The 57671-nt window shown below is 34.6% G+C and carries 47 protein-coding genes and 5 pseudogenes (2 of these 52 running past the window's edge); 15 read left to right on the top strand and 37 right to left on the bottom strand.

All coding sequences use genetic code 11. The features are described from left to right. The 13 genes and pseudogenes from LPC09_RS26425 to LPC09_RS26365 all read right to left on the bottom strand — a co-directional run. Positions 1 to 1693, bottom strand: partial view of a heavy metal translocating P-type ATPase gene (locus LPC09_RS26425; RefSeq protein WP_231309815.1) — the 5' portion only. 740 nt of this gene lie to the left of the window's left edge; only the first 1693 of its 2433 coding nucleotides appear in the window; it begins with the start codon at positions 1691 to 1693; the stop codon falls past the left edge of the window. Between the two features lie 171 nt (positions 1694 to 1864). Then, the gene (gene copZ / locus LPC09_RS26420; RefSeq protein WP_098797095.1) at positions 1865 to 2080 is read right to left on the bottom strand and encodes a copper chaperone CopZ; all 216 of its coding nucleotides are present in this window, start codon (positions 2078 to 2080) and stop codon (positions 1865 to 1867) included. 122 nt (positions 2081 to 2202) lie between these two features. Next, a complete protein-coding gene (locus LPC09_RS26415) occupies positions 2203 to 2604 on the bottom strand; it encodes a MerR family transcriptional regulator (protein ID WP_098797094.1) in 402 nt (133 codons plus the stop codon). A 143-nt stretch (positions 2605 to 2747) separates the two neighbouring features. Continuing rightward, positions 2748 to 2993: a DUF2933 domain-containing protein gene (locus tag LPC09_RS26410; protein ID WP_098797093.1), complete on the bottom strand. Its 246-nt coding sequence runs from the start codon at positions 2991 to 2993 to the stop codon at positions 2748 to 2750. A gap of 271 nt (positions 2994 to 3264) precedes the next feature. Beyond that, positions 3265 to 3531, bottom strand: coding sequence for a glutaredoxin family protein (locus tag LPC09_RS26405; protein ID WP_098797092.1), 267 nt, complete (start codon positions 3529 to 3531; stop codon positions 3265 to 3267). Positions 3532 to 3670: 139 nt separating this feature from the next. Then, entirely contained in the window at positions 3671 to 3835 is a 165-nt protein-coding gene (locus LPC09_RS26400) for a hypothetical protein (protein ID WP_176551057.1), read from the bottom strand. A gap of 331 nt (positions 3836 to 4166) precedes the next feature. Then, positions 4167 to 5807 (bottom strand): mercury(II) reductase, encoded by a 1641-nt coding sequence (merA, locus tag LPC09_RS26395; protein ID WP_098797091.1) that lies wholly within the window; start codon positions 5805 to 5807, stop codon positions 4167 to 4169. Between the two features lie 31 nt (positions 5808 to 5838). After that, positions 5839 to 5991, bottom strand: a pseudogene (locus LPC09_RS26390) (heavy-metal-associated domain-containing protein); the annotation flags it as partial. Positions 5992 to 6166: 175 nt separating this feature from the next. Then, positions 6167 to 6467, bottom strand: a pseudogene (locus LPC09_RS27460) (putative mercuric transport protein). 3 nt (positions 6468 to 6470) lie between these two features. Beyond that, entirely contained in the window at positions 6471 to 6692 is a 222-nt protein-coding gene (gene merF, locus LPC09_RS26380; protein ID WP_098797089.1) for a mercury resistance system transport protein MerF, read from the bottom strand. A gap of 13 nt (positions 6693 to 6705) precedes the next feature. Continuing rightward, positions 6706 to 7107, bottom strand: a complete 402-nt coding sequence (merR, locus tag LPC09_RS26375) for a mercury resistance transcriptional regulator MerR (protein WP_098797088.1) — start codon at positions 7105 to 7107, stop codon at positions 6706 to 6708. Positions 7108 to 7299: 192 nt separating this feature from the next. Continuing rightward, on the bottom strand, positions 7300 to 7509 hold the full coding sequence (locus LPC09_RS26370; RefSeq protein ID WP_255301606.1) for a helix-turn-helix domain-containing protein: 210 nt from the start codon (positions 7507 to 7509) through the stop codon (positions 7300 to 7302). Further along, positions 7501 to 7908: pseudogene (locus tag LPC09_RS26365) on the bottom strand (recombinase family protein); the annotation flags it as partial. The gene LPC09_RS26370 and the pseudogene LPC09_RS26365, both read right to left, overlap by 9 nt. On the opposite strand from LPC09_RS26365, the pseudogene LPC09_RS26360 reads away from it, so the two are divergent. From LPC09_RS26360 to LPC09_RS26350, 3 genes and pseudogenes are all read left to right on the top strand, one after another. After that, positions 7898 to 8943, top strand: a pseudogene (locus tag LPC09_RS26360) (transposase); the annotation flags it as partial. The pseudogenes LPC09_RS26365 and LPC09_RS26360 overlap by 11 nt on opposite strands. Before the next feature lie 479 nt (positions 8944 to 9422). Next, positions 9423 to 10124 (top strand): Na+/H+ antiporter NhaC family protein, encoded by a 702-nt coding sequence (locus LPC09_RS26355; RefSeq protein ID WP_098797087.1) that lies wholly within the window; start codon positions 9423 to 9425, stop codon positions 10122 to 10124. Continuing rightward, entirely contained in the window at positions 10079 to 10345 is a 267-nt protein-coding gene (locus LPC09_RS26350) for a Na+/H+ antiporter NhaC family protein (RefSeq protein ID WP_176551056.1), read from the top strand. The genes LPC09_RS26355 and LPC09_RS26350 overlap by 46 nt, the downstream gene beginning before the upstream one ends. A 324-nt stretch (positions 10346 to 10669) precedes the next feature. On the opposite strand, the gene LPC09_RS26345 is transcribed toward LPC09_RS26350, so the two are convergent. The 5 genes from LPC09_RS26345 to LPC09_RS26325 form a co-directional block, all read right to left on the bottom strand. Next, on the bottom strand, positions 10670 to 11740 hold the full coding sequence (locus LPC09_RS26345) for a PIN/TRAM domain-containing protein (protein WP_098797085.1): 1071 nt from the start codon (positions 11738 to 11740) through the stop codon (positions 10670 to 10672). A gap of 248 nt (positions 11741 to 11988) precedes the next feature. Beyond that, positions 11989 to 12786 (bottom strand): RnfABCDGE type electron transport complex subunit D, encoded by a 798-nt coding sequence (locus tag LPC09_RS26340; protein ID WP_098797084.1) that lies wholly within the window; start codon positions 12784 to 12786, stop codon positions 11989 to 11991. After that, complete coding sequence (locus LPC09_RS26335) at positions 12783 to 13376, bottom strand: peroxiredoxin family protein (RefSeq protein ID WP_098797083.1); 594 nt, start codon at positions 13374 to 13376, stop codon at positions 12783 to 12785. The genes LPC09_RS26340 and LPC09_RS26335 overlap by 4 nt, the downstream gene beginning before the upstream one ends. A gap of 1428 nt (positions 13377 to 14804) precedes the next feature. After that, the gene (locus LPC09_RS26330) at positions 14805 to 15698 is read right to left on the bottom strand and encodes an Abi family protein (RefSeq protein ID WP_098797082.1); all 894 of its coding nucleotides are present in this window, start codon (positions 15696 to 15698) and stop codon (positions 14805 to 14807) included. Positions 15699 to 15881: 183 nt separating this feature from the next. Continuing rightward, the gene (locus LPC09_RS26325; RefSeq protein WP_098797081.1) at positions 15882 to 19370 is read right to left on the bottom strand and encodes a PKD domain-containing protein; all 3489 of its coding nucleotides are present in this window, start codon (positions 19368 to 19370) and stop codon (positions 15882 to 15884) included. 282 nt (positions 19371 to 19652) lie between these two features. Here LPC09_RS26325 and LPC09_RS26320 point away from each other — a divergent pair. Further along, positions 19653 to 20773 (top strand): IS3 family transposase gene (locus LPC09_RS26320; RefSeq protein ID WP_231307522.1). Its coding sequence is split into 2 segments (ribosomal slippage): positions 19653 to 19935 and positions 19935 to 20773, totalling 1122 coding nucleotides; the frame shifts between segments, so codons are not numbered across the junction. 11 nt (positions 20774 to 20784) lie between these two features. On the opposite strand, the gene LPC09_RS26315 is transcribed toward LPC09_RS26320, so the two are convergent. After that, the gene (locus LPC09_RS26315) at positions 20785 to 22749 is read right to left on the bottom strand and encodes an Ig-like domain-containing protein (protein WP_231309856.1); all 1965 of its coding nucleotides are present in this window, start codon (positions 22747 to 22749) and stop codon (positions 20785 to 20787) included. Between the two features lie 21 nt (positions 22750 to 22770). Next, positions 22771 to 23952 (bottom strand): hypothetical protein, encoded by a 1182-nt coding sequence (locus LPC09_RS26310; RefSeq protein ID WP_098797079.1) that lies wholly within the window; start codon positions 23950 to 23952, stop codon positions 22771 to 22773. 168 nt (positions 23953 to 24120) lie between these two features. On the opposite strand from LPC09_RS26310, the gene LPC09_RS26305 reads away from it, so the two are divergent. After that, entirely contained in the window at positions 24121 to 24327 is a 207-nt protein-coding gene (locus LPC09_RS26305) for a helix-turn-helix domain-containing protein (RefSeq protein ID WP_098797078.1), read from the top strand. A 292-nt stretch (positions 24328 to 24619) separates the two neighbouring features. Here the strand turns inward: LPC09_RS26305 and LPC09_RS26300 are convergent, their stop codons facing one another. From LPC09_RS26300 to LPC09_RS26220, 17 genes are all read right to left on the bottom strand, one after another. Beyond that, positions 24620 to 25129, bottom strand: coding sequence for a hypothetical protein (locus tag LPC09_RS26300; RefSeq protein ID WP_098797077.1), 510 nt, complete (start codon positions 25127 to 25129; stop codon positions 24620 to 24622). A 12-nt stretch (positions 25130 to 25141) separates the two neighbouring features. Continuing rightward, a complete protein-coding gene (locus tag LPC09_RS26295) occupies positions 25142 to 25537 on the bottom strand; it encodes a hypothetical protein (RefSeq protein WP_098797076.1) in 396 nt (131 codons plus the stop codon). A gap of 78 nt (positions 25538 to 25615) precedes the next feature. Then, positions 25616 to 25807 carry a hypothetical protein gene (locus LPC09_RS26290; protein WP_098797075.1) on the bottom strand — a complete coding sequence of 64 codons (192 nt, stop codon included), beginning with the start codon at positions 25805 to 25807 and terminating at the stop codon, positions 25616 to 25618. A 96-nt stretch (positions 25808 to 25903) separates the two neighbouring features. Further along, positions 25904 to 26101 (bottom strand): hypothetical protein, encoded by a 198-nt coding sequence (locus tag LPC09_RS26285; protein ID WP_098797074.1) that lies wholly within the window; start codon positions 26099 to 26101, stop codon positions 25904 to 25906. Positions 26102 to 26152: 51 nt separating this feature from the next. After that, positions 26153 to 27052: a hypothetical protein gene (locus LPC09_RS26280; RefSeq protein ID WP_098797073.1), complete on the bottom strand. Its 900-nt coding sequence runs from the start codon at positions 27050 to 27052 to the stop codon at positions 26153 to 26155. A gap of 13 nt (positions 27053 to 27065) precedes the next feature. Continuing rightward, on the bottom strand, positions 27066 to 27956 hold the full coding sequence (locus LPC09_RS26275; protein WP_231309855.1) for a hypothetical protein: 891 nt from the start codon (positions 27954 to 27956) through the stop codon (positions 27066 to 27068). 129 nt (positions 27957 to 28085) lie between these two features. Further along, positions 28086 to 28346, bottom strand: a complete 261-nt coding sequence (locus tag LPC09_RS26270; RefSeq protein WP_231307533.1) for a hypothetical protein — start codon at positions 28344 to 28346, stop codon at positions 28086 to 28088. Continuing rightward, positions 28343 to 29143 (bottom strand): ExeA family protein, encoded by an 801-nt coding sequence (locus LPC09_RS26265; RefSeq protein WP_231307535.1) that lies wholly within the window; start codon positions 29141 to 29143, stop codon positions 28343 to 28345. The genes LPC09_RS26270 and LPC09_RS26265 overlap by 4 nt, the downstream gene beginning before the upstream one ends. Beyond that, complete coding sequence (locus tag LPC09_RS26260; protein ID WP_231307536.1) at positions 29136 to 30389, bottom strand: DDE-type integrase/transposase/recombinase; 1254 nt, start codon at positions 30387 to 30389, stop codon at positions 29136 to 29138. The genes LPC09_RS26265 and LPC09_RS26260 overlap by 8 nt, the downstream gene beginning before the upstream one ends. 134 nt (positions 30390 to 30523) lie before the next feature. Then, entirely contained in the window at positions 30524 to 31054 is a 531-nt protein-coding gene (locus LPC09_RS26255; protein WP_231307537.1) for a DUF6431 domain-containing protein, read from the bottom strand. 202 nt (positions 31055 to 31256) lie between these two features. Then, positions 31257 to 32783, bottom strand: a complete 1527-nt coding sequence (locus LPC09_RS26250) for an ATPase, T2SS/T4P/T4SS family (RefSeq protein WP_231309854.1) — start codon at positions 32781 to 32783, stop codon at positions 31257 to 31259. Then, positions 32780 to 33922, bottom strand: coding sequence for a CpaE/TadZ family protein (locus LPC09_RS26245; RefSeq protein WP_231309853.1), 1143 nt, complete (start codon positions 33920 to 33922; stop codon positions 32780 to 32782). Before LPC09_RS26245 ends, LPC09_RS26250 begins: the two co-directional genes overlap by 4 nt. A gap of 10 nt (positions 33923 to 33932) precedes the next feature. Continuing rightward, positions 33933 to 34595 (bottom strand): SAF domain-containing protein, encoded by a 663-nt coding sequence (locus LPC09_RS26240; protein ID WP_231309852.1) that lies wholly within the window; start codon positions 34593 to 34595, stop codon positions 33933 to 33935. 169 nt (positions 34596 to 34764) lie between these two features. Further along, positions 34765 to 35670 carry a hypothetical protein gene (locus tag LPC09_RS26235; protein ID WP_098797068.1) on the bottom strand — a complete coding sequence of 302 codons (906 nt, stop codon included), beginning with the start codon at positions 35668 to 35670 and terminating at the stop codon, positions 34765 to 34767. A gap of 5 nt (positions 35671 to 35675) precedes the next feature. Beyond that, the gene (locus tag LPC09_RS26230; RefSeq protein ID WP_098797067.1) at positions 35676 to 36545 is read right to left on the bottom strand and encodes a hypothetical protein; all 870 of its coding nucleotides are present in this window, start codon (positions 36543 to 36545) and stop codon (positions 35676 to 35678) included. 158 nt (positions 36546 to 36703) lie between these two features. Continuing rightward, positions 36704 to 39553: a type IV secretory system conjugative DNA transfer family protein gene (locus tag LPC09_RS26225; protein ID WP_098797066.1), complete on the bottom strand. Its 2850-nt coding sequence runs from the start codon at positions 39551 to 39553 to the stop codon at positions 36704 to 36706. Beyond that, positions 39550 to 40863, bottom strand: coding sequence for a replication-relaxation family protein (locus LPC09_RS26220; protein ID WP_231309859.1), 1314 nt, complete (start codon positions 40861 to 40863; stop codon positions 39550 to 39552). Before LPC09_RS26220 ends, LPC09_RS26225 begins: the two co-directional genes overlap by 4 nt. A 1210-nt stretch (positions 40864 to 42073) precedes the next feature. On the opposite strand from LPC09_RS26220, the gene LPC09_RS26215 reads away from it, so the two are divergent. The 10 genes and pseudogenes from LPC09_RS26215 to LPC09_RS26170 all read left to right on the top strand — a co-directional run. Then, entirely contained in the window at positions 42074 to 42511 is a 438-nt protein-coding gene (locus LPC09_RS26215; RefSeq protein WP_098797064.1) for a hypothetical protein, read from the top strand. Beyond that, a complete protein-coding gene (locus tag LPC09_RS26210; RefSeq protein WP_098797063.1) occupies positions 42504 to 43958 on the top strand; it encodes a hypothetical protein in 1455 nt (484 codons plus the stop codon). The genes LPC09_RS26215 and LPC09_RS26210 overlap by 8 nt, the downstream gene beginning before the upstream one ends. Positions 43959 to 44681: 723 nt before the next feature. After that, a complete protein-coding gene (locus LPC09_RS26205) occupies positions 44682 to 45668 on the top strand; it encodes a hypothetical protein (RefSeq protein WP_098797062.1) in 987 nt (328 codons plus the stop codon). A gap of 839 nt (positions 45669 to 46507) precedes the next feature. Then, positions 46508 to 47797 carry an IS21 family transposase gene (istA, locus tag LPC09_RS26200; RefSeq protein WP_231309175.1) on the top strand — a complete coding sequence of 430 codons (1290 nt, stop codon included), beginning with the start codon at positions 46508 to 46510 and terminating at the stop codon, positions 47795 to 47797. Further along, positions 47790 to 48545, top strand: a complete 756-nt coding sequence (gene istB / locus LPC09_RS26195; protein ID WP_098798503.1) for an IS21-like element helper ATPase IstB — start codon at positions 47790 to 47792, stop codon at positions 48543 to 48545. The genes istA and istB overlap by 8 nt, the downstream gene beginning before the upstream one ends. A 472-nt stretch (positions 48546 to 49017) precedes the next feature. Then, positions 49018 to 49467, top strand: coding sequence for an RNA-dependent RNA polymerase family protein (locus LPC09_RS26190; RefSeq protein WP_098799022.1), 450 nt, complete (start codon positions 49018 to 49020; stop codon positions 49465 to 49467). Positions 49468 to 51978: 2511 nt separating this feature from the next. Beyond that, entirely contained in the window at positions 51979 to 53286 is a 1308-nt protein-coding gene (locus tag LPC09_RS26185; protein WP_098799023.1) for a replication initiation protein, read from the top strand. A gap of 2211 nt (positions 53287 to 55497) precedes the next feature. Beyond that, positions 55498 to 56761, top strand: a pseudogene (ltrA, locus tag LPC09_RS26180) (group II intron reverse transcriptase/maturase). A gap of 590 nt (positions 56762 to 57351) precedes the next feature. Continuing rightward, the gene (locus LPC09_RS26175) at positions 57352 to 57558 is read left to right on the top strand and encodes a hypothetical protein (RefSeq protein WP_141549730.1); all 207 of its coding nucleotides are present in this window, start codon (positions 57352 to 57354) and stop codon (positions 57556 to 57558) included. Between the two features lie 80 nt (positions 57559 to 57638). Further along, positions 57639 to 57671, top strand: the beginning of a protein-coding gene (locus LPC09_RS26170; RefSeq protein WP_098799026.1) for a FeoA family protein. Its footprint extends 210 nt past the window's final position; the window shows 33 of its 243 coding nt (coding positions 1–33); it begins with the start codon at positions 57639 to 57641; its stop codon lies off the right edge, out of view.

The following is a 57671-nucleotide window of genomic DNA, read 5'->3' as shown; positions in this document are numbered from 1 at the left end:
TAAAGTCAGTCGGATCACTTAATGTAAAACCTTTTTCTTTAGCACCGTTTACAATCGCTTCACCGAGTGGATGTTCAGAACCTCTTTCTGCTGAACCTGCTAATCGAAGCAATTCATCTTCTTGGAAGTTCTGTGTTGTAATGATATCAGTGACTTCTGGTTCACCTTTTGTAATCGTACCTGTTTTATCTAAAACAACCGTCGTTATCCGGTGCGCACTCTCTAAGTGCTCAGCCCCTTTTATGAGAACTCCACTTTCAGCACCTCTTCCTGTCCCAACCATAACATCTGTTGGTGTTGCCAAACCTAGTGCACAAGGACATGCAATAACTAGAACAGCTACCGCGCTGAAAAGAGCTGGGGTAAATCCTGCTAAAAAATAAGTGATTAGAAATGTCACAATGGCAATACCAATGACAATTGGCACGAAAACACCTGAGATTTTATCAGCCAATTTCTGAATCGGTGCTTTTGAACCTTGAGCCTCTTCCACAAGTTTAATAATCTGAGCCAATGCTGTATCTTTCCCTACTTTAGTTGCCTTAAATTTAAATGATCCATGTTTATTAACAGTAGCTCCAATAACGGAGTCACCAACATTTTTGCTTACTGGCAGACTCTCACCGGTAAGCATCGATTCATCTACTGTACTGTTACCTTCGATAATCTCTCCATCCACCGGTATTTTTTCTCCTGCTCTCACGAAGATGACATCGTCCATTACTACTTCCTCAATTGGAATATCTTTTTCCTCACCATCACGGATGACCCGAGCTGTTTTTGCTTGTAATCCCATTAATTTTTTAATTGCCTCGGAAGTCTGTCCTTTGGCACGAACCTCTAAAAGCTTTCCAAGAATAATTAGCGTGATAATAATGGCTGCAGCTTCATAATAAAGTCCAGTATTTGCACCAGTTATCGTAACAACTAAACTGTAAAAGTAAGCAGCAGATGTTCCTAAAGCCACTAGTGTAGCCATATTGGCACTTCCACCTCTAAGTGCATTGTAAGCATCTCGATAGAAGTGGCCCCCTACATAAAATTGTACTGGTGTTGCTAATAACAATTGAATCCAAGGATTAATATGAAATTGAAATCCTACATTAAACTCATACTGGGCTTGCAAGTCAGAAATCATTTGTGGAAGGAACCATATGGATAAAAAGGCTCCTAGTAAGAACTTATTTCTTTGTGTTTTATATTCTTTCTCACGTGCTTCTTTTTCTGTATCTTCATTGGCATCTCCTGCGACTTTTGCACTATAGCCTGCTTTTTTTACAGCGCCAATTAGCTGATCTACATTTGTTTTACCTGGAATATATTCAATGTTTGCTTTTTCATTTGCTAGGTTAACATTCGCATTAATTACTCCATCTACCTTTTTAAGCCCTTTTTCTATACGAGTCGCACATGCCGCACACGTCATACCAGTTAATGCTAACGTCGTTTTTTCTTCACGAAACCCATAACCGGTCTTTTTCACACTTGCCATTAGTTGCTCAACAGATGTTTGGGCGGGATTATAAGAAACGCTAACTTTTTCGGATGCAAGATTAACGTTTGCCTTACTCACTCCATCTAGTTTTAATAGATTTTTCTCGATTCGAGTTGCGCATGAAGCACACGTCATACCAGTAATGCCTAATGAAACCTGTTTATCCATTGATTCACGAACTTTAGCTTCGCTACTCATTATTCTATCCCTCCTTTTAGCTATATTCTTCTAAAAATAATGGGAAAACCAATATGTAATTCTGAATTGTTTAACTGGCCAAGTGAAGCATTCATAAACAATTCTTTTTAAATTACTAACCTTACACATTGATTAACCCCTATAACTTGGAATCAGATGGGTCAAAAACTTTTATGCCACAACATCGTATCCTAATTCCTCAATTTCCGAATAAATATCTTGTGCATTAACTACCTCATCGTTATACGATACAGCAACTAACTCCTGTTTAAGGTCTACTTTAACCGATTGAACACCGTTTAGTTGTCCTAAGGAACCTTCGATTGAATTCACGCAGTGATTACAAGACATTCCTTTTACTGAAATTGATTTTGTTACATTAGCCATATTAATTCCTCCATTTTATTTAAAAATTTTAAAATAGCCTTATCATACGTTAGTTAATTTATATTATTATCAAATTGGTTAGTTTTACTTCGTAAGTCAGGACCTCTAAAAAACTCTTATCTTTAGTTATTGGTTAAATCTTGAATAATGGGGCATTTATTTGAGGGTGCACCAGACCCTGGGCATTCGTCTGATAGCTTTTGCAATGTACCCTTTATTCGTTGTAAGTCATTGATTTTACCAGTAATTCCACTTATTTTTTCAGATGTAAATTCTTTTACAGTCTGTGCATCATGTCCACCTTCTGAAATTTTTAACAGCTGCAATATTTCATCAAGTGTAAACCCAAGCTCTTGTGCTCTTTTTATAAACTTGATTCGGTCAACGTACTCTCTAGAATATATCCTATACCCCGCTGATGTTCTTGGTGGCTCAGGTATAAGACCCCTTTTCTCGTAATAACGGACTGTCTCAAGGTTTATATTAGCCTGCTTTGCTACTTTACTAATTGATAGAACTTCCATAAGATTCCCTCCTTTCATAATCTATTTTAAAGTCTGTATCTAGGAACAGAGTCAATACATTTTAAAAAATTAATTTAACGAATGCCAAAAATGGCTACAAAAAAAGCGAAAGAATTTCCTCCCTCGCTTACAAAAGTGTCTATTTAAGCTTGTTTAAATTTAACTATGTTTGAATCCTCACTTGTTTGATTCTTTAAATTTTCTACTTCCTGTGTCAGTTTGTGATTTTGCTCTATTAAATCTGCCATCTTAATTTGTAATGATTGTAAATCAGATTGTTGTGTTTGATTTCCCTTGGTTTCTTTTTCTTTATTTCCCGAAAACATACCTTTCATACAGAATAACATCATAAGAGGACATGCCAGTAATAATAAAGTTTCCCAACCCACATTCCACACCTCCTTGTTTCATGTTAGTTTTCATTATAAACAAGGAATTTGAGGAAATTGTGAAGAAGTTAAAAAACTCAAAAATATTTATGAATTACTTATATGGTATATGCTCTTAAACCTAAATATCAAAATATAGTGTAAATTAAGGGGATTTTAGACATTTTCAGAAATCCTCTCCTTTTACAAACTCTTACCTTGAAAGTTTAAACCCTGATAAAGCAAAGTATGTACCAACTCAAAAAACATGTGCTGAATATTTCTATTATATTTAATATAATAAACTCACCCTATGATAACAGTAATGTTTCAATAGTCTCTCGGTTTTGCGAAAATCCAATAAAAAACTCATCATTAATCTTAATTGTCGGAACAATATTTTTTTCCCTGTCAATTTGTTTAGTTCCTTAATGTTTTCTTCATTTTCCACAATATCATGTTCAGCATAATTGAGATTATGTTGAGAAAGAAACTCTTTTGCTGCTTTACAATCTGGGCAAGTCGGAGTTGTATAGATTTCGATAGCAAAATCATTCATGTCTTTTCCCCCTAGTTTTTCACTTTAATTCTTCGTTTCTCATAGATGACATTTTTTTCATCTTTTATTCCATTTGATTCATCATTTTCTCGATATTCATCATTTTTTCTTTTTGTTCCTGCGTTAACTGACCTCTCTTTTATAATTCTTCAAACAAACTCTTCATATCATTCATTACCATTTTGTGATTGTCCATCATCTGTTTCATTTGCTTGTTCATCATTTCCATTTTTTTACAGCAATTCATTTGCTTTGTTTCTTTAGGCTCCTCTGCAGAAGTTGATGTTACTACTGATAAAGACATAGCTCCAACTAACAAAAATATGGTTACAAATATTTGATCACAATACGTTTCATAATAAATTTATCTCCAGTTCATTTATTTAAATACAATAGTAGTTTAACTATGTTTATAAATTGTATCTATATAAAAATCGCTAGAGAATAACGAAACGGATGAAAAGGGATAAATAAACGTAAGAAAAAAGAGTGGTGCCGTCAGGAAAATGCGGATTTACAACGTTAAGATTAAAAAAGTCGATTCCCTAACATTAGGAACCGACTTTTTTAATGGCTATTCAGCTAACGAAGGATAGTTAAGTGTATTTATTGTAAAGCTCCTACCAAAAGGTGCTTTACCCTGCACAACAAGATAATTTCGATACATCTTTATCAAATGTAAGAGCAGCTAATTTTAATCCTTCTGCCATTGTTAAATATGGTGCAAGGCTGTCTTTTAAATTCTCTACGGTTAAACCAAACTTAACAGCTAATGTCGCTGCATATATCACCTCTCCTGCATTTTCAGATACGATATGAACCCCAAGCACTTTTAATGTTTTCGCGTCAGCAACAAGCTTGAAAACACCTGTTGTTCCACGGTTTACTATCGCTCTTGGAACAGCATCTAAAGGCAATACAGATGTTTTTACTTCATAGCCTTTTTCTTTTGCTTGTTCTTCTGTTAATCCCACCGTTGCAATCGAAGGATTTGTAAATGTTACTCCAGGAACAACGGATAAATCTAATTTTTCATTTAACCCACCAATCGCATTATCGGCAACAATTCCACCTTCATTTGCTGCTACATAAACAAATTGAGGTCCTAATGTTACATCGCCTGCTGCATAAATCTTTTCATTACTTGTCCTAGCATAGTCGTTTATCAGTATTTCTTTTCGTTTTCCGACTTCAACCCCTGCTGCAATTAAATTTAAAGAATCCGTATTTGGTTTTCTTCCTGTTGCAACAAGTAATTGCTCTGATTCCACTACTTTTTTCTTTCCATCTACTGTTACATGAACCTTTTTTATCTCTCCACCTTGTTCTACACGCTCAAAAGTTGCCCCTTTGACAAGGTTAATACCTTGTGCAATTAACGCTTTTTCTATTGCTTCTGAAATTTCTGGATCATATTCTTTTAAAAGTCGCTCACTTCTTTGCATAAGCGTGACTTCTGAACCTAAATTATGAAACAATTGCCCAAGCTCCATTCCTATATATCCTGAACCAATAACCGTTAATCGTTTAGGCACCTTTTTTAATTCAAGTAGTGTAGTACTTGTTAGATAATCCACTTCTTCAAGTCCTGAAATCGGGGGTAAAGAAGGAGAAGCACCCGTTGCAATTAAGAAAAGCTTTGCAGAAAGTTTCTTCCCGTTAACTTCAACGGTATTTCCATTAACAAATTTTGCTTCACCTTCAATTAAATCAAAGTCATATTCACTAATTAAATCCACATATTTTTGATTCCGAAGCTCACTAACTAACTCATCTTTCTGCTTGATTAAAGGTGCTAATTCCACTTCTCCAGCAGATGTTTCCAAACCTATAAATGGATTTACTTTTGCTAAATGATTGATTTCCCCAGCACGAAGAAGTGTCTTTGACGGCACACAACCAATATTGACACATGTTCCCCCAACCCTCCCGCGCTCGACCATAGCTACTTTTGCCCCGTATTCAACTGATTTAATCGCAGCCGAAAAAGCAGCTCCACCAGAACCAATGATAAGTAAGTCATAGTCTCCCTCATCACCTAAAACCATTTTTTCTTTAGATTGTACTTCTTCTATTTCTTCAGGTTGATATTTTGCTTCATTAATTGCCTTTTTTGCGCTTTCCACCCCAATATCATCAGGTAATTCAAATACTGCTTCACCACGACGAAAACTAGCTTCAATGTTCTTAGCACCTATATTTTCAAGTGCTACAGCTACATGTTCTTCACAACCCGTACATGTCATTCCTTGGATACTGATCTTATATTTATTCATTCCCTCTTCCTCCTGTTTATATTAGTTTTACCTACTTTCTTATCTCGTAGCCTAAATCATTAATTCCTTTTTCAATTTCATCTAAACTTATCTTTGTTGAATCAAATGTAAGTTGAGTTTCTCCTGAACCTTCAACCTCTACATTTTGAACACCCTCTAAATTGGAAACGGCGGACCTCACCGTAAACGCACAAGATACTCAAGTAAATCCATCTATTTTAAACGAAACAGATTCTAAGTTTTCCGATTGAACTTCATTTGTTGTAGTGCTATTCTCTATAGTTGCCTTACCACATCCGGACAAAAGGAAAACCACTCCAAATAATATAGATAGATATATTAAATATTTCATCATCCCCTTATATCCCCTGACTGAATAATGTATAGATAAGCATTGCTCCAGAAATGAATGTGCTAATCCATAACAACTTTTTCGTTTTCTTTGAACTATTTTTTTGTTCCCATAAAGTAAATGAGCGATAGAAAGCATAATAACCCTATTAACGATAAACAACATTCGATATGGAGCAAACGTAACGGCAAGTGTTCCAGCTAAACCACTTAGATACCAAGTGGTATCAAAATCGCTAAGCCAATTCAACAAAGACTTGCTAAAAAAGCTGATAACATTGAAGCAATTGCAACAACTCTTTCTTTCATTTTTTACATCTCCCTATTTTTATTTAAGTGTTCATATTTAGAATAAGCATAAAGGGTTAAACCAAGAAAAACGACTACAACAGGAATCAAAACATAATCTAAATAGCCTGTTATCGCCCCTAAACCAATAGCACCTAATAAAATAACTAATATAGGTGTAGCACAACATAACAAAACAACAAATGTACCTATCAATCCTGCAATAAAGGTCTTTTTATGTTTCATCTCAAATTTCCTTTCACTCTTCCTCAATCAAGGTTTCAATTATCGGACACGCATGTAACCTTTTTTCATCTGGACATCGTTGTTTTAAATCTTTCAACATACGATCAATTCGTTTTAAGTCCTCTATTTGCTTTTGAACTTCCATTTCTTTTTTTGATACAAATTCAAACATATCTTCGCAGCGAATTTCATCTTTATCTACAACACCTAATAATTTATAAATTTCACTTAAAGAAAAACCAAGCTCTTGCATTCGTTTAATAAAGCCTACACGCTTCACATCATCATCTGAATATATGCGATAACCAGCAGTCGTTTTTGATGGTTCTTGTAACAATCTCTTTTTTTCGTAATATCTAATCGTCTCTTTATTTATCCCACATTTGTCTGCAAATTCACTAATGCGATAGCTCAATTTATTTCACCTCATAAAAAGTATAAACCGTGTACCATAGTACACGGTCAAGTGTGTTATTCTAATTTTTTGTTCATGTATTCTGCAGTTAGTAAAAAAGCGTTCCTGCCTTTTACAGAAACGCATCCCGTTATTTGAATAGAAAAAATTACTATACATCGAATTATGATAAAATTATGTATGCCTTTAAAATTACTGGCTACCCTTAATTGAAATAAGAAATGATTTTTTCTCATCCGATAGCTTTCTATATAATGAAGCTCTAGATATATTTGTGATTTCACAAATTTGATTTACGGTCACATTTCCTTCTTTATATAGCTTAACTGCATAATTCATTCCTGCGTGCTTTTTATGATACTTCTTTAACCGACCTTTAAATTTCCCTTCTTTCTTAGCCAAATCAATTCCTTCACGTTGTCGCATACGAATAAGATCTCGTTCTAATTGGTTAACACCAGCCATTACCGAATTAAAAATTGGCTGTATGGATTTTCTTCGGATAAATCGAGCCATGTGTCCTTTAAGGATTTTAAATTTGCCTTTTTACTCCGTATGTGATCGATTAATTCATATAAATCTTATGTACTACGTGTAATTCAAAGTTAAGTCAGTAACAAAAATAACGTCACCTTCCTGTAAATCTTCTAACATTTTTTGAAGTTGTTCACGATCCTTTGTTGCTCCAGAAACTTTTTCTTCAAAAATATCCATTCCGATTTCATTCAGTTGCTGAAATTTCCTTGAAGGATTCTGGCTAGTCGAACTGACACGTATGTAACCGATTTCGCAACTAGCCAATGTTTCTTAATGGCGCATGTATGAAGACGCAATGAATAAAGCTCAGGCCGTATTAGTAAATTTTCATCACAAATTACAATTGTCTTCCTATTGGGGCGATGGTACAACCTCTTCGTCAGATGGTATGAGAAAGCAGCTAAGTGTTTCGTCACTACATGCAGATGCAAACCCTCATTATGGAAAAGGAAAAGGCACCACCATCTATCTGTTTACGAGTGATCAATTTTCTTCTTATTACACAAAGATCATTCATACTAATTCAATGGATGCTATTCATGTTTTGGACAGTTTATTGCATTATGATACTGACCTAAACATAGAGGAACATTTTACAGACACTGCTGGTTACACAGACCAAATTTTCGGATTAACCCATTTATTTAGGATTTAAATTTGCACCAAGGATAAGAGATCTATCGGACTCAAAATTATTTACAATAGATAAAGCAGGTGAGTATCCAAAACTAGAAGCTATTTTATGTGGGCAAATAAACACAAAAGTCATTAAAGAAAATTATGAGGATGTTTTACGGTTAGCTCATTCAATAAGAGAAGGGACAGTCTCAGCCTCCTTGATTATGGGGAAATTAGGATCTTATTCAAGATAAAATAGCTTAGATACAGCCCTACGTGAGATGGGACGTATAGAAAAAACAATCTTTATTCTTAATTACATTTCGGATGAATCTTTAAGAAGAAAAATACAAAAAGGATTGAATAAAGGAGAAGCCATGAATGGACTGGCAAGAGCTATTTTCTTCGGAAAAGCAAGGAGAGCTTAGAGAACGAACCATACAGCATCAATTGCAAAGGGCCAGTGCCTTGAACATAATCATCAATGCCATCAGTATCTGGAATACTCTACATCTAACTAAAGCAGTTGAATATCAAAAGCGGACAGGTAGTTTTAATGAAGACTTATTTCATCATATTTCACCTTTAGGCTGGGAACATATCAATTTATTAGGAGAATACCATTTTAATTCAGAGAAAGTGGTCTCATTAGATACTATAAGACCACTGAAACTTACTTAGCGTTGTTAAAATTGGGGGGCCGTCTCGGAAACGGGCTTAACGTTGTAAATCCGCATTTTCATGACGGTACCCCAAAGAGAGGTGATTTTATATTGAATATGGACTTTGGCTATCTATTGTACCATTCATTCTTGAAATTATTTTAGCTACTTGGACTAGACAAGTGATTCCTTCCCTGTTGATCGGGTTATGGGTAGGGAGTTTGATTTTAACAAGGTCTTTTCTTGGGTCCATTTCTCAAACAGTTGATTATATTGTCGGGGTGCTTTCCGATCCTGGAAACTTAGACGTTTTACTTTTTTTATACGTCTTCAGTGGTTTAGTTGCTCTCATTTAGCTATCGGGTGGTGTACAAGCCTTTGTCAAGGTAATGGATAACTACATTACCTTGGCAAAAAAAGACTCTAATCGCTTCATGGCTACTGCTTCCTATCACATTTATTGATTGTGGATTTCGCGTTGTTGCAACTGGTTCTATCATGAAGCCGCTAGCTGATCGTTTTTCAGTTTCACGTCAAAGATTAGCCTACATGTTAAATAATTCTGCTAGTCCAGTCATTGTATTTACTCCGGTTGCGACTACTTATATTGGCTACATTATTGGAGTAATAAGAATAGGAATGGGTGCGGCTGGAATAGAAGGTTCAGCTATGCAACTCTTTTTGTCCAGTTTACCCTTTCAATTTTTTAGTTTTACATCGGTTACAATTGCCTTGTTATCTGTGTTTATAGGCTGGAATTTTGGAAGCATGCAGGAATTAATTCAATCTACCCAAGGTTCAAAAAAGGGAACTACCTTCAAACAACCTGCACATGCTATGGAAATGTCTGAAGAACTTGGAAATACAGATAAGGCGGGTACAGCCAAAGACCAAATGGGTGTGACCACAAAAGGAAAGATGGAAGAAATGGATATGGATATGGGCTTAGGCAAGCCTGCTTTGAAACCAAGACTGTTTAATCTTTTAGTCCCTATCCTGATGCTAATTCCTTTAAGCTTTTTCCTCATGTGGTGGAAGGATCTCGGTTTAACCGACCTTATTCGAACAACTTTAGGCGGAACACTAACACCAGTATGGGTTCCTGTTCTTATTTTTATCGTTTCAGGAGCTGTTACTTATTTTATAGGGTCGTCTTGGGGAGCACGGGCGTTAATGTTGCCCCAATTGCAATCCCTTTAGCTGTAACAACTGGAGGGAGTGTTCCTCTTGCTGTAGCTGCTGTTTTTTCAGGAGAGACTTTTGGAGATGTCACTTCTCCCGTATCCGGTATGACTGCAATGTCTGCGGGCGCCGCACAGGCAGACCATATGAAATACGTTAAGGCAATGACTCCCTACAATATATTAGCGGCAGTATTAGCTGCAGGATTGTTTTTAATAATTCCTTATTTTATTTCTTAAGAATAGGGGGGAAAGATTAAAATGGATGAATTACTGTATATTATTGCTTTAGTGGTTGCGATAGGTGAAGCATTTACTTTTTTAATTATGGAAAATCAAAGCAAATAGGGTTTGCTCGCATTATGCGAAAACAAGATATAAGGAAAAAGAAGGAATAAACCGTAGGTGCTATTATGATGGAATCTATAAGAAAACTTTCTCTTAGTAGAGATTTTCAAACCCGATACTTCAAAATGGCGAAGGATTATTAATTCCTCGCCATTTTATAGGGTGCATTCAATTCATTACAAGTATGAATAACTCAAAAGTTTAAAAGTGAAACCCTTAAATTATTGGTTTAGCAAAAATCATTCTTCCTGCTGAGGTTTGTAAAATCCTAGTTACCAAGACATCAATATATTCACCTAAATAATCCCTTCCTTGTTCTACCACAATCATTGTACCATCGTCTAAATAGGCAATTGCTTGTTTATCATCTTTTCCGTCTTTGATTACTTGGACATTGATTTTCTCTCCTGGTAAGACAACTGGTTTTAAAGCTTCAGCTAGGTCATTGATGCTTAAAACCTTAACATCATGTAAATTACATATTTTGTTCAAATTTGTGTCATTTGTAACGACACTACCGTTTAGTAACTTTGCAATCTCCACAAACTTATCTACTTCCTGTATCCCATTGAAGTCACCTTCATAAATTTCAACTTTTATATCCGGCTCTTTTTGGATCTTATTCAAAGTGTCAAGACTTCTTCTTCCACGATTTCTTTTTATAACATCAGAAGAATCTGCTATATGTTGTACTTCTTCTAAAACAAATTGTGGGATTAATAATGTCCCCTCTAAAAAACCCGTTTTGCATATTTCTTCAATTCGACCATCTAAGATTACACTTGTATCTAGAATTTTTAATTTACTTTCAAGTTCCTTTACACTTTCCAGATTTACTTTCGTATTTTTAGCTTCACCTTGATTCGAAATAGATAAAAATAAATTTACAAGGTCATTTCTTTTCTTAGACCCTACTTGATATCCTAAATATCCAAACAAAATAGTAAGAGATATTGGAAAAACTGTATTAACTAACTCTATACTCATTGCCTTCAAGGGACTCGTAATTAAGAATGCTACAACTAATCCTAAAATAAGACCGAAGCTTCCAAATAAAACATTCGTTATGGGTACCTTTAATAGTTTTTCCTCCATCCAATGTATCATGTTAAGACCCGAATTAATCAACCAAAATATCGTAAAGAATAATATAATAAATCCTATTAAATAACTCATCCATAAGGGCATTATCCCACCTGTCATAGCGGTTATGAGATCCGGAATAAGAAATATCCCAATTGTTCCACCCACAACAATAATAAATAATTTAAAAATCCTTTTTAACATTATTTCACCTTCTTTATGACTTCAATGAAATGTTCCTGTTATTTAAAGAATGGCACATACCCTTCTTCAGCCTTCATATCTCATTTCTTAAAGTTTATTTTACCTTTATGGAACGATCGTATCCTTTACAGACTAGATTGTGTTTTATTAATCAGGAAAATTAGAACTAGTTATTTCTTGCTAATAAAAACCCCATTTAAAACTTACTTAAAAGTTCAAAATGGGGATGAGAGTTATTCGGATATTTACTATGTTGCCAAATGTTCTCTTGTTTTCACTTTTATTCTTTCTTGCCAAATTTTAAATAATATTCTTGCCAAGCAAATGATAAATAGACTTACGAATAATGCCCCATGAATTTGCATTTGGATCATCGCTTGCCCAAGAATTGCAATAAGAACTCCAAAAAGCATCTGTCCTTTAACACTTTTTGGCGATGTTTTTGGATCAGTGATCATAAAGAATGTAAAGATTAATAGTCCACCCCACATAAACTCATTAAAAATAGAAGTAAATGTTTTGTCCCAAATAATCATTCGAACAATTCCTGCTAAGAAAAACATACCTAGAAAAGAAACAATTGTTGAAAACCTCTTAACTTTATACACCATATAAGTACCAGCGGTTGCAATTATAAATAATAGTGCCCAAAAAAATCCCCATTGTAGCGGCGCGGTTGCGACAGTAATTGGGAAAGCAAATGAAATAACTACAATACCGATGTTGGAAGGGTTAAATATGTGACTGCCCTTATATTTCAGAAAATGCTTTGAGGTTATAGCAACGAATATTGTTAATACAAATGGAACAATTGAATCAGCACGCAATAATAACCCTGTACTTAACCCAGTAATTATTGCACTATATGGGGCAACTATTTTTTTTGTTTTTGCATAAGTAAATAAAATCTCTAACACAACACTTGTTAAAATGGCTGCGATGATCTGTATTGTTGTTACTCTAAATTCTAAATAATTTAATCCAATCCACGAAAATATAGATAAAATAATAATTTGGGATATTCTTGGATCACGACCAAATTTCATAGATTTTCCAACTCATTTAATATCGACTTAAGAGGAACATACATATCATCCACCGATATTTCTTTCCACTTTACACTCCCATCTTTATCAATAACAAAAACAGAATGAGTATCTACTGGGCCCATGTCCATTCCTCCTGGTACATTATAAACACCATACTTATCTCCTAATTGGTGGTTTGGGTCATACATGATTGGGATTTTTATATCTTTTTCATCTGCAACCTCTTGCGAATATTTCAATGGGTCAGTAACAGCAGCAACTACAACTGCATTTAGTTTTTCAAATTTATCAAGGTTATTGTTAAGTTCTTCAAGTTGATCAATACAGGCCTGACAATTGTTTCCTTCATAAAAATAAAGAACAACATTTTTATCTTTAAAATCCTTTAGGGCAATGTCACCTTGAGTTGATTGAAGTTTAAATTCTGGTGCCTTTGTGCCTGGCTGTAATCCGCTTGTGTTTTTTTCCTTTTCATTTAACATTTGTATTAAAAATAACAGAATGAATATAAGGACTATAAAACCAATAACGAAGAAAATCCCCTTATTTTTACCTTTTACTCGGCTTTTATTAATATTATTTATCATTGTATTCTTTTACTCCCTTTCATAGATTACAAAGTAAACTTTATATTTAAAGTTATCGATTTAGTGAAATAAACTAAAAGGTGTATGACAATTAATGCATGTATAGCTGCGATATTCAAAGATATACTGCTAAAACATGCATTTAAATGACACATATACTAGGTTGTCTTCCCCTACTTTTAAAACTAGGACAATAGTAAGTATAATGTAGAATTTTGAAGGAATTGTGAAGTATAACAAATAAATTTAAATATTTATAATTTGGATCCTTTGTTTGTCTGGGAATGTATATTTTTTATAACTTTGACTGTTTTATATTTAGCTTTTATCGGACTCAATTCTGAAATAAGAAAGTGATGAAATTGACTTAAAAAGAACCTATCTTTTTATAACAGACACTATTTTATCAGAGAATAGAAAAGGAGGTATTAGCAGGAGATACCTTCTAGTATGTATAGCGGAAGTATTTTACCTTATGGATTTAGTTTTCTAATAAATCAAGAAGAGGTATGGATATGCAGAATTATTTAGGGGTGTTTACAAGTTAGTACATAAAGTAAATATCCATTTTCTTTATCTTTATATTCATGTACGATATGTTTTCAGAACGTAAAATGTACCTACCATAGATTTAACTTTGGCTATCCATTGATGAAAAGTTCGATACGATATGAATACATTTATGACTATTGAGATAATCGATGCTACAATAATTGGTTAAAGTGTTCCAGTAAAGAAAGCGCTGTGAAGTATTTGCAGAAATTTTAAATTATGATGAACTGCTGGAAGTTAAAGTAACAAAACTAATGGAAGAAACAACACTTTCTAAATTTATTCATCTTGTAGAAATAGCTCAAATAGAAGGAACAACATCTTATGTGTTTGTAGATTAATCATAAATTACTATACACACACTATAATAATCTTGGATCTATAAATGTACTGTCTATATCCCTTACTATTTAGTGATGAACGGAAGGAATCGGTTAATTGATCAATAACGTCTTCCTTGGTTTAAAATTATCCTAACAAAATTCCTTGGAATTAACGGATTACTCATTTGTTACCTTGTTTCCTTTTTCTTAATGATAGCTATTGAAAGAAAAGGTTCTTAACATAAAAAAACCGCTGTTGTCGTTCAAAACGACAGCGGTTTCTTATGTGGTTATTGGTGTGGTTTACTACCAAATTTTCAAGGAGATACAGTATTTGTACTTCCCTGTTTGCACCTTAAAACGGAACCCGTTAACGCTGGTTGAGACTTTTTTATAATAATTTCTTTGATAAAGGGATTTTTCATTCTTTCCAGAAGATCCATTGATTTATCAGGTTATTATAAAGTCTATTCAGCATTGTTTATGAAAATGTTAATTTGCTATTAATATCTTATATTGGGACATAATAAAATATGGTAAGTTTGTACATTTTTCATTCTTGATGTATTAAGTTCTCTTTCCAATTAGTAGGAAAACCAATATGAAGGAAGTCTATGTTTTCATCGTACTCCAAGATTAATGCCTCTAAATCAATTATAAATCTCCGACTCTCTTCTCTTGTTAGTAATCTTTGAATAATGTAAATAGCAGCATATATTTTCTGATTATTAAACCTTTTTAAATCTTCTTTAAATAAACGTGGTCTAAACGTCAGCTTCTTATTATAAAGTCGTCCATAATGCGCACAAACATTTCGTACATTTGAGAGTGTTTGTAACCAACTCTCTAAATATAGATAAGGGATATTATAGTATACTTTAGCTATATGCCTTTTTAAGTCTTCATTTAAATTACGATAAAGCTTAGAAATATAACCAAATGATGTAACTTCTATAGCTGCCCATATAGGAATATTACCATTATATTTTTTAAAATGGTGCTCAATAAAGAGCTCACCTTTGCGACTTCTACTTATTAGATTTTCTAATTCATCTAAGGATTCTTTATGATATTTTTCTTTAATGAAATTCTCTTTATCTTTATACCCAAGTGGACCAAATTTATGAGCAATCTCATATGAAATATGAGTGCGAAAAGATATTTCTATTGTTTCTAGAACTCCTAATAGTAAAAGGCGTAATCTTCGATCAAATTCATATAACGAAGTTAATTTTTCAAACGTTGAGTTTTCTGTATAGTGTTCCTTACATAAAGGATCTTTGAATGTTATTGCATATGCGCTTAACCTGTAGTAATTAACTCTTTGTAAATATTTTTCAGCGAATTCTGAATTTTCTATATGTAAGTTTCTCTTTTGGAAAATTTCTACTTGCTCTCTATATGTAGTAGGTGGTTTAATTTTCATATAATCGTTATCAGAATTCACAGAAATAACCCCTTAAATACAAAATGACCCACCTTGGTCCGCATTGTTAAGAGGCGTGGTGGGTTCTGTTACCTTTATATTAATACTTATTAAAATTATAGTCAAGGTATCTATATTATCTAAGTTGGAGAGTAATCGTTCTAAAGAGATCTATAGGAGTTAGGTTGCTTTCTGCCCTTTTAATTATTTAGCTCTATGAAACTTAAATGCATCGTATATAGATTGGTTAATCATTACTAAGTAGTTTGCATCTGCTTGAACGTAGGGTGAATTTACAGGGTGCATGGAAGAAAAGTTAAATAAATACTCGCCATTAGGAATGTATTTAAAGTTATCCTGCCACAATTCCGCTCTCCAAACATATTTCGTTGAACTCGTGGAAACTAGATTAAAACTTGCGGAAGGAATTTCTACTTTACCTATATCTACCCCTAAATCAATTGATCCCCATACATACGCAGCTGGTGTACTTGTTAACTCAATAACAAACTTTTCACCCGCTTTAAACATATTAATATCAGGATTAAACCCTTCAGCAGCCCATCTATTTCTCCATTCATCTGTATGAGTAACAAATGCTTGAAGCTTTGCAATGTTAACTTCTATAGTTTTCGTAATAGTATCCGTATCTCCGTCGTTATCAGTAACTTTAAGAGTAACTTCATACTGGCTAGAAGTAGCAATAAACTCTGGATACTTTTCAGTACTGCTGCTCGTTGCTCCAATAGTTGGTGCTATGCTCCATTCATAAGAAACAATCGTACCATCGACATCATATGAGCCTTCTGGATTTAATTTAACATTGTCTCCTAAAAACAACTTAAATGGCTCCCAAATATATTCAGCGACAGGCGGTTTATTAGGTGCTTTAGGTTTAACCAAAATGGTATGAACAGCAGGTATTATTGATTTTAGACCATCATTGTCAATTACATTTAGAGTTACCTCATATTCACCAACCTGTGCATTCATTATCTTAGGATTCATTAATGTAGAGGTTGTAACAATTCCATTAGGAGCTTTTATTGACCAATCATACCCCTCTATAGTTCCGTCTAAGTCATAACTATAAGAAGGATCAAGTGTAATCGTGTCTTCTTCTGTTGGTTGTAGTGGCTCCCAAGCAAATTCAGCAAACGGCGCTTCTGGTCCCTGTATCATTTCCACTTCAATTGTATAATCATCAGATAAAGATTGTAGCGGGAATGGCGGGTCATCAAATACCGTTTGTGTAATTCTATACTTGCCTATACCACCAAATTGCTCTAAATCTGTTGGTGGCACACCAGTATTCCAAGATTCAATAACGTTCCCATTCTCGTCAATTTGTTCCACTAACCAACTGTAGTTTATTAGAGGATCACCATTAGGATCGTAACTCTGATCTTCGTATGTGAGAAGTTTCCCTTTTTCAACTGGGTTAGGGCTTAAAGTAAATAACGAAACTGGCGGATCATTATCACGGATTACTTTTATATTACGTTCATATAATTCTGAAGTTAATGAAGCCCCAACTTTAGGAATATCATCAACAGTTAAACCAATAACATACTCTCCAATCGGCAATCCCATCTCTTCAAAACTTTCTGGCCAAGAAGTTAAATTCTTAAGTACTGTTTGATCGCCTTGTTTACGCACAGTAATTTGATAGTTTGTAAGAGGGTCATCGTTTGGATCATAACTTAAATCTATAAAGTTTAACTTTTCACTTCTTGTTACTATATCCTGTACTTCAAATAAAGCAACAGGTGGTAAATTTTCATTTTTCGTGCTAATTCTCTTTGTTATTGAATCACTTGCACCATCTATATCAGTTACAGTCAATGTTACGTCATAGAATTTGTCAACTTGTACGTTAGCTGGTGGCTTACCTTCGTATTCCACACCGTCAAGATAATAACTCCATTCATATTCCGCAATTCCTTTATCGTCTCGATTAGTTTTAAAATCGATATCATATGAAGGTGAAGGATCTAATGTGAGTTTAAAATTATCACTCTGGTCTACTGTAAAATTAAACAATGCTGTAGGACGTCTATGAACATTAACTGTGTATTCCCTTACTATGCTCTCATCTGACCACTTACGGAAATTATAGAATCGTGAATCTTTAAAGTGAATTGGGTCATCCATTGCACGTAATTGAATTTTATATGTCCCTACTGCTGGTAGTTGCATAGGATTGTTAATCCATAGACCGTTTTGTGCAATAGGACCTGAAGGTTGATTATCAATTACCCTTCCGTTTACTTTAGTTGGATCATGTTCAAATTTCCACTCTCGTTTTAATTCTGGATCATTTTCATGATCTTCATAAGTGACGGTATAATCAACTTTATCACCAAGAACAATAGTTTTATTAACTCCGTCCTCTTTGTGAGCATAGTTACTAATAAAGTAATCTTCAATCTCCTGAACATGCTTTTCAGCAGCAGTGCTATCATACACAGTGAACTGCCCAAGCTTTGAACCATTGGTCATAACCTTCTCAAAGTTTACTCGATTATCATTATTTGCAGTGTTCCATAAGTATATGGAATTGTTTTTCATTGCAGAAATAACACTACTAAACTTTGAGGTATTGTTAGTCCATGACCAATTCCTTTTATCATAGCGGATATAATAACTATCAGCTCCCGCTCTATAAGAGGCATTTGAAATAGCCTCACTATAATCGGTTGTATCAATAAAAGGTTTTTGCGAACCACTTGTTGTAAAGTTCTGTATCTCATACGCGGATCGCGGAACATCTTTTCGAATATTATATGTCCTTGAAACGGTATTCACTCGACTATACCTATCCGTAGAAGAAGTCCTAAAAGCATCTTGTGATAGTGGTGGAAGTCCTTTCTCTTCCCTTCTTGCATCTGATTCTGTTCTATCAGCATAAGTATGATTGACAAAAGTCTTACTCCAAGAGGTACATGATAGATAACCACAAGATGGTAATGTACTTGTATAGGAATCCCAGTTAGGACACCAGTAGGTTCCAGTCGAGAATGAACAAGTAAAAGTGTACGATTCATTTTGCGTGTTATCAGTTGTCGAAGTAATGTACCAGCCAGAAGGTGGAGAATAATTAGGACTAGCTGATGTTACAGTATCATAATAGCTATCTGTCCAATAAGTCGTACCCCAGTTAGGGTAATTAATGTTATATGTTCCATCCGGATCTGGTCTATTCTCATAAGAGTTATCAATAACAACTCGTGCATCTATCCCCTTAGTTATAAGGTTTACTTCTAAATCTCCCGCAAGAGCTGTTAATTTATTTTTCTCAGCACTATCAATATCATAACTATAATCATAAGCTTCCCATGTTCTTGTTTCGACATAATTTGTTCGATAATACCGATCTTGAGAACCATAATTCGTATGATTTGTCTGCATTGTTGCGGTATCAAGACCAGCAAAATTTAAGTAAATATCAACTTTATTATGTTTGGTTATACCAAAATCAACAACAGGCGGAGCATTATCTACAGTTACTGCCTTATCATTTTGAGGGATATTAAAATTCTCTACTTTATGATACTGATCAATACTCTGTAATGGTACTGGAAGTGTAGGTTCCGTATCGTCTCTTAAGTAGTGTTCCGCTAATATGAATTCAGGGATCGTTGGTTGATTAAAACTTTCCACGACTTCTAAATTAAAACGGTAGTTCCCCACTCGATCTGTTTCATAGTAAACGACTGGCTCATTTGCATCTGAGATAACCTGCTTGGGTGTATCTCTTTTAGTTCCAAAAAGTCCATCGTTATTACTATCATATTCTATATACCATATGCGTTGTGCAATAGTATCATCATCTATTGAATACGAGCTATCCGTTAACTTAACCTTAGCAATTCCAGTTTCATCACGAAGTACTTTCTGAATCGGCTACACTTAACTAGACAGAAAAATTAAGGTCAAGTAGACTACAGATAATATTATCGAGGAGAATCTACAATGACTAAAAGAGAACGCCGAACATTTACTGAGGAATTTAAACAACAGATTGTGCAGCTTTACAACAGCGGCAAACCTAGAAAAGAGATTATTCAAGAATATGATCTTACTCCTTCGTCTTTAGATAAATGGGTGAGTCAGAATCAAACTTCTGGTTCTTTCAAGGAAAAAGACAATTTAACACCGGAACAAAAGGAACTAGCTGAGCTTAGAAAGCGAAATAAGCAATTAGAAATGGAGAATGACATTTTAAAGCAAGCCGCGCTGATACTAGGACGAAAGTAAATGTGATTAAGAATAACCAGCACAAATACTCGATATCAGCAATGTGCAAGGTCCTACAAATACCTAGAAGTACTTATTATTATGAAGCAAAAGAACGTCAGGCTGAAGACGACATCACTTCAGATATTATTGAGATTTTTCATGAGAGTTTCCAAAATTACGGGACTCGTAAAATCAAAAAGGAACTAGCTAAGCGTGGAAAGGTTGTGTCTAGACGTCGAATCGGACGAATAATGAAAGAACAAGGCCTGGTGTCTTCATATACTCTAGCGCAATTCAAGCCACATGCCAGTGGGACAAACGAATCGGAACAGAAAAATGAGCTTGATCGTCAGTTTACACAAGACGAAGCATTATCAGTCGTAGTAAGTGATTTAACATATGTGAGAGTCAATAAAAAATGGCAATACATATGTATATTTGTTGATCTTTTTAACCGTGAAATTATTGGATATAGTATCGGTCGTCATAAAAATGCTTTATTAGTTTATCGTGCGTTAGCGTCAATCAAAACAGATTTACGTAAGATTAAGCTGTTTCATACAGATCGAGGAAGTGAGTTTAAGAATAAGCTCATTGACGAGGCATTAGCGACTTTTAATATCCAGCGATCGCTAAGCATGAAAGGATGCCCATATGATAATGCAGTAGCAGAAGCTACATTTAAAATCATTAAAACTGAGTTTGTCAAGGGACGTCATTTTGATAGTCTTGAAGAATTAGAGAACGAACTACAACAGTATATCCATTGGTTTAATCACAAACGAATCCATGGAACATTAGGCTATCTTAGCCCAATTGAATTTAAACTTGGACACCTTAAAAATGTTGTCTAGTTTAGTGTTGACTATCCATTCTTTCCCTCTACTGTAAATTGAGCAATCGGTTTAAGGTCAGGAGCTACAGTGAACTTTTTGGTTACTGGCTCACTTGTCTCACCTAAATTATTTGTTACTGTAACTGTAGCTTCATATTCTCCAGGTTTTCTTACTAAGATTTCTCTTTTGGAATAATCACTAGATACTTTTACCTTAATGTCATCCTGTGTTATTCCTTCAGTTATAGGTGTAATTGTCCAGTTGGTCTGACTATAGTCAATCGGAGCAACATGAACAGGACTTTTTGAATCTGAATTCGTTGCGTCTAAAACTATTTTACGATTTACTTTGAGACTTCCGTAAACTGATAGATCAGCTGTTGGAGTAGTTGGTAAAATTTTAAAACTCTTACTTACATCAGAAGAAGCCCCGTCATCATCTGTAACAGTTAAATGTGCAACATGGTTTTCTGGAACAGTTACCCTTGGGTACTTCACATGTAAAGAACTTGGTTTTCCATCAACTAGTAGATTAGTAGAAACAATCGTTCCATCAGGATCATAACTTGAATCTGTCATTTCAACAGTTTCAATCCAATAATATTCCTTTAACACTTCAAGTGAAGCAATCGGCGGCTTATTCTCATATTCAATAATAAGCTCTGTTACATCAAGGATTGCTGTGTCAGTTTTACCATCGTAAGTTGCAGTTATTGTAACTTGTCCTTCTTCAATCCCAATAGCCTTACCAGTAGAATCAATACTCGCTATTGATGTATTACTACTACTATAGCTTGAAGTGCTTGTTACATCTAACCTTGAACCATCTGCCTTAATGTATTCAACCTTATAACTCTGATTTTCACCGACCATGATTGCACTATACTCAGGTGTTAATTCAATTGTTCCTGGATCAGCGGGTATTACTGAGTCATCATCAACGACAGTCAACAGCCCTCTGTCTACTAGCTCTTTACCACTCACAGGATCTTCAAAGGTAGCAATAATTCCTGTTACACCTTCTTCATATCCTGTCGCTAGTCCTGTAAAATCAATTTCTGCAATATCCGTTTTTGATGAAACAAGTTCCGTTAGTGTTGTAATATCTACTTTATGCCCGGTATTTAGATAGCCATATACTTTGAACTGTTGAGTGTCACCGACTTTAATTGTGGCTTTACTCGGTACAAGTTCTATTTTTACATATCTAGGAGGTAAAACATCGAATTTCATTTGTAAAAAGTAATCAGTATTGCGATTCTCAAAACGCGCACCTTGCCAGTTGTAATATTCATATTTTTTATAACTTCCACTTGGCGTTCCCCATGTCTTACTGTAATATGTCCAATCTGAAAGACTCATATTATTCATGTAAGGGTCGTTTCCTGGTGTGTAAGTAAATGCATTGCACCGTCCAAAATAAGTTCCGTTCCTCAACTCACTCTCGGTCGGTACTTTTCCATACTTAGAATCTTCAAGTGAAAATTTGTTACAGTCTAAGACAGACACAGGATACGTCCTATAACTATGGACTGGAAAAACCAAGGCTTCAGTTGGAGTTGCATATTGATTCTTTTTCTTTTCCCTATCAATAATTTCTTGCATTTTTTTCCGAACAGCTGCCTCATTTTCTCCTGCAATTGAAATAGGATCAGTTACATACTGGCTCGAATTAGTTTTTCGAAATTGCATATGCTTGTCAGCAACAGTAGAACGGTGTAATATCCCGTTTTCTTTAATACTTGTATATGACCAAGGATTAAGGTTACCAGTTTTCTCAAACCATTGAGGATGTCTCCCGCTACTCGGGACACTCCCTGCTGGTTCAACTAGCAACCTTTCAAGTGGAACATTACTAGCTTTTATATTTGCAGGTACGCTTTCTACTGCTGATACAGGTAAAGCGAATGAAAAAAGGTTAGGTGGCAACATAGAAAGGAGAATAACTAAAATCAACAATACTTGAAACATTTTACTATGTCTCAATTTTCTCATAGAGCCACCACCTTAAAATTTCTAGCTCTTACTATAAGTAGTTTTTGACTTATCATGAACAATATAGGTATCACCATCAATATATGCTTTATTTCCTTCTAATCTTTCTATAAACACACGTTGGCCTTTTTTCAATGTGTATACAACCTTACCATTTGCATTAAATACTGAAACATTTTGTTTTGCTGTAATAGCCCCAACGAAGTACTGAATTTTAGTACTATCAAGAACATAATACCCTCCACCAACATCATACTTTCCATTGTCATAATCAAAGACTCTAACAGCTTCACCAGCAGTTAAATATCTGTGAATTTGACCACTAGGGTTATACATTGGGACAGATTTATTAACTTGTAATCTACCAATAAAGTGACTCATTAATGCATCATTTCTAGGCACATAATAAGCACCACCAACGTTATAAAGGTTGCCATCTATTCCATAAATTCGGTAGAATCCACCCTTTTCAAGCATTTTCACAGCCGTATATGTACCGTTACTCTCCTTTTTAAGTAAAGGTATATCTTGTTTAGCTATTAATCTTGCCATTGGCTCACGATACGGATTTGTGTCTTTTGGGATAACAATACTCTTCCCTGCAATACTCTTTGATTGTGCTGGAGTATAGTTATCTATAACTTTAGAGTAATCATCTTTAGATAGATTTAGGTAATTTACCCCTTCATAATAACGGACTTCCATCTTATAAAAGTTCTCTGCCCCTTGACGGTGAGCGGTTAAATAATAGTTTCCTGTGGGATTGTTAACAAAAACACTATATCTTAAATGAAAATTTGAATAGTTGTTCTCGTTTACTCGATCGTATCTCTCAGCTTTAGTTTCTATATAGTGATATGGATTTGTTGCGCTTTTTGCATCAAAACGATCTGCAAAACCATACACATAAGTATTACCTGTTTCAAACACTTCTTTGAAATACCCCTCCGAACTGGAATGAGTACCTTTTTTAAATATACCTACTATCGTACCCGGTACCACTTTGTCGGTCTTATAAAGGTTTGTTCCTTTACCTCCCCAAAAAATTGGTCCACCATCAGGCAGATCATACTCACTATTCTGAAGTGTAGTTATTTTTGTAGGATCAACTGTAGCAGCTTTAACATCAGTTACAGTAGGAACTAGTAACCCACCCGCAATAGCAAGACCTAAAATTGGTTTTAACACAGACTTTTTCTTCATTACTTTTTCCTCCTTATTCGACTAAATTCTTCCTTAACTCTATTATACACACAATCGTGTGCATAAACAACCTTTTGTTTCCATTTTCCACTAGTTTTTGCACACGATCATGTTGATTTTATATGACTTTCTTCATATAATAAACATATCGTGAAGGAGGTAAATGTAATGTTAAAGTGGAATTTGGAGTACTTTATGGTAAGGGATAACCTCTCAATTGATGAGACAGCTAAAATGACTGGTCTACACCGAAATGCGATATCAAAGATCAAAAATAACAAACAAAGTAGAGCCGATCTTGAAACGATAGAGCGTATTTGTGATGGGTTTGGTATCACTATTGACCAGTTAATCATTAAAGATAGAGATGCTTAGTCTTCACCTTGAAAATTCAGCAAACATATCTATCATCCACATACACAACTTTTCTTCTTCTATTAACGCCGAAGCGGCTTCACCTCCTAAAAGACAATAAAAAAAGACGCAATATACCTCTATCGAAATAGAGGTTATTGCGTCTTCCGCCTAATTTAATATTAATTTATATTAGATTATACTATGTAGAACCTTGTTTGAAAAGAAAATTTTAGTAACCTCAAACAAAAAACCCTACCTAATTCCTTGAATAATATGTTCATTGAATTAGGTAAGGTTCTTGGTTCTTCACTTACCTTTTATATTCCTGCACTTTTATAAATTGTGTCGGTTCATCTTGCCCCACAATCTGAGTCTCAACCACATATACTACACTTGGACCAAAGATAACCTGCTCATAATCAATTCCTTTTGTGCTATCCACAAAGTTATAGATATAAGGAAACTCTAGGGTCGCATTCGTTATTGGATCAAGTGTCATATCATCTAAATATACAGCAGCTTTTATTTCAAGCGGTGATTTAAATAATGTCTTATTAGTTGGTTGTAGATTCTTATCAAATTGAATATTTTTAGTTAAAGTATCAATAAAGACATCGTGACCAGCTACTTGATCAAATTGAACTTTTATATCTTCTACCATTTCAATTTCATTTACCTGTAAAGAAGCATCATGAACTGCATTTTCTAAAGCATAATGCATTTCCCTATTCGCTCGATCTTGAAGTAATGATTCAACATCATATACCCATAAGGTAATAACCGATGAAAATATCATAAACGTCACCAATAACTTACTCATCTATAAATCTCCTTAATTGACGAATTCACTCATCCTACTGGCAATATGTACATGATACATTTCCTCTTCATTAGAGGTATCTCTTTCCAATAAATTTTTAATTAATAAATGCTGATACTCATTAGGCACTTTAATTTTTCCATGAATATAGTTTCCTCTTAGCACCGGATTAGTGGTTAGCTCCAATTCAATGTCATCTTCTTCGTAGCCAACCTTTTTCACTATATCTTTCATCTCATCAATAATATCCTCTGTAAAATAACCCTCTAGACTTGCTTTATCAATTCCTCTTTGTAATGCAACTTGAATAACTTTCTCTCTTGATTCTTCTAAACGATCTAATGAAGGTTGAAATAAGACAACTAACCATAAAGGAAGTAGCATTAAAAGAACGAGTAATTTTTCCACTATTTTTCCTCCTAAAAGCTAATAGAGTGACAAATACTATAGCCTTGTCACTCTACAAATGATATTTGTGTCTAAACATTATGGAGTCGTAGGTGCTGCTAAACCACCACCAAATGTCTCCATTGAATCATTTGCGCTCTGAACTATATCTTGTGTATTGTCTTTCATATCGATTGCATCCGTATGAATCCCATCTTCATCAAAAATAGTAGAGTTCGTGATCCCTACTGCAAAAAGTAGAATCATTAATAAGATTAATAATTTTTCCATTATCTATCACTCTCCATTTAAAACCCTTAAAACGACTAATAAAATCAGTCACCTTAAGGGTAAGTTTTACTTCAACAAATTATATTGCTTATTTCATCATGGTGTAGCAGGTGTTGTTGGTGTTGTAGCACCACCAAACGTTTCCATTGAATCATTTGCATCTTTCACAATGTTTTGTGTGTTATCTTTCATTTCAACTGCATCTGTCTGAATTCCATTCTCATCAAAGATTGTAGAATTCGTGATCCCTACCGCAAAAAGTAGAACCATAAGTAAAATTAATAATTTTTCCATTCCTTGAAACCTCCAACTTAAAATTTTATTTATATTAATCTCGGGACTTTTTTATTGTCCAAGATTATTAACAACACTCATCACATCTTTGTACCACAAGAAAAATACTGTTACTTCATTCATGATGACTACTACTGTTCCAAAAAGAGCTAAGGAAAAGATGACAATTTTTCTCCGATATAAATACTCTTTATAGTTGTTGTACATACTGTTAGCAAACTCAACTCTTTTTTGTTCAAGAATCTCACCAGCTTGTCTTACTCCTGTTGATTCTATTTCTTGCATTACAATACTTAAGCTGTTAGCTTCAGGGGTATTTATTTCATCCTTGAATAAAGTCCATGCTTCTTCAAACCTCTTTTTCTCTAAAAGAGGAAGCATCTTCTCTAAAGCTGGTCGAATATATTTGTAATACGGTAAAAGCCCCATAATAATATGGTAACTGTTACCCACTTTATCGCCTTTAGAGCGGAACTCCGCTTTCATTTCGTTATAGAATTGATAGATTTCATTATTCTTTTCTCTGTTATAACGTTTTTGTACCATTTTTACTAAGTAGTAGAATGGTGAAGGCTTTTTAGGTATCATAAGCACTGGAATACTTCCTAAAACAACCAAGTTTGTCATTGACATAAGACTGGTATTAAACAACATTTCAAACAGAACAGTTATAATTAAAATGCCAAGAAAAAGAAAACGTACTGTATTAAAACGTTCACTAGTAATAAAAGCTGGCAAGCCATTACTTCTGAAATAGTCATCATACTCTTTCTTGTGCATTCTATTTCGTACTTTATCTTGATATCGATAGAGACTCTGAACTCTAAATCTACGTTTACGCCTCTCGTCATACCCACTCTTAGCAATAAAGGAGTAACTCAATAAAAGGAGCAAGCCTATCGTAATAAAGTAGATCATCTCAATATTTAGATGTAATATGAATTCCTCCACTATGTTCACTCCCTTATTGTTTCTTTGGCTTCTTCACAAGAATGGCTAAACCGAGACCAACTATCCCAAAAATAATCGAGATAACGAATGATTGAATTCCCTGTGGAGTCCCAAATTGATATTTCAGAGAGTTTCCACCAGGTATGAGAAAAGCTTCATTTAGATATAGGAATAAAAAAGTTAATGGTAGCGGTGCATACCCCAAAATTGCAGCTTCTCTAGCTTCTGATTCTGCGTCCCTAAGCACCTTATTTTGTTCAGTCATATCTACAATTAAATCCTGTAAAAGAGTTTCAACAATCAATCCATCTTTACAAGCCTTTAAGATTGTCGTTGAAATATTCTTGCCTCGTAAACTACCTAATTGAAAGGCAAATGTTTCACTTGCTAGTATTTTAATTTCATCACGATCATGCATTCTGGCGAACAGCTTTGAATACACCGCTTTTGTCTTACCTTCTAATGAATCTGATACGTCCTTAAGAGCATATAACATATTATGTTGGTTTCTCTGATAGGACTGTAATAAGGTAATGACCGAATCAATCACTTCGTTTTGTAACAGCCCTTGTACTTGTTTGTGTTTCATATAAAAGAACGTAATTGGGAAAACATACACAAATGTTAATGATGTAATCAGCCCATACCAAATCGACTGCATAAAGAATGACCCAAATATCAGCAATCCTAGAAAGATTAATAGCTGCACAATGACGAACTTTGCAAAGTACTCATAACGATAGCTTTTCAATGATGCAGATAATAAATGGTTATATCTCCGCAAGAAATCATACTTCATCCATTGACTTGAATAAGATTGGTATTTTAGGTCCCTCATAACTCTAAAGCGCTCTCTTGTTTTCTTTGGACTGAAGCCTAGAGACATGATTGTAAACGAGCACATTAGTTCAGCACTCCGTTTTCAAATTACTTCGGGAGTTTATCTGAAATAATGTGCTTATTTTTTCACTTTAATCCTGAGTTTGAAAAAATTTGATCAAATAACTTCAGTTCTTAAACAAAAAAGAAGACCCTAAATCGGGTCTGAAACCTTTATAAAGTTCTCTAGTTCAACTCTAACTTTATAGACTTCATTTATATGCAACACAAGTTTGACCTCATCCACTAACGTAATAAACCAATCTAAGTCTTTCTCAAGAAAGGCTTGAAAATATTGATTTCTTATCAATAGTTCAAAAGAATATCCTTGTTGTATCCAGTAGTCACAGTGACCCACCCACAATTTCCACTCTTTTTCTTCTCGATCGAATATAATAATACCTTCTGTTTTCATATCCCACTATCTTCGATAGCTAAGCGCACAACTTCATCATCAATTTGTTCTTTTTTTAATTGTGCTCCAAATAGTAAACTATTGGTTGTCAGTCTGTTGATTACACGGGGCCAGCCTTGAGAACGCAGGGCAATGGCTTCAATTGCGGTTTCCGTAAAAATTGGTATTTTTGAACCGGCTAGTTTCATGTGATGGTCGATATACTCTGTAACTTCTTCTTTATCCAAGGGCTGAATTTCATATTTCATAATTAAACGCTGGGAGAGTGGCCGGTGATGGTTAATAGATAATCGTGTCTTTAAATGCGGTAATCCAGCTAATATCAAGATAAAAGGATTACTTGAATCCATTTGAAAGTTAAATAAAATGGCTAAATCCTGCAGAAATGCATCTTTTGCCATATGCATTTCATCTAGAATAAAAACAGGAGTAACCTTTCGCTCGTTTGCCATTCGTTCGATCCCTTCTTGTATTTGTCGGAATAAATCAACCTTACGGAATTTTGGTTCTTCTCCAAGTCCATAGACTAATCCACGATAAAAATCCATTACTCCTCCTGTAGAAAGAGGAAAATAAACAACGTGGTAAAGGGAAGGATTCAATGATTCTTTAAATGATCGTAACGTAAATGTTTTTCCAGCGCCTGGATCTCCAATAAGAAGCCCCATTCCTCTTGACTTCTTTAGGTAATCAAGTGCTCCAAGAGCCCCTTGATAATCGCTCGACCGAAAAGCATCGGTTGATCGCAAATCTTTTGAAAATGGAGTTTGAGCCAAGGAATAGAATGTCTTATACATGGTTTATTCCCTCCGTATCTTCCGATAAGTTAAATGGAGAACGCACTCTCTTTGAATGTGCATTATCTGTCATAGATACAGGAACAGCCTCAGCGACCTTTTGGTCGTTTTCAAACACAAAAATACCTGTCTCATCAAATCGAACATCAATCGAGTGACCTATAAAACGTGGAGGTACTTCATAGAGTTGTTTATTTAACGTAATCGTACTATCGGCCTTCACTTTACGATATTCTCTCTTCAAAAAGATTGTATCTAGGATTTTCGTATTCTCTAAGAAGGTTACACTCTCTACTTGAGATTGATAGACTTCATGTGGAGTCTTCCCATCTAAAGAGGCGTGAATACGACGATGATAGTCTTCTTCAAGCCACCTCCAAAAACGCTCGTTTAGCTCCTCCAACGAATCAACTGGTTTTGCTTGTAGTAAAGGATAAAACCTTGTTTGAATGGTTTTAAAAAGTCTTTCGATTTTTCCTTTCGCACGTGGATCATATGGTTGAGTGTGAGCCAGTGTTATACCTAACTGAGCACATGCATATTGGAGCGTCTCAGAACGATAAATCTTGCCGTTATCTGCATAGATCACGGTTGGTTTTCCTCTCCGAAGGAGTGCTTCCTTCGTCACAACTCTTACACCTTCAAACTTCTCTGACGAGAAAAACTGGCCGAACGGAACAAGCCGAGAACAATCGTCAATGTAAGCAATTAAAAACGTCTTTCTCTTCTTACCATCAATCGGAATGTAAGGCCCATGAGACAAATCCCCCTGCCATAGATGATTTATTCGATCATGGGCAAATCTTTTCCTTTCAGGTATTGCGATTATTTTCTTACCTACAAGGTTGTGTTTTTTTAATAAACGATTTATAGTTGAATAAGATATTTTGTTTTTTTGTATTTCTCCTAGGTCAATGAGATGTTCGTAGAAAACACTCACTGGCATATGGAGAAATTTTTTTCTTATATGAAGAATTTGATCCTGATCTTCTGCAGTGAGTCTCCTAGAATTCCCCTTATCAGTCCGTTTCTTCGGCTTTAATGCATCAAATCCACTTCGGCGATAATGAAGCAGCCATTCCTTGATTGTTTTCTCTGCCACTGTTCGCTCCCCATAATAAGGAATAGAGTGAACCTTTCCTGCCAACTCTCCAAAGTACTCTTTGACATCTACCTGTTCATTTAATAGTGGGGCAATTAGACCATACCGAAATAAGGCCACTTGTTCACGTTCTTTTTCATTCATGGAATCTTCCTCCTTTTTAGTAGAAGGACGACCGGTCATCCATGATTATTATTCTACTTTTTTCAATTTTTTCTGACTATGAAAAAAGTATGTGGGACGAATAATATTTTTATCTTTCTAAAAATATGGTAGAATTAATGTGCCATAAAGTAGGATGAACTATGCCCCCATGACCTTCGTAAGAAGGTGGATTCGCCAAAATCTTGGAGCTTTTTCATATATTTTATGGCTTCTTTTTTTATATCTTTTGAAAATCCACTTGCTTGTCCCAAAGCGACAAAAAAAGAATGAATCCATTTGATACTCTTGTAGTACCTCGTAAGATGGAACCTTAATAATTGTCGACTTCCATTAGCCTTCTTATCCTCTAGAATCCGATATAGCCTATGCAGAATGGTTTCAATTGTGTGTTGAAAGTAAGGGATAAAGAAATCCGGAAGGATAGAAAAGCTAACCTTGCATTGTAAACATTTCATCCTGCAAATAGGCACTCTCAATGACACTTCCTCAGTCAGTCCAAAACGCCAGTAATAACCATTTCTATGTAAGTTTCCCGAAGAATGACATTTACAGTTTGGACATTGATCAAATAATGGAAACTCATTATTAATTCCCTTTTTGGCATATTCTACTAAACTTAAACCAAAATCATAAGAAATGATCATAATAAAAAACTCCCCCCTAATAATATGCAAAAAATTTAGCACATTGTCATGGAGAAGTATAGATAGTGAACTGTGAGTATTTGAAAATAATGAATGGTTTTTGGATGAGATATAGTGCTCGTTTACAACATGATGATGAGGATCAGACCTATTCCACCAATAATGTAGTTACTGTAGCGGATAAGATATTCAAGATATGCACTCACGATAATACCTCTACTTTCTTACCACTTGATTCAATTGTGTTTTCTTTCTCCATTGGCCATCTTTCTTCAAGTTCAGCCAGCACAGTCTTAAATGTTTCAAACTCTGCCCTATGATACTTCGAGGCAATCCTTTCGAATCGATCAGGTATTTCAGTCGAGAATACCCAAGAGTCCTCTTCATGCTTATAATCCATGATTTTATACATTAATAGTTCTCCTGTATTACTGTTAAAGTCATACAATTGAATACTAGAAGCCTTCTTGTTTAATACACTCTCTCCAATATCATCAAATTGTAAGAACTCATCCATTGATAAGGAATAATGTAAGTTACGAGCAAACGTGTTGTACACAGATGCTTGAGTAGAATTATTGTCAAAGTACTGGAGATATAGAGACGTCAAAATATCTGGGATGTCGATTGGATCTAAGTCATGAAGAGTTCCAATAACTTGTTTTATTCCTTGTACTCCAGATCTTTTGTATAACCCTACTTCGTGTTCCCGAATTTCTCCTAATATTACACGAACAATATCATGACGAAGGACGCTTGCTCCAATGCTGTCCTCAAAGTCCTTACCTCGACCGATTACATGAGTGACATTTGCATCTGGAAATATTTCTTCTACATCAAACTCCGGATGTGATTCTGCGAATATCGTATTAACTGGTTCAGGAATTATTTTTCCATTTCTTTTTTCGCAGAACATTTCATTCATAAATGCTTGTAGCATTGTACTTTTACCAGACCCCGGAGGACCCGCTATGATTGCATTCACTCTTATTTTCGATAAACTTTTTAAGAGCGGAATTGCTTCAAATGGAAATGTTCTATAGATTGCTAAGTTCTCAAATGAATAATCCTTAATTGTTTTACGACGTAACGTAATAACAGGATCTTTATATGTTCTATTCGGAATCATGATAGATACACGTATACCATCGATTGTTGATGTTTCAAGCTCGGGCTTAGAATAGCTATTGAGATTTGTGTTTGCCTGCATATTTGCAAATCTATCACATAACTCCAGGACCTTTTCTACTGAAGAAAAACGAAACGGCAGCAGCTCATAACCCCATGAACGTTTGAATTTAATCTTTGTTCCTAATACCTGCGCCCCTTCACATTCCAATTCGTTTTTGAATACTGACAATGGCCCCCATCCAAACTCTTCTTCAAATATTCCATCAAGTAAAGATGGGTAATACTCGGGATAGCTACATTCCCTTAATCCGCTATTAGAGATAAAAGATTCTATATGCTTTTTTATGAGGTTGACTGCATCCGTTCTCCCTCTCATAGCTTCATGATAGATCATGACATAATCCTCTTCTGTTTCATTTCTTGATTTCATATCAACTTTGCGATCATATACCTCATACAAGTATTCTTTTGCTTTTCTACAAACATCATAAAACTCATCACTTCTATTAAACGAAACTTGGTTATTGTCATCTTTTGTGAATTGTTTTACGTCTAATGCTCTTCTTCGGGATAATGGTACAAACTCAACTTCACTCACGCCCTAGCACGTCCTTTCTTTAAACGACCAAAGAACGATTTAGATTTGTCTTCTTTAAAATTCATCACATCATTTGCTACCGATTTAGCTAAACCTTCAATCACTTTAAAATATGCTTTATAACCAGCTCTTGATAGAATCCCTTCTTCATACTCAGCATCCGCTGCTTCAGGAAAGTACGGTATTTGAGCTAGTAGATTAGTATTATGAGTTTGTTCTAACTGCTTTGGTGTAATAATGGCATTTGAAGCATATTTGTTCACTACCATATAAGAATTTTTAGGATGGAAACTAAATCTACTTAAAAATTGCTTTTTCCAACGGTTATATTCATTAATTGATAGATTTTCTTGAGTAGCTACTAAGATATGAGTATTTGATCTTTCCAAGGCTGTAATTGCAAGAAAACTATCATAAAAGCTGCCAACATCGAGTACCACAACATCAAAATACGATTTTGCTACATCAATTAAATGCTCAATTGGTTCCTTCTCAAATTGAGGGCTCTTATAAAAATCTGCATTGCCAACCAAGTAATGTAATTTACCGATTTCAAGCATATATTTCTTTAGATCGTCACCGTTTTTAATAACGCCACCTTCTAATAAGTCATATACTTGATCCAAAGAATATTTAGTCTTATAAGGACGGAGTTCACCTGGATTATAAGGATTCAACCCTAGTACAGCTACTTTATAATTCAATTCAGCTAACGTATTTCCAATGGAAAGAGCAATTTGTGTTGTACCCACCTGACGATGTGTCCCGTGTATAGCAACTACATTTTGAAACTCTGTCGCTTCCTCTAACCCGAACCATTCCACTTGTAATATTCGAAGAACTTCTTTTTCACCAATTTGCTTTGATAGACTATGAACATCATGAGTGATACACGACTTATTGAAAAACTCATCATATTCATCATATATAATTAAAATTTTAAGCAGGGGAAACTTCTCACGAAGTAATAAAACATCATGAGCGGACATATCCCCTCTTTCTAGTAATAAAGCTTCAACTCGACGCTCTTTCCCTAAATCATCTAATGACTGTATTTCTAGATCAGGATCATCAAACTGACTAGTTAAAAGAGCAATTCGTTTTAACAACTCACTAGGTTGGTAGATTGCAACTTTCATAAAATCCTCCTTAATAACTCAATACAAACTGATAACCTTCTTTAGTTAATTTTTCTAGTACCTTAAAGTCTTCTAAAGTTAAACTAAGCTCAATCTGTGCCGCATTCTGATTTCCATTTAATCGATCATTTTGTGAAGTTAGCCCTGACACTTCTTGGTTTCTGCTACCCTTCACATAAGCTACTGGAACATTCTCTAACACATATTCATTTTTAACATTTTGTTGTAATACCGCTCCTGTATCTTGACCAGTACCTACATAAACGGCTGAAATATTAATTAGATCATATCTACGAATAGTTCCTTGTAATTTAACTAGCCAATTGTTCGGTATTGGGAAAAATTCATGATCCTTAGTAGGTTTTAATAACGATTGGTCTAGATAATCTCTATCTATAAATGCACTTGGTTGAATTGTTTGAACAGCAGTTTTTCCAATTACATCACTGATATGTCTGTACATATCATCTGTTATTAATTCGCGGGGATATTCCGCTAAAATTACATTCTCTTCTGAAAGTATCGTATCTTTTTCAATCTTTGTATTAGCCATTACTACTGTAACTGTATTTATTTTTCCTAGAACACCCGTTTCAGATACAACAATTGCTGCTATAAACAATATGAAGAAGAAAATACCAAGGAAGAGATTTTTATTAATTCTCTTTTTCATTCTTTATCCTCCGGTTAATCATTTAGCACTTCTAAAATACAAGATGACTCCTATTCTTTAAAAGTTGTTTGTTAACTGTCTGCAACGCACATTGAAGAACTTTTTATTGGACCTATAAAAGGATGAAAATCACTGTTTGCATAATTGATAATGTCCTCCAATTACTTACTCACATGAAATCCATATCAAATATCTGTATTTCTGATTGATTACCTTCAAGCGGTCTCGCTAATCTCCATCCAGTTCTCAGATCTTCTAAATACTCATCTACTAAAAACAGTTGCATAAATTCTTGCTCAAAATTACTGTAAGAGGAAACTAATGAATCAATTCCTTCCTCGCTTGCTATACTCCAAACAAGAATACTCTGAGTTGAATCATCATAGACAGTTGGTAACTTTTCATGTTTAGCAAAATACGATTTATACTGTGATAGTTTTCGTTTTAAAAATCGTAGCGGCTTACTTTTTTGTTGTAACCGTTCCACAATGAACTCCATTTTCCCTAGCGGTGTATCAATTTGAAAGACCGCATGAGGAGGTTCAAATTCTGGTGCTATAAAAGGGTAAAATTCAAATCGTTCTTTCTTTAGTAATCCTTTTTCCAAAAGCTTGATTCGGATCTCGTTAATAGCAGGATAATGTAACTGCTCACCTATAGAACTAGCGAAATGAAGCGGATTAGGAAGGTTTTGCAAACCCATTGCATAACCAAGAAAATTCTTAGCAGCTACTCCAATTGTCCAAACATACTCTCTTTCATTCGACTCGTTCTCAAGCTTCCATCCTTCTAACCAACCGTTTTGTTGCAGCACACGTAACCGAGTACCTAGTTTATGACCTTTATCAACTACATTCCGGTATAAGTAGCGGATCTGCTTTTCAGTAAGAACCTTAGCATTTGCTAATGTAACAGCTATATCTATATCCAATTCAGATATTTGTCCAGTTTCTATTCGTTGCTGAATAATATCTAACTGAATATCTGGCCTTCGAGACCAACGAAACATGGTGATTTTTAGAGAAGGATCGTCAAGTAAAGGGATACTCCCTTCTTTTGTTCTCCAAACATTCATAAGGACTAGAATGCGCCAAAGCTGCGTTTATTTAATAAGTTCGCAAAATTAGCTTCTACTTGATTGATAAGAATTTTTCCTCGTTTGCCTTTCTTATCTAAAAAACGAATTTCCCCTTTTGCTTGAACACCAGGAGGTAAGTAATCGTTATAACGATCTCTTAACCTTCTATTTAGATTACCAATTAGATTTATACCACTAGCAGTTTCACAGTAATATGAATTGTATCCAGGGGCTTGACCAGTTATTTTAAAGCCAATATAATCACCAACTTTATAATGATCTTCTATACTTTCCCAAATAGCTTCTTTCTCGTTTTTAATTAAAGCTTTACGGCTTAACCTAATACGATACGGTAGATTCTGCTCTCCTTCGTTTTCTAAGCGGGAAATCGTTAATACCTCAACTTCCAATACTGTTCCAACAGGTACAGTTTCTCTAAGATTAGTAGAGCGACGAATATCCCATTCTTCCGGTGGAATAATACATGGATAACCTTGAACCTCTAAGTAAACAACATTTTTATCACTCACACCTGTTACTGTCCCTTGTACTCGATCACCTATTTTTACACTTTCAGTAAATTCTTGTGCTACTCGTTTTAATGCAGCAATACGACTTACACTTACTACTTCATCTGTTACTTCCATAACAATAAAAGGTACTCTCGTTTGAATAAATCCATTTAGATTGGCTATATCACGTTCAATGAAATCTTCCCTTTTACAATAGACCTTCTCTCCTTGATAAAGGATAACGATTAGCTCGTCCTCTTTTCCCCCAACCGATACCTTTCTGATCGATTCCACTTCTCCGTATTGAACCCATTTACGTTCTCTCGATTCCTTCAACATTTCCAGTAATATCTTGTTCATACTTCAACCTCCTGATGGAAATAAAAAAAGACGCACAATCCCCCTGTTTTAATAAAACAAGGGAACTATGCGTCTTCCGCCTATAATTCCTATATTTGATTCACATAATTTATTTAACTTACTGTAAGAATTGACCATAAATCCCATTTGTGCAACTACTAATTTCCATTCTTTTTACTCATAATCTTTTTAAGTAATTCCATGCTTTCATTACCTAATTCAACACTCTTTAGCTCTTGTGTAGCATGTTCATACTTTTCGTCCTGCACAACAGTAACTTGTTCTAATGGAGATGAAGTCTTCTGTTCTTTCATCATAGCAGTGAACGACGCTGGAGCTGCTTTCTTAGAGACAGCTACACTTCCTTCATCATTTTGCCTTGTTTTTTGCCCAAATGCATGACTAAAACTGACAGTATGCCTTTTTAAGTCAGCGGAAGGAGTTTGATGTTCCCTTTTTTCTTGGAGATATTCAAGATCCTCTTTAGGTACATCATCAAAGATTGAATTATCTTTCTGTTCTTGATCATTTAAAGAAACAGGCTTACTGTTAATTTTACCTACACTATAATTTACTTTTTCCTCTTGTTGTGATTCCTCTTTTACATCTTCTACTTCATAATTTTCCTCAGTAATTTCTTGACCTTTATGTTGGGAATGTTTAAAACGGTTATGCTCTTCTTTAACAACCTTTTGCTCTTTATCAAAAGATAATAGTTCCTTTTTTAATACACTGGCCGAATCTTCTTGTTCATCATCTTCTGGAATAACTAATGCTTCAGAAACATTCACTTCTTTCTTCCAATAGTCCATGAAGAAGTTTACCGCTTCTGAATCAAGAGACTTCTTCCACTTATCCGCTTCTGACGTATCTACAAAATCACCTTCCGCTCGTATAGCTCGTTTACTAGATTTCTCTTGTACCATACGTATATAAGAATAGCGGAACTCTTGGAACATAATATCATCTACAGAAGCAAGGTCTTTTTCTGTTCTTACTGTACTCTCTGAATATCCAAAACTAGGATTATCCATATTGTCAGGAGTGTAGCTCTCTCTCACCTGTATTTCTTCAACTACTGTTTTTCCTAGATACACGCTTAACAGTTCAGCATCATATTTCGAAACACCACCATAAACTATAGTGTTACGTATTGTCCCTAACATACTTTCTGTAAATTCCTTACCAAATTTAACACCAAACTGTGTAAGAGATTGACAAGCTACTAGAGGAGCAAACTTATACTTCCTAGCCTTACCAGTTAATTTTAAGAACTTCTCATTCATATAATCATAGAATTCATCAGCATAGAACGATACGATTGGTCTTGTGTTCTCTGTACCGCTTCTTCTAAAAATGGCATTCTGAACGCATAGTAAAACCAGCTTCCCAAACGTATCACTAAGATCTTGTAAATTTCCATCATCGGTATTAACAAGTAAGATGCCTCCTTTACTCATTAATCGATCAAGGTCAACTTCATTCTTAGCAAGCAAAATTCTCGCAAGATAAGGGTTCTTGGTAATATCAGACAACAGATTTCGAGTTTGCCTTGTAAACTCAAATTGCAAATCTTCTACTACTACCTTCCCTTCATGCTCATGTCCCCTTGGGTACTTTTCAACCGTACCATCACGATCTTTTTGTACTCGTAGCCCTTCATTTTTAAACCATTTAACAATCTTTTTTACTATCATCCAATGAATGACATCATCTTGCTTCATTTCTTTTACTACATTTTCAGGAGGTATCGTCTTTTCAATGGATTCAACCATATCCATAACCATTCTTGGATCTTGATACATATCATCAAGCATTGGAATTGTAGCCTCATTGCCTTTGTAAAACTTTAGAAGGTAAACATAATGTTTCAAAACAGCTCGTGCCGCTTGACGGAAAAACTCATTATTCGTCTGAGCTATCGCTTCTAGCACACTTGTTATGGTTTCAACTACCTGAGCGGTTGGACCGATCATCGCATTGAATCCTGGAGTATCAGGGTTGCTTGGATCTAGATAGGTGATAAACTCTCTTGGAATATTATGTTCTAAAGCTAATTCATAAGCATCATCACAAAGGTCTTTGGCTGGTTCAATAATGACTGTACCAATCAAATGATTACCCATATTCCTTTCAAACTCTTTTGAACCTATCCCGTATTTCTTTGCAAGTTTAGGAAACTCATTTATCATCCGCTGCATATGACCTAAATCCTGCCTGTATGCTGTTTTAATTTTGATAGATGTTTTACCAGAACCAGGAGGACCTATTAGTAAGGTTCCCGTTTGGCGGGATTCACCTTCTAAAATAACTGGTGCATTCGTTTCAGCATTTCTAGCTAGTTGTATGTCAGGAAGTCGATTAACTTTATCCTCTCCAAAACGACCAATCCATCCTCTTTCAAACCTATAAGTACGAAACCATTCTTGCAAATTCGCATCTTCTTTGTAATTGCCATACAAGTAACTAGCATATAGACCAACAATAACTATTGGTGTGACCATCAATAGATACCCAATAAATTCAAGAGCACCTCTATGCAAATAAGCAGCATGTGCTGGATCAATCGTTTCATGTATCTGAACTAACTCGTCATATCCAATAAATTTAATTTCACGAATAATATAAAACAAGATAACAACAGCCAATGTACCCCAAGACAAACAAAAGCTAAATGTCCTTCTCGGTACTGATTTACTGAACCTCTTTACCCTTGTTGCTAATATCCAGTTTATAAATGCTAATAACGCCACTACACCAACTACCCAAAGTGGAGCGGTTTGCGGAGTCATATAAAATGAAATGTACAAAGGATACCCTAATCCTAACGGGAAGTTTTCAATTGCGATTCCTTTGTCCCAATGAAGATTCAAACTAAATACCACTATCAACATTGATAAAAACGAATAGAGGAACACGAATAACGTAACATGTAAGAGAACCGAAACGACATCAGGCGTCTTAGGACTTTCTTTTATTTGACGTAGCAGGGGCTTTAACTTATTCATAGCAATACCTCCCGCCACTGTACTTTATTATGTTTCCTTTCCTCTCTATGAACTTTCCCCCAATAACCTAATTCACTTAGTTCACTATAAGAAGCATAGTGCAAATATTTACTAACAAAGGTAATATCCCGCTTGAAGGATTCGTTATCAGGATACAGAAGTATAAGTTTTATTTGCTGAAATATAGATAGTCCACCCTCTTTAATCCATTTCTCAATAGTTCTAACCTTACCTATAGGATTTACCCAATTCGTCATGCCATTAAAGATTATCTGTATTTCATCTTCCTCCCCTTCAATCAACACTATATGATCCGGCTTTAAAGGGAGCCTTAACTTTTCAACCACCTCATCGATAACTTCTAAATAAGCAGCCTTCTTATTTACCGCCCTATAGTTTTCAACTAGGCTTCTTATTGAATTTCTGTCTGTCATCGGTTCATTCAACAATACATTTCCTTCCCGCTCTACAAACAGAGACACAGCTTGGGCAGTAGATTCCTTTTCACCTTGAAAGATGTGGATTTTCTCGTCAATTAGTTCACTTTCAAAAGAATAAATCATAGTCTCTCTTATATTACGGTGACGTGTTGTGCCATTGACCTGTTTTGGATAGAACATAACTAACGACTTGCTGATCATTTCCTCTCCTTCTTTTTTGTAGGCTTCCCATTTGTCTACCAATTCGGTGCGAGACATGGTTCCTCTGTCACACTCGACACTCACCATAGGTTTCAAGAATTGCTCATCAAAAGTAGTCCTTCTAAAAAAATAAGGGTAAAGGAGCGGATTAGATGTGGGATTTATTTTTTTCTCTTCCTCCCATTCCTCTGTTTTTTCAAAGATCATCCAATCTGGTCTATAAGAAATTTTTTCATCATCATCGAAAATTGGATACCTTCTCCACTCGCAATGGAAGCTTTCAGGTTGTCTAGAAAGGTACAGACTTAACCAATCTTGCACTTCATAAAAATGTTCATGTTGCCCTCTGACTTTTAAATCATCTAGCGTGTAATGTTCTTTATAGTCATCAAGCTGCGGCACATATTCTTTCACTTTGAGTATGTCTTCAATCAAGATCCTTAGCCCATACAAAGACAGTGAATAAACTAAAACAGGAACACTTTTTATTCCAGCTCTTGAATTAACAGAAAGCACCTTTCGATCAGCTAAAGTCCGTAATCTGTTTCTCAACGAATTGATATGAAGATTGAATTTTCCGATTTGGTATAACTGATCGGCTGTTAGTGCCCTGTGCTGATAGAGTGACAAGAGAATAACATAATCAATCTCCTTGTTAGAATGAATCATACTTCGTACTCTTTCGGCGTCATAAGATCTATTTCTACTTGGGCTCTTACTTACCTGAACCCGTTCATCACCCAGTCGCATATAACTTCCTCCCTAATAAAAAAGACGCAACGAAGAATCCTCGAAACTATACGAGAACAAATCATTGCGTCTTCCGCCTATATTATTTAGCTATACGCTATACGTTAAACGATATAAATATATGATGTCAATAGACTCCTCGCTAAGCAATACGACGTACTACGAAATGCTACGAAAAATTTCGTCAAGAGTAGTAGACTACAATGAGTTCAACAAAGTTTGGATATTAAGAGCCAACGAAATGCTCTAAGCGGGGTTACATAGTTACCTCCGGTTTCCGCTAAATAAAATCTATTCAATACGAAATGATACCAACAAATGCGAAAAAGCACTCAAAACTCTTGTTAATTAAGAATTTTACATTATGAAAATTACAATTATGCAGGTTATGAAATTTAATATGAAATTAATTACAGCTTATGAATGGGCTAATACTTATAGTTAGTAAGCTGATTCATATAAGTAATTCATAGCTAGTATTCATTACTTACTTCATAAAGTAACAATTATATGTTTCATATTCTGTTTCATATTCTGTTTTAATTCTGCGAATTCAATTATTCATAGCTTGATTCACAAAAACCGCATTCTAATCATTAAGGATGCGGTATCCAACAACGATTGTTTAAAGACTAGTTCAAAAAGAAACACGTCGAAAGAATGCGAATGTTTTGGTATGTAAAGAATTATTAGTTTATATACAGAAAATTGCTTTGGTGTCCTATAGAAGTGTCTATTATAAGACACTTCTATATCATTAAATTTCATTTTAATAGACAGAAGTACTATTTTATAAAGGTTTTTTATAGTATCTACATACAGACACTATATAATTTTAAAAACGTGATTTTCAGATGAATCTCAATACATTTTTACTAAAAATAAACTAAAAACTAGAGTTTTCCTCTTTTAAATACATCAAATTACGAAAATATAAATAGATAATAAAACAAATAAATAAAATAACCTCTTATTATAGACACCATAAACAAACGTATATATATCAACGGTTAAAAAGCACTGACATTCCTCCTCACTTAAATAGTATCTTATTATACAGTCTTGATACAGACACTACATTAAGGTAATATATAGTAAACTATGAATATACAGGAGGTGACTAGATTGCATGAACCAGGATCAATATAGAAAGCATCAAAATGCAATATTCCCCATTGATTTAATAGAAATGTTTACGGATATTATCGAAAGTGATACCGTGAGCAGAAAAGTCTTCATCCACATAGGTCGTACACTTAAATCTCAGAAAGACTCAGTTGATAGAATTCATGGAGTTACAGTCAATGACATAGTGTCAAACGTACAAGTGGAGAGAAAAGAAAGAGTAACAAAAGGGAAATCTTTTATATATAAACCAGTTACCACAAATATAGATCGGAAAGCAGCAGAGAGAATTGTAGATAAACTCTTAGATATGTCACTACTCTACTATGAAGAGGTAAAACCTTATAAATTTCTCTTCATGACAAGTCGTGGCTGGCAAATTACAGAAGCGATAGTTAAAAGAAATAAATACAAAAAGGGAGTTGAAATAAGCAATGGCTAAAACATTCACAAAAAATACCCCTGCTATAAACATGACGGTAGTAGGATTTGGACAAGCTGGCTCTAGAATAGCTGACGAATTCGCTTCAATAAAAAACGAAAATGGAAACAGTGTATATAACTGCTTAGCTTTAAATAGTAATGATGGTGATTTAAAAGGTCTGAAATACATAACAGAATCAAATCGTGTATCACTAAACTTAGGTGGTCTAGGAAAAAACCCTCAAAAGGCTATCTCCATTTTAGAAGAAAATGAAGACGTGAAAAATCGATTGAAAGGTTTTATTCAAGAGCGTGTAAGACCTACAGATGATCTAGTGTTATTTTTCGCTGGACTTGGTGGCGGTACAGGTACTTCAACAATCGTTAAGGCTTTAGAAGAATTTTATGATTTTAACAATAAACCTTTAATAAAAAAAGAACTGGTTAAACTACAAAGTGAAATTGAACCTAAAGAATTTAAGGAAAACCTCAAAAAATACATGAAGATTGCAGTAAAAAAAGCTGAGGAAAAGTTTATTAAAGTTGGAGTAGTTGTTACTCTCCCCCTTCGAGCTGACGGTCCCGATGCGTTGAGACAAGTTAATGACTTTGCCCAACGGATTTGGAAAATCGGTCAAGATAAAACTAAAGGGATTGCATTTATTAAATTTGCGGATAATCAACACTTTTATGATGAGTTTAAAAAATTACCTGAAAACGAACGTGGAAATGTTGAGAATTATCGTGATTATGCTAACAAACGCTTTAGCGAAGTATTCCACGAATTAAATACAGCGACTACCGGTGGTGGAACTAGCGTAACCTTTGACTCTCAAGATTTCAGAAGAATTATTTTAGAAAACACTGGTTCATTAGTAATCAATAAATTAACTAAACCTATAACTAACATAAATAATGGTCATGATGTTAAAGAAATGTTGTTAGATTCAATGGAAGGAAGCTGTTTTCATCAACCTATAGAATTAACTAACGTACTCGAAAACGGTGATATGGTAGCAGCAAAAGTTCATCATATAGGTTTGTTAGCAGTATTAGATGAAAAAAAATCTTTAGGATCATCATTCATTGATGATGCCCGTGTTGAGATAACAGAAAAGAATACCTTTTCTTTGAGTGGAACTGTTTTCACTGGTTACTTAGAAGAAAAAAATGATCACTCTGCTACAGTGTATACATTCTATAAAACAGACGGTCTCCCTGCCCGTCTTGCTAAAGGATTAGTAAAAGAATACGAAGAATTTCAGGAGCGACAAAAAGCTGTTATTTACCAATCTGCTTCTATCGAATCAATTAATGATGAAGATGACGATGATGATTTCAATATTGACCTTGCTGAATTTGGACTTGAAGAAGTAGCTTCTACCAAAGAAAAAGATCAAAATGAAAACAAGAATAATTATGAAGTAGATATAGATAACCTTAATTTTGATGATTTGGATGATTAATAATATAAAACACCTTTAAACAAAGGGTTCATATGAGAACAATTAAATAAACACAGCACAGCATATAGAGGTGGAGTTATTAAAGACTCCACCTCTACTTATTTTTTAGCTAAAGGTCCAAAATTGTGCAATGACTTATTAGAGAACTTGCAAAACTAATCAATATCTGTATCTGTTTATCAGTGCGAGTTGAATTTTCATCATAGGTTATCAGTTGTTATTGAAATCATCACAATATTTTTTAAAGAGCGCCTCCCTTTCTTAAGTTTAAGAATTTCTGTTTTTTATTACTTTTACTGTGTGATACAAACTTATTCCAATACTTTATACACTACTTCTTTTTTAGGAGCCCCCTATACATTCCCAAACTCACTATTAACACAAAAACTTGGATATACCACAACTCAATCACCTCCAAAACGAGTTACGATTTTTTTCGTACACTTTCGAACGCTATACGAATTTTTTCTTTAATTTTCGTTCATCTAGTTACGTGAAAAGTAGAAGCACCACTCACTACTAAGTTATACGAAATTATACGAAGTTAAACTAAAATAAATTTCGTATCGACATTTAAACTATTTTCATTTTTATTTATCGCAGTATTTGCTATAATAACTAGTATATTCACATATTCCACCTTCGTTTCTTTTCGAATCGAATCGTATCTTATTATTTTAATTAGAAAAGCCACTTAGCAAGACTGAAAGGAGGTTCAAGAACATGTTATATGATGAAAATGATTTAGTCCCAAGATTAGAAGATGAACTAAAATACGATCCTCTTTATACACAAATAAAAGATCGACCAACATTAAAAAAAGAAATGTTTGAAAATAAATTTATCGCTGCACTCCAAGAAGACTTACATCGATGGTATAGTATCGCGGAAGCAGGAGCGATTTTAGACTCCAATAAACGAATAGCTGCTAGCACTTTAAAACATTACATAGATAACCTAGAAGACTATGTACTTCCAGATGAAGCTCCACAATCGAGATATATAAGACTAAACTATCTTTCTATAGTGAAGTTAAAGATGGTTTGGTTACTAAAAGATGAACTAAAAATGACAGGGTTACAATCGGCTGTAGGTATTATTGGAACACCTGTAAACAATAATATGTCAAATAGTTATGCACCATCCTTAGATCAAAATCAAGAGCTCCGCCAATATATGCAAATGACAAATATGCTAATGTCCATTTTTATGGAAAGGGGAGAGGATGGTAGGCCTAGGTTAAAGGAGGACATATCAAACCTTCTGCAAAGTAACCAAAAGCTTTTAGAATCTGGAGATTTCTTAAAAAAGGTAGAAGAGCAGTCTGAAACTATCGAGGAATTAAATAGACAGATTAACGAAGAAAAGAAAAATCGAGAAACCTATCAACAAGAATTAGAAGAGAAATATAAAGATAATTTATTAGTTAAAGATCAACTTATTAGTGAATTAGAGTCAAAATTAGAACAGCAAAACAAAACCATAAAGTCTGAAATTGATGAAACATTAGTAAAGAAACTTGAAGAAAATGATAATAAGTTTAATGATTTTGTAAATAAGAATAGAATTCAGTCTAGGGCAAAGCAAATGGCTGAAGAAGAATGGGATAAACAAGGAGCATTTTCTAAAATTTTTGGAAATAGGTCTGAGTTTGTTAAAAATAAGACCGAGGAATTCTTAATAAAACTCACTAAAGATTTTGATAATTAAATTACCATCCATTTTTTTGTGGAGAAATAATAGGAATAATTGCATATCAATTTAAAGACCAGATCACTTAGCGATTTGGTCTTTTATATTTGTTAATTTAATAATGTTTTTGCTCTCAAAAACATCGTACAATTCATCAGAGCTAAGCATAATAAAGCTTATAAATTGTTTTACTAATATCAGAACAAGTCAATGAATAGTGAAAAACGGTGCCAAACAGTGCGAAACACTGCGAATATTGCGACAGAGATGTAGTTGATATGTTCTTGAAGAACTTTCTCGAAGATGAAATAAATTGATAGTATACGAAACAATAAAAAGAATGAGAAGAAAATTGAGGTTAGAAGTTTTGGTGGAGTGACAGAAACTTGGCAAAATTTCAACGATTAGCTACAAAAGAAGATGACATCGCTGTTTTTCATAATCCTTCTTACTTTTTGTAGTATATTGTTTAACTTTAACCAATCTAGAACTTATATATTTTACATTCTCTTACCTTTGTTCTCTGTATGTTTTATTGTGCGCCTGGCATGTGAGAGGGTGTAATTCCCGAACTGTGAAGGCAGAAGTAGCAGTTAGCTTAACACAAGGTGTCCATGGCAACGTGAGATTTAAAGGAAGTAAGCGACAAATCTACAGTCTGAGGAACACGAACTTCATAAGAGGCTTGTACGGTTGGACGATTTTGCAACACAAAACGAAGTGCTTTTTTCTGAAGGTGGTTTCAATTATATGATGCAGATATATGTATAAATGCTAATTTAATAATGAACAAAGATGATTACATAAAAATGTACAGTTTTGTGATGTACATGCATACTTAGTTTGAGGTGGAGAGAATGCATGTACAGCTAGATTTAACGACAGAGATAGAAGTAAAAAGTCTAGAAGATTTACCAAAGTTAAAATTTCTAATGGAGAGCTTAAACATGAAAATAAATAAAAGTAAGATAGGGCGAGAATTGGGAGTAGATCGGAGGACTGTGGATCGATATTTAAATGGAAAGGGGCCAAGTAAAACCCGTAATAGAAAATCTAGAATAGATGAGTTATATGAAGTTATATCAGACTTACTCTCAAAGGATTCAATACAAACTTTTTACTACAAGAGAGTTCTTTGGGAGTACTTAAAGGATAACCATAGTTTGAACTGTTCCCAGTCATCTTTCCGACGATACATATCAAACAAACCTGAGTTCCAAGCATATTTTACCGATGGTAAAAGAACTCAAGCTGCACAATCTGTTGTTCGTTATGAAACCCCTCCGGGGGAACAGGCTCAATTCGACTGGAAGGAGAACATAAAATACATAACGTGTGATGGGGAGATTATACACGTTAATGTAGGAGTGTTGGTGTTAGGAAATTCAAGGTTTAAGTCTTATGGTTTAACCATATCCAAATCACAAAGTATATTAATGTCCTTTTTAATGGAGTGCTTTGAAGCAATTGGTGGAGTACCAAAGATCATTTTAACGGACAATATGAAAACAGTAATGGATGAACATAGAACAGAGTATTCAAAAGGAGTGGTTAATGAACGATTTGAACAGTTTGCCAGTGATAGTGGATTTGAAATCAAACCTTGTATTGCAGGAAGGCCAAGGACAAAAGGGAAAGTAGAGAGTATTATGAAGCTCTTAGATGAGATTCATGCTTATCAGGGGAAATTCACTTACGAAGGACTTCACCAATTTGTACAAAAGCTTTGTGAACGCCATAATCAAAGTTTTAATCAAGGAAATAGAAAGATTCCAATACTTGCTTTAAAACAAGAAAAGAGTCACTTACTCCCCCTACCAAGGAAAGAAATAAGAGACTCTTATAAGATCAAACACAAGCTTGTAAAGGTTAACCCTGCGAGCATGATTACGTACAAATCAAACCAGTATTCAGTACCAGCTGAATACAAAGGGAAAACCGTTGGTTTACAAGTCTATGACGATCACATACATGTATATTATAACACGGATTTGATCGCTCAACATCGAATCAGTAATAAGGTGTTGAATTATAAGGAAGAACATTATACAGACGTATTGTCACGGGGAATGCCAGACTATCCTGATATTGATGAGCTAGCTAAAAAGAATCTACTGGCAATGGATGAGGTGTATAAAATTGAATAGTAGTTATCAACAATTAGTAAGTAATTTAGAATATTTAAACTTAAAACAGATGATTACTCATCTTAACGATACCATTGATTTTAGTACCAAGAATGAATTATCTCTCGTTGACACATTGATGAAATTAACGAACTATGAAATAGATGTTCGTGAGAAAACAATGATAAATTCAATGGTTAAGGTGGGGGCTTTTCCCCACCGTAAAGAGATAAATGAGTTTAACTTTGATTTTCAACCAACGATAAATAAACAACAAATTCTTGATTTTCTTTCTCTGCGTTTTATCGAAGATAAACAGAATATTATCTTCATGGGAACTAGTGGTGTTGGCAAAACTCACTTAGCGACTTCGATTGGAATCGCTGCAGCCAAAAAACGAACAAGTACCTATTTTATTAAATGTAATGAACTTATCTTAAACTTGAAAAAGGCAAAGCTAGAAAATCGCTTAGAGTCTCGATTAAAGCACTATGGGAAATATAAATTACTAATTATTGATGAAATTGGTTACCTTCCAATTGACAAAGAAGATGCCAAACTATTCTTTCAGCTAATTGATTTGAGATATGAAAAGAAAAGTACAATCTTAACTACAAACATTAGCTTTAAAGAGTGGGATGCGGTGTTCCAGGATTCTAAATTAGCGAATGCAATATTAGATCGTGTATTACACCACGCAACAGTTGTCAATATTGTTGGTCCCTCTTATAGAATTAAGGATCATTTACAAAAAGAAGATGATGATTAATTTTGTACATTCTTAAACGATCAAAATTGTACATCGTTAGCTTGACATTTACAATATATGGAGGGAAAGATTGTACTCTTACCCAGGGAGGTCTGACTGATAAGCCTGTAACACTCGGTAACCTATTTAGCGATAAATTCCTGAACAGCCAGAATTCATAGTTCCAATGGTAACTAGAGTTAATGGGGGAAGTGCTGAATCATTTTAGGAGAATCAGCACTTGGCGTATGTGTTACTTGACTAACAGAAACATTAATCCTAATGGAGACAGTTGTGAATCAACTAGGGACAATAGAAAGGCTGAAAGTAATATCACACTAGAAGTATGACTGATTCACGTAGGAGTTGATATCTATGTTGGAACGAATCTTATAACATCAAAACGTTAATGTGCACACGAAAGGAGTGGAACGAAATAAAGGAGATGCCGTTGTGTAGATAAGAAAGCGTAAAGAACCTATGGTCTCATCTCATAGAACAATGGAAAACCTTAAGAACTTATAAATGGTACCTACCTTACACACCCCTTACGTCGAATCGAAATTCCGACAGTGATAGATACCTTATCCAACAGGCTATTGCGGAAGCACTCAACAAGGAATTTCATCCCTTATTCTCCAAGCAAAGCTACTGCTTTAGACCGAACAATCGTGGTCATGATGCGGTCCGACAAGCTAAACGTTACATCAAAGTAGGAAATAGGTGGGTAGTGGACATTAATTTAGAGAAATTCTTCGATAAAGTGAAGAATGACCGGCTTATGAGGATACTAAGCTTTCGTATAGATGATCCAAAAGTTCTTCAATTAATACGGAGGTATCTACAGTCAGTTGTAATCGAAAAGGGACTTTTCAGTCGAAACACTGAAATACTAATCAAGGGGAACCGCTCAGCCTCTTTTATTAAATATCGTTTTAGATGAGCTTGAGAAGGAGTTGGAGAAAAGAGAGTTGCGGTTCGTTCGTTATGCAGACGACTGTGCGTCACGAAAGTGTGTGTGAGTAGAGCAGCTATGCTGTACAAATGATGACGATGGAGCCTTCGGAGTCGCCATCCAGGTTGTAATTTCAAACTACATTAAGGTGCTGTAGTTAAAAGCTAGGGTATTGAGCGTAAAGAAAAGGGCGTCAAGAACTGTCAAGTGAGTGTTATGGAGATGAATGATTATGTGAACCACTTATGAAAATATCGAAAGCGTAGGGATCCATCAAGACTAGGGAGTAGTCGTTAACCTAGGACGAGCTTATAGGAGGGGCTAGGGTGGAATCATATGTCCTCAGGGAGTTAATTTCTAAAACCAGTAAAAGCAGTAGCTATACCAAAAAAGAATGGTGGAACAAGAACACTTGGAATTCCTACAGTCGAAGACCGAGTAGCACAGATAGGTACGAATCTATATTTTTGAACCAACAGTGGAGAAATTGTTAATGATGATTTTTATGGATACCGACCAAATAAATCTGAAATTCATGCAACTGAGGCTACAAGGAAAAGAAGTTGGCTGAAAGACTAGGTGTTAGAGTTCGATCGATATTAACGGTCTAATTGATAATATCCGATATGACTTTACCTTATTGAAATGGTAAAACGTTATACAAATCCAGAATTGGTCATCTTATAAATAAATAGATGGTTAAGTATATCTTTTCAAATGGAGGACGGAACGTTAACGGAGTGAACTGGCACTCAGCAATGAGGAGTTATAAGTGCTGTTCTTGCGATCCTATTCCTTCAATATACATTTGGTAATTTTATGACGAAAGAATTCTGAGACTTCTTGGGCAAGATACGCCGATGATGGAATAGCATACTGTGCTTCAATGAAACAAGCGTCTTCAACGAAGACTGGAAGAAAGATTCAACTATTTTGATTGGAGTTAAACCTGTAGAAACTAATAATTGTCTATTGTAAAGATGTTGATAGGAAATGGAACTAATCAACTACTTCTTTCGATTTTCTAGGATACACATTTCGACCAAGACACAAAAGAATAAATATGAAAATTATTACGCAAACTTCTTGCTGACTATTGCCGATAAGGCAAAGAAAGCAATCAGAAAAGAAATGAGAGACTGGCGGTTACAACTCAATGTATATAAAAACCTTCAATATATTTCCAATAGTTTTTTGAATTACTTTCGATAATCTTATGAACCTGTAGCCTTTTCGATAGTTGATTAATCCCTTCGCTTCTTACTTGGAATGTTTAGCTGAATAATCGATATTATTTGTTTCTTTGAAACCGACCTTCCTATTGTTTCCGGATAATTACCCTTTTTTTGAGCGAGGCTTCTTTATGAATTCGTGTCGTTACTTTCTTCATATTTGGGAACCTGAAGTAATTAGTTCCATTCCTATTTAGAATATTAGGAGTAAACTTAAGTTTATAGTATTTAGAATCTATTATTTTAAGATTCGACTTGTATATATGGATATCTTTTAAGATGGGTAAGTATAATATTATGCATTATACTTATTTTTAGGTATGTATGTTTAAACTGTTTAATATATTGTTTTCTTGTTTTTAAATTGTTATTTGTTTATAGGTAAAATTAGCTCTTGGGAGAGTAAGGTTCAACATCTTATATGTCTATTAAAACGGTACTATAAGTCTATTAAAACGGTGGTTATGGCTACTAATACGATGTTACATGTCTAGTATATAAGTGGATATATGTCTATTTAAAAAGTGTTATATGTCTATTAATTCGGTATGAGACTTTTAAAATATCTAAATATAGCTATAAAAACGGTGGAATAATAGATTTATATCTGTTGATCTTAAAAGGGAGATGTATAGACCCTATTTTTAGGATCATCTTCTTTTAATTCTTACACTATTGTATGTTGATTTACCTAAAGGGTAGACATATTAGTTTTTTTCCTTAACATTTTACATTATATATGTCTACTAGAACGGTAATATTTTATAAACTTGTCACTTTAGAGTATCGTTACACCGAAATAGTAGATATATAGACCAATAGTAAACATGCCACTCATATCTTATTCTATGTTTTAATAAGATATGTCTACCTTTTCGGTAGATATATCTTAAATAGCTTCCTTCAAATGCTTTTTTCAAGGCAATATTTACTCTTTGCTGAAGCAATAACTCTATGTAGTACCGAATTAGTAGCTATATTTCCTTAACCCTAAAAAAATTTCAGCACCGAATATATAGCTATATAGTATATTATAATTTTTAAATTAAAAGATTACAGTACCGAAAAAGTAGCTATATGGATTTAGATTATGATTAGTTAGTAATTTCGAAGCACCGGAAAGGTAGACATATCATTCTATTATAAATTAATTTTATACACCGAATTTATAGACATATTGTTTACTTAATTTTAGCTATGTAACTTAGTATGGAATCTTGTGTTTTTTTGTATTATATTGGAGATAGTTAAGGTTTAGGAGGATTGAATGACTGTGGTAACGCAAGTTGAACAACTATCTTTTGATGAAGATCTAATAGAAGCTGATCTAAAGCCATATTACTGGGTCAATCAATCAAACGCCCTTGTTAATACAAAACAAAATCTATCAATAAATGAAAGACGTTTATTATATGCACTAGTTTCATTAGTACAACCAGAAGATAAAGATTTAAAGACTTATGTTTTGCAAACAAAAGATTTAGCCAATCTCTTTGGCATATCGGAATCGGGCTTTTATGAAAGAATAAGAGAAACGGTAAATGGTTTAAACAGTAAACCTCTTACTATAACTCGGGCTAAAGAAAACAATAAGTTTGTGATTGACGATATCTATTGGGTACAACGGGCGAGTTATGATGAAGGTCAAATTACGATTAAACTCTCTGATGATTTAGCTCAATTCCTTATTAACCTTAAATCATATACAAAGTATCAGCTATATAATGTTTTAAAATTAAGGTCAGAATATTCCTGGAGAATTTATGAGCTGCTTAAAGAAAGAGAACGTTTTGGTAAACGGATCATGGAAGTAAAGGAATTGAGAGAGATGCTGGCTATTCCTGATGATAAATTAAACCTAATGAAAAATTTCAGAGCAGTAGTACTTGAAAAAGCGAAGAAGGAAATTGCTGAAAAGACAGATATTCGCTTTGAATATGAGGTACATAAGAAAGTCGGACGCTCCATACATTCATTTGTGTTTTATATCTATAAAAACCAGAATAATATCAATAAAACGATAGATGAAGAGTCTCTAGATTATGATATTCAAACCATTCTTAACCTCCTTATTACTAAGGAAATTAGACGGGAAAAAGCAGTAGAACTAGTTAAGAACTATCCGCCAAAGTACATTGAGGAAAACTTGCGTTATGTCCTTCGTATGGAGGATAAAGGGCTTGCTAATTTAGCTGGTTATATTGTGAGTGCTATAGAAAATAATTATGCAGAATCAACCTATGAAAAAGATCTTGATAACTCTTTGCTGCAGTTAGCCATCGGTAATGTTGATAGTCGATTAAAAGAGAGAACGGAACAGGACATAAAGGATCTAGAAAGCTTGTACGATTACTTTTTAGAAGTTATTAATAAGAGTAAGGTTAGTACCAAAGAAGAAATCGATCATATTAAAGATGAAATGCAAACAACTCTATTCAAAAAGATGGATGATATCTATGAGTATCGAAAAGGACATAGATTACCTCCACTCCTAGAGGACGATTTTGAAAAGAGCAAAATTAAGGGTTACTTCAAAAAATGGTTAACAAAGCATAGGGAAGAACTTCCGTATTAATTATAATAGTTACAAACTACCAAGGAGGAAATAAACAGGGACAGTGTGCGAGAGGAAGTGAAAAGTAATGAGGCTGGGTCAAAAGGTAAATATACTTTGAAACTTCTTTTATACCCTTGTTAATAATTTCATGAATCATTTTTTTAAAAATATCATGTTCAAGAATAACGTATTCATGCTATTTTCGATTAACAAGTCTATTCCCCTGAGAAGTAATTCTTAATCAAAAAATAAAGATCACTCCATTTTCCCTATATTTCAATTTAGCTATAAAAGATAAAGTTCCTTAAGCTCATTTTCAATTCAAGAACAAACCTCATCTAAGTTATTATTTAATTATATCAATACCTTGCTCTATCTTATTATTCGTTAAATTAAAATTCCTTAAAGATAAACCTGAAATTATGCAAGTGGTGATATATACAAATGCTAATTTAAGAAATGTACAGAAATGATCGTTTAAGCATGTACATTTGTTATTCCGCTTTATTACAACTTTACTTGGAGGGTCGGGCATGATAGCCTTGATAGGCTTACCAGCCTTATCAAGGGCTGGTTTTTTGGCTGGATAGTCATGGCCGTAGAGGCTCCAGGTCAAGTTGTAATCGTCTTCCAAACTATTTTGTCATTTATAATATACGCTGCTGCTGCTAAAAATAAGGACTAACTTGAGAATACCCTTTGATATTCTGGTTGTGACAAATCAGTAATTCATAAATATAATTATGATTGCTTTGTTTATAAGAATAAGTAAAATTGTGCAATGGTAAGGGATGATCTAGGACAAAATGTGGAGTTTGTCTAGAAATTGATCACAATCCTTTCTTAATTATCAAGAGGGTAAAACAAGTTAAGATATCTTTTCAAAAATCGGTAATGTAAAATGATGAATATTCAAAGCCTACTCCAACCCCATAATTATAATACGATAAAAGAACTGGCTGCCTATAAAGGGGCTGTTGACAAATTTATAGGAATTTCCATAACCTGTGTAGGATTTTATCTACACAGGTATTTTTGTGTGCCAGGCATGGTTCATCAACTAGACGGTGAAAGTGGGTTATGTGCATTGGAATATTCGAACCATTAGTCGAAAACAATGGAATCTGAAGGAAGCTCTAGACGATCTGGGTATACGAACCCAAAACAAGGTTAAGTTCAAAATCTCTCCCGATGAATAGGAATAATGAACTTACACTGCGAGATCCCTTAGTACCTCAACAGAGAACTTACTTCGTGATAAGTAACCGAACTATGAGAAGTATATGTCATAGTATCAACCCTTAGGGACAGATAAGGACGGACGAAAGGAGCAACTATGTTAGAGTCCATTTACAAGATAACAATAACACAGCCAATTAAAGACTATTGAAGAGTGAGTATATTGGGCACCTTCAATAGATTAGAGTTACACTTGTGCAACCTTAATAACATAGGATCAATATGAAACTTACTAAAACATTAATCGAGAAGATATTGGAGAAGGGTAATCTAATTTGAAAGGGTTAAACGAAATAAAGGAGTAGCAGGAGTTGATGCGAAAGATATAATAGCTACTCTCCTATATTTAAAGGAAAATGGTGAAGAGAGTGTCCAACTGATTAAATATGGTAAATACAAAGAGTTAGAGAATCGAGGTAACCAATTTGTTAGATATGCAGACGATGGTGCGCCACGAAAGTGTGCGTAAGTAGCGAGACTATTCAAAGCAGCTATGCTGTACAAATGATGACGGTGGGCCCGTCGGAGTCGCCATACAGGTGGAGACTTCAAACTAACTTAAGGTGCTGTAGTCAAAAGCTATGGTATTGAGCGTTAAGGAAAAGGCAGTAGAAAGCTGTCAAGTGCGTGTTATGGAGATGAACGAGCATGTGAACCACTTACGGAAATGTCGAAAGCGTAGAGACTCCATCAAAACCAGGGGGTAGTCGTTAACCTGGATGAGCTTAGAGGAAACCTGTTTACTGTCTAAGTGGTGGGCGGCATAAAGGTGGCATGAACATAACACAGGCGTTTGTACGGAACGTGGGAACCTACGGGCTGATGTTAAGGGAGTATTTCAAGTGGAAGACCCACAAGAAAAGAGTACCGATGCAGTCATAGGGGCAGATTGGGTTGTAGTAGTGATGAAACTTCTGTAATAGAAGTAGAGCGAAGAACCCAAGTTATTTAGTTTCAAAGATAGGTCAACTTTGAAAGGAGGAGGAACCTATGCGAGAAGCTAAACCGTTTAGTATTTCAAAGAACGCAGTAATGACTGCATTTGAGCGAGTAAAAGCCAACAAAGGGACATACGGAATTGATGAACAATCTATTAAACGAACTAGACTTGAAAAATAATCTATATAAACTGTGGAATCGTATGTCCTCTGGAAGCTATTTTCCAAAACCAGTAAAAGCAGTTGCGATACCCAAAAAGAATGGTGGAACAAGAACACTTGGAATTCCTACAGTCGAAGACCGAGTGGCACAGATGGTTGCGAAACTATATTTCGAACCAACAGTGGAGAAATTGTTTTATGAAGATTCTTATGGATATCGACCAAATAAATCGGCAATTCAAGCGATCGAGGCTACAAGGAAAAGATGTTGGCGGAGAGACTGGATGTTAGAGTTCGATATTAAGGGACTGTTTGATAATATCCGACATGACTACCTCATTGAAATGGTAAAACGTCATACAAATCAAGAATGGGTCATCTTATATATACAAAGATGGCTAACTGCACCTTTTCAAATGGAGGACGGAACGTTAATAGAGCGGACTTCTGGCACTCCGCAAGGAGGGGTCATCAGTCCAGTTCTTGCGAACCTATTTCTTCATTATACATTTGATGATTTTATGGCGAAAGAATTTCCAAGTATTCCTTGGGCGAGATACGCCGATGATGGAATAGCACACTGTGCTTCATTGAAACAAGCCAAATACCTTCAACGAAGACTGGAAGAAAGATTTCAATTGTTTGGACTAGAGTTGAACTTGGATAAAACGAAAATTGTCTATTGTAAAGATGATGATAGGCAATGGAACTATCCGACTACTTCTTTCATTTTTCTAGGATACACATATCGTCCAAGACACTCAAAGAACAAATATGGAAAATTCTTCACAAACTTCTTGCCAGCTATTGCCGATAAGGCAAAGAAAGCAATCAGAAAGAAAAGAAGTGAGAAGGTGGCGATTACAGCTCAAAGTAGATAAAACCTTGTGGGATATCTCCAACATGTTTAATAAGGAAATCCAAGGATTTGATTAATTATTACGGACATTTCTATAAATCAGAAATGTATAGCGTATTGCGATACATCAACAGCTGCTTAGTAAAATGTGGTTCGCCGAAAATATAAGAAGCGAAAACAACGAAGAAGAGCAGAATATTGGATAGGTACTATTGCACAGCGAGAACGCAAGTTATTCGCCCATTGGAAATATGGAATACTGCCGGCGATGAATAATGGGAGCCGTATGAGCTGAGAGGTTCACGTACGGTTCTGAGAGAGACTAAGGGGGAGGTTCCCTCGGTCTACTCACTGTAACATACTTTATAAGCCACAAACCCGGTGAACGGATAAAAAGAGTATGACTGAGTTCATCGAAAATGCAGTGGAAAAGCTTAAGGAACGTAAGGAAAGAGCTTCTATCAAATGTGGAAGAATACCCAGGTTTAAGTGCCGAAGAAAACCAAGAAGAGATTTGAGGATAAATTAAAAGACTCACAAACAGTAACTGGTGAGTAAGTATGGAATATAGAATCCTTAATATAAATCAACTTATTCAAGGCTGGGGAAATCACTTTAAAATCAGAGATATTAAGAAGTATGCAAAACGGACATAAGACGAAAGCTTAGAGCATGTTGATGGAAAGAGTGGATGAAGGTTCTTACGAAATAAAGGGCAGTTTTATTTGAAATTAATTTGACAATATGTAAATATATTCATATTATAATAACATAAGTTGGCTTAAGGAAAAAAAATAAGCAGTAGTAAAGATTGTTTGATTGTATAAACAAGTATTGCACAGCTTGTCATTCTATAAAATAATATAACTTTGTGGAAGGAAGATGATGAAGATGGGAGTTCGAATTGCCTTTAATTTAGGTGACGGAGAATGGCTTGAGATGAAAAGGTGTAACTGTAACCAGATTTATGCTTATTTGACCAATGAAAAAGTTGATATATGTGACCGTGAAATTGGTCATTTTGGTGAAAAGCAATTAGGTGAAGCATTACGTAATCTTCTTTATTCCTTAAACGCTAAAAAAAGTAATTAAGATTATATTATGATTGGAATGGACCTTTTTTTTACATTAAAGTTGCACTAAGGAAAAATAAAAGGTGAGGGGAAAGATATATGGATATAACTAAAAAAATCTCATTATATCAA

The organism is Metabacillus sp. B2-18 (assembly GCF_021117275.1).
In the GTDB taxonomy this organism is placed as follows: Bacteria; Bacillota; Bacilli; order Bacillales; family Bacillaceae; genus Metabacillus.
The sequence above is the reverse complement of the archived record's forward strand: the minus strand, read 5'-3'. Positions and strand labels throughout refer to the sequence as shown.

Coding starts and splice junctions, on each gene's coding strand:
- copZ (WP_098797095.1), bottom strand. CDS start 2,080: ATGGCTAATGTAACAAAATCAATTTCAGTAAAAGGAATGTCTTGTAAT.
- LPC09_RS26415 (WP_098797094.1), bottom strand. CDS start 2,604: ATGGAAGTTCTATCAATTAGTAAAGTAGCAAAGCAGGCTAATATAAAC.
- LPC09_RS26405 (WP_098797092.1), bottom strand. CDS start 3,531: ATGAATGATTTTGCTATCGAAATCTATACAACTCCGACTTGCCCAGAT.
- LPC09_RS26400 (WP_176551057.1), bottom strand. CDS start 3,835: ATGTCTTTATCAGTAGTAACATCAACTTCTGCAGAGGAGCCTAAAGAA.
- merA (WP_098797091.1), bottom strand. CDS start 5,807: ATGAATAAATATAAGATCAGTATCCAAGGAATGACATGTACGGGTTGT.
- merF (WP_098797089.1), bottom strand. CDS start 6,692: ATGAAACATAAAAAGACCTTTATTGCAGGATTGATAGGTACATTTGTT.
- LPC09_RS26355 (WP_098797087.1), top strand. CDS start 9,423: ATGAAGCCGCTAGCTGATCGTTTTTCAGTTTCACGTCAAAGATTAGCC.
- LPC09_RS26345 (WP_098797085.1), bottom strand. CDS start 11,740: ATGTTAAAAAGGATTTTTAAATTATTTATTATTGTTGTGGGTGGAACA.
- LPC09_RS26340 (WP_098797084.1), bottom strand. CDS start 12,786: ATGAAATTTGGTCGTGATCCAAGAATATCCCAAATTATTATTTTATCT.
- LPC09_RS26335 (WP_098797083.1), bottom strand. CDS start 13,376: ATGATAAATAATATTAATAAAAGCCGAGTAAAAGGTAAAAATAAGGGG.
- LPC09_RS26315 (WP_231309856.1), bottom strand. CDS start 22,749: ATGAGAAAATTGAGACATAGTAAAATGTTTCAAGTATTGTTGATTTTA.
- LPC09_RS26310 (WP_098797079.1), bottom strand. CDS start 23,952: ATGAAGAAAAAGTCTGTGTTAAAACCAATTTTAGGTCTTGCTATTGCG.
- LPC09_RS26305 (WP_098797078.1), top strand. CDS start 24,121: ATGTTAAAGTGGAATTTGGAGTACTTTATGGTAAGGGATAACCTCTCA.
- LPC09_RS26300 (WP_098797077.1), bottom strand. CDS start 25,129: ATGAGTAAGTTATTGGTGACGTTTATGATATTTTCATCGGTTATTACC.
- LPC09_RS26290 (WP_098797075.1), bottom strand. CDS start 25,807: ATGGAAAAATTATTAATCTTATTAATGATTCTACTTTTTGCAGTAGGG.
- LPC09_RS26285 (WP_098797074.1), bottom strand. CDS start 26,101: ATGGAAAAATTATTAATTTTACTTATGGTTCTACTTTTTGCGGTAGGG.
- LPC09_RS26275 (WP_231309855.1), bottom strand. CDS start 27,956: ATGTGCTCGTTTACAATCATGTCTCTAGGCTTCAGTCCAAAGAAAACA.
- LPC09_RS26270 (WP_231307533.1), bottom strand. CDS start 28,346: ATGAAAACAGAAGGTATTATTATATTCGATCGAGAAGAAAAAGAGTGG.
- LPC09_RS26265 (WP_231307535.1), bottom strand. CDS start 29,143: ATGTATAAGACATTCTATTCCTTGGCTCAAACTCCATTTTCAAAAGAT.
- LPC09_RS26260 (WP_231307536.1), bottom strand. CDS start 30,389: ATGAATGAAAAAGAACGTGAACAAGTGGCCTTATTTCGGTATGGTCTA.
- LPC09_RS26255 (WP_231307537.1), bottom strand. CDS start 31,054: ATGATCATTTCTTATGATTTTGGTTTAAGTTTAGTAGAATATGCCAAA.
- LPC09_RS26245 (WP_231309853.1), bottom strand. CDS start 33,922: ATGAAAGTTGCAATCTACCAACCTAGTGAGTTGTTAAAACGAATTGCT.
- LPC09_RS26240 (WP_231309852.1), bottom strand. CDS start 34,595: ATGAAAAAGAGAATTAATAAAAATCTCTTCCTTGGTATTTTCTTCTTC.
- LPC09_RS26235 (WP_098797068.1), bottom strand. CDS start 35,670: ATGAATGTTTGGAGAACAAAAGAAGGGAGTATCCCTTTACTTGACGAT.
- LPC09_RS26230 (WP_098797067.1), bottom strand. CDS start 36,545: ATGAACAAGATATTACTGGAAATGTTGAAGGAATCGAGAGAACGTAAA.
- LPC09_RS26225 (WP_098797066.1), bottom strand. CDS start 39,553: ATGAATAAGTTAAAGCCCCTGCTACGTCAAATAAAAGAAAGTCCTAAG.
- LPC09_RS26220 (WP_231309859.1), bottom strand. CDS start 40,863: ATGATTCATTCTAACAAGGAGATTGATTATGTTATTCTCTTGTCACTC.
- LPC09_RS26215 (WP_098797064.1), top strand. CDS start 42,074: ATGAACCAGGATCAATATAGAAAGCATCAAAATGCAATATTCCCCATT.
- LPC09_RS26210 (WP_098797063.1), top strand. CDS start 42,504: ATGGCTAAAACATTCACAAAAAATACCCCTGCTATAAACATGACGGTA.
- LPC09_RS26205 (WP_098797062.1), top strand. CDS start 44,682: ATGTTATATGATGAAAATGATTTAGTCCCAAGATTAGAAGATGAACTA.
- istA (WP_231309175.1), top strand. CDS start 46,508: ATGCATGTACAGCTAGATTTAACGACAGAGATAGAAGTAAAAAGTCTA.
- LPC09_RS26185 (WP_098799023.1), top strand. CDS start 51,979: ATGACTGTGGTAACGCAAGTTGAACAACTATCTTTTGATGAAGATCTA.
- LPC09_RS26175 (WP_141549730.1), top strand. CDS start 57,352: ATGAAGATGGGAGTTCGAATTGCCTTTAATTTAGGTGACGGAGAATGG.